A 57671-nucleotide genomic window follows, 5' to 3' on the forward strand; every position below is an offset into this window, starting at 1 on the left:
GTTTTAAAACCACCCCTACCGGAGAGGTAATGCTCAATGACTACTAGCTTGAACTCTTTGCTGTATTTGGACATGAGACTGACCCTGTTGAGTTGGATTGGGTGTCCAACTTTTGTGGGTCAGTTCAGCATGGCTAGGTGTTTTACTTTTAGTTGCCTAATGCAAGCAAAGCAATCTCAGGCGCCCGATCCAGTATCTTAAGTAATGCTTTGGCGGCACCCGTTGGACTTCTTTTCCCTTGCTCCCAATTTCTGATGGTTTCCAAAGAAACTTCAATTCGGTTCGAAAACTCCAGTTGCGACAATCCAATACGCTCTCGTACACCCTTTGCGTACTTTGCAGCATCCTGCATTGCCTCTAGATCGTCTTGCCTCTCATGCAACTTTATTAGACGCTCTGATGTTGCATCCAATAGCTTCTTATTTACATGTCCCCTTGGAAAGCTACGCAGATTATTTAGATCAACACTAACTCGAATGGTTTTTTTCATAACGCTTGACCTCCCTCAGATTTCCTCTCCTTGCTGAAATAATTCTGATTGCTTTAGGCCTTTTTGTAAAAATCGCCACAAAAACCTTACCGTCAATTAATCCCAACGCTTGAAAGCGCTCCTCTCCGTAATCCCAGCGCTGATCATGCTCAATTAATAACGCTGGATCTGCAAAAACTGCTATCACATATGCAAAATCAAAATTTCGAGAGACTAGGCATGAGTTACTTTTAGCCAAATCCCATTCAAATTCCATTACTTCAATGGTAGGTCATTGAACTACCTTGTGTCAAGCCTGAAATTCAAAAAAAACGCCTAGCAATGCTAGGCGCTTTTGGTTTTTGCTGCTCTGTTATTACATTAACGCACCATTGGCAACAATGGCACGATCAACAATGCGACGATGTTGATAATCTTAATGAGTGGGTTAACAGCTGGTCCGGCAGTATCTTTGTAGGGGTCGCCTACAGTATCGCCAGTTACTGCTGCTTTATGCGCTTCAGAACCTTTACCGCCGAAATTGCCTTCTTCGATATATTTCTTGGCGTTATCCCAAGCACCACCACCGGTACACATCGAGATCGCTACAAATAAGCCAGTCACGATAGTGCCCATGAGTAAGCCACCCAAGGCAGCGGGTCCCAATAAGAGACCCACAGCAATTGGCGCAACCACCGGTAAGAGTGAAGGAATGATCATCTCTTTAATGGCAGCGGAAGTCAGCATATCAACAGCTTTGCCGTACTCTGGCTTAGATGTGCCTTCCATGATTCCAGGAATCTCACGGAACTGGCGACGCACTTCCTCAACTACCGCACCAGCACAACGACCTACCGCCTCCATTGCCATGGCACCAAACAAGTATGGAATCATACCGCCAAGAAAGAGACCAATGATTACCATGTGATTGGACAGATCAAAAGAAACTTGTTGGCCGATAGACTCCAGTGCATGAGTGTAGTCAGCGAAAAGCACTAGGGCCGCTAAACCAGCTGAGCCAATAGCATAGCCTTTAGTCACAGCCTTAGTGGTATTACCAACTGCATCCAAAGGATCCGTAATATCCCGAACAGATTGTGGCAATCCAGCCATCTCTGCGATACCACCTGCGTTATCGGTAATCGGACCGTAAGCATCGAGTGCAACAACAATACCAGCCATCGATAACATCGCCGTTGCTGCAATCGCAATGCCGTAGATGCCAGCTAACCAATAAGCCGCATAAATAGCAGCGCAAACAAATACGACTGGATAAGCAGTCGATTTCATCGAAATGCCTAAACCAGCAATGATGTTAGTACCGTGACCTTTGGTGGACGCTTCAGCAATGTGCTGCACTGGCTTGAACTGGGTACCGGTGTAGTACTCGGTAATCCATACCAATGCCGCAGTCAGGACCAAACCAACAACCGTTGCACCAAACAAACGCCACTGACTGCCAGGAATGCCCAAAGCATCGTCAGGCATGATGAAGTTAGTGACAAAGTAAAAGGCGATGAGAGAAAGTACGCCAGCAACAATCAAACCTTTGTACAAAGCTGGCATCACATTCTTCATGCCAGGCGTTGCTTTCACGAATGAGCAGCCAATGATGGAGGCAATAATGGATACGCCACCCAAGACCAATGGATAAACAATTGCAGCCACCGGTGCACCTGTCACCATTAATGTGCCTAGCACCATGGTGGCGATCAAAGTCACAGCGTATGTCTCAAATAAGTCTGCTGCCATGCCTGCGCAGTCGCCGACATTATCGCCAACGTTATCAGCGATCACAGCTGGGTTGCGTGGGTCATCCTCCGGAATGCCGGCCTCAACCTTGCCGACCAAGTCAGCACCAACGTCAGCGCCTTTGGTAAAGATACCACCACCTAAACGAGCAAAGATTGAAATGAGCGAGGAACCAAAAGCTAAACCAATCAATGGGTGAAGCACTGAAGAGAGATCCCCTCCTGCACCAATCGACACCAAGAACATAAAGAAGAGTCCGACACCAAGCAATCCAAGACCGACAACCAACATCCCAGTAATGGCCCCGCCCTTAAAGGCAACGTTTAAAGCCTCATTCATCCCTTTGGTAGCGGCCTGCGCGGTTCGAACGTTTGCCTTCACGGAGACATTCATCCCAATAAAGCCACATGCCCCAGACAGTACCGAGCCAACCACAAACCCAAGCGCAGTCGCATAGTCCAAAAATAAGGCAATTAGGATTGTCAGAACTACACCGACAATAGCGATCGTTTTATATTGGCGCGATAAATAAGCCGCTGCCCCCTGCTGAATCGCCCCTGCAATTTCTTGCATCTTGGCGTTGCCTGCATCTTGCCTCAAAATCCAACCGCGCATCACAAAGCCATAAATCACAGCCAGGACACCGCAAGCCAAGGCAAAATACAAGCCTAAAGTGACATTACTCATGCTTGAACTCCCTAAAATTTGATTTTTTAATGTTTTGTTTCTAGCGCCTATGCAGATCTGGTTCCCGAAAGCTTTAAACTAGAGCGAATAAGCATTACAAGTATGTAGCAGAATCACTACCCTGAGCCCCCATGAAGATCAGGGTATCTACTAATCACCATCGGAGTAAGTATGAGTCTTGACAACGTCAAACCAGGTAAGAAAATCCCTGAGAGCTTTAACGTCATTATTGAAATCCCCATGAATGCGGATCCCATCAAATATGAAGTAGATAAAGAAAGTGGCGCTATTTTCGTTGACCGATTCATGGGCACTGCAATGCACTATCCCTGTAATTATGGCTATATTAATAAGACCATTGCCGGCGATGGAGATCCAGTGGATGTGCTCGTGATCACCCCATTCCCACTCATTCCAGGCGTGGTCGTCAGTTGCCGCGCCATTGGCCTTCTCAAGATGGAAGATGAAGCCGGACAAGATGCAAAATTACTGGCTGTTCCAGAAGACAAGATTTTGCCTATCTATACGCATTGGCAAAAACCAGAAGATATCAACCCATTACGCTTAAATCAAATTCAACATTTCTTCGAACATTACAAAGATCTCGAACCAGGTAAGTGGGTAAAGGTAGCAGGCTGGGGTGGCGTTGCAGATGCTCATGCAGAAATCCTAGAAGGTATCGAGCGCTACAACAAAGAGTTTCAGAAATAAATAAAGGCTTTGTCATTAGGAGTGAGCTCGCACAAAATTGCCCTAGCCCAAATCAACCCATTGCTGGGTGATTTGGCTGGTAACGCCCAGCTCATTCTCGAAGCATCAGCAGAAGCATTTAAGCAGGGCGCAAAACTCGTATTAACACCAGAGCTCTCGCTCACCGGCTATCCTCCAGAGGATTTATTGCTGCGGCCTGCTTTTATTGAAGCGGCTCAACAACAACTCGATAAATTGATGGTCGAGCTGGCGAGCTTTCCAGGTCTTACGATCATTGTGGGTCACCCCAAAAAAACATCAGTAGGTTTGCAAAATTTTGCTTCCGTCTTGCGTGACGGCAAAGTGATTGCGGGGTATGCAAAACAAGAGTTGCCCAATCACGAAGTCTTTGACGAAGTTCGCTATTTCGTTCCCGGCAAGCAAGCCTGCGTCTTTGAATGTGATGGTATTCAATATGGGCTTATTCTTTGTGAGGATGCATGGCATGCTGGCCCTGCTAAACAAGCTCACAGTGCGGGCGCTCAAGTATTGCTTGTGCCCAATGCCTCCCCTTACCATCTAAAAAAGGAAGCCTTGCGCATTGAAGTCTTGCGCCAACATATTGCACTCACCAAAATGCCGCTAATCTATGTGAATGCCGTTGGCGGTCAGGACGAATTAGTCTTTGATGGCGGGTCATTTGCATTAGATTCCCAAGGCGAGCTAGTAATGGCGATGCCGCAATTTGAAACTAGTCTCGGCTTTGTCAGCATTGACGGTGCCGGTGATTTAGAAAAATCGATCATTACTCCACCACAAAGTGTTGAGGCTCAGGCCTATCAAGCCTTAGTTTTGGGCGTGCGTGACTATGTACAAAAAAATAAATTTCCCGGCGTGATCATTGGCTTATCCGGTGGCGTCGATTCAGCATTGGTGCTAGCTATTGCCGTCGATGCACTGGGTGCAGATAAAGTCCGCGCCATTATGATGCCCTCACGCTACACCGCTGATATCTCTTGGATTGATGCGCGCGAGATGGCTAAGAACTTAAATGTTCAATACGATGAAATTGCGATTAGCGAACCGGTCGATGCTCTTGAAACGGCTCTTGCAGAGCAATTTCAAGGTCTAAAGGTCGATGCTACCGAAGAAAATATTCAGGCACGTGTGCGCGGCACCTTACTCATGGCGCTCTCCAATAAAACAGGGCGCATGGTACTAACCACTGGCAACAAAAGTGAAATGGCCGTTGGTTACTGCACCCTTTATGGCGATATGGCGGGCGGTTTTGCGGTAATTAAAGATATTGCCAAAACGCTGGTCTATCGCTTGTGCGCCTATCGCAATAGCATCGCCCCCATTATTCCGGAACGCATTCTGACGCGTGCTCCATCCGCTGAATTACGCCCCGATCAAAAAGACCAAGATAGCCTGCCCTCTTATGAGGTGCTCGATGGTATTGTTGAGCGCTATATGGAGCAGAATCAATCGATTGAGCAAATTATTGCTGCTGGCTTTAATCCCGAAAGCGTTGAAAAGGTCACTCGCCTTATTAAGCTTAACGAATATAAGCGTCGCCAAGCGCCACCGGGCGTCAGGGTGACTACACGCGCCTTTGGTCGCGATTGGCGCTACCCCATTACCTCTCAATTTAGAGCCTAAATGCACCCTTCAAAGAGAGATTTCAGATACCTTCTATTGGTAACTGGGCTAGTTCTAGGTATGATTACTGTATTAGGGGGAATAAATGAAACTCATTACATCAATCATTAAACCATTCAAGCTGGATGAAGTTCGCGAGGCTTTGGCTGCAGTAGGCGTTACCGGCCTTACCGTAACCGAAGTCAAAGGCTTTGGACGTCAAAAAGGTCATACAGAGCTCTATCGCGGTGCAGAGTATGTGGTTGACTTTTTGCCTAAGGTCAAAGTAGAAGTGGTCGTGCCTGGCAATCTAGTGGATGCTGCTATTGAAGCGATTACAAAAGCTGCTCACACTGGAAAAATTGGTGACGGCAAGATTTTCGTTAGTCCAATTGAACAGGCTATCCGCATTCGTACCGGGGAAACCAACGAATCAGCTGTTTAAGAATTTAGCGGAACCCAGAATCCGTAGGGGCCGCGGGCTGACTGATGTCACCCGCCTCCAACAAAATGGTTTTACCATCTAAGTTTGCAGGGCGCACTTTAGCCCCCTGAAAATAGACATCCACTTGGGCGAGCCCTGAGCTCAAAACCTTAAAGGGTGGAGTTCCATAAAAAGATGCCCCCAAATTGGGATCGATTGTTTTATTTTGAGTCTTACCTGAAGCATCCACTACGCAAACGACCTGCTTTGTTTTGGACTGCACATAGACCAGATCAGCTGGCTTTCTAGGTGACAAAGGTTTGTAACTTGGCACTATTGCATCTGCTACGGGGCAAGCCTCTGTATTTGCAGGAACATCATTGGTCACCAGGGCTGGCACAGGGGCAGCGGCTATGACAGGCGCTGAGGTAGGAGCGGGAACGGTCTCAGAAACTTTTGCATCGGCAATAGGTTGCTCAACAATTTCCTCTTTAACAACAATAATTTCTTCTGGCTTTTCGGGGAAAAAAAGTGGGCGCAAGTTCACAACAGAAAACACTACTACCGCAATCAAACTGAGCCAAATAAAGAGGCGCTTCTTTGGAGGCTGTTTTAGGTTCGATGCCCCAAGAGCAGAAAAAGTAAAGGCCGCCTTTACTGGAGTTACTTTGATGTTTTGTTTTTGCTCTGGCTCTTGGTTTTGTTTTGTCTCCGCCACCACTAATTTTTTAGGCTCTTCTGGTATCGCAGCGATTTCTTTTTTGAGTTCGACAACTTCGCCGTGATTGAATGCATCTTCTTCACTGAGCCCTAAAAGCTTTGCCACTTTTTTTGCAGCAGTTAACTTAATTTGGGCGCCATAGAAGGAGCTCATTTCGCCATTTTCAATTTGCTCTATTTGTCGTGCTGACAGACATGCTTGCCCAGCCAAATCCTGCACACTTAAACCAAGCTTTTCCCTGGCCTTTAAGAAGGCTCCATTTCGAATCTCGGGTTGCTTAGTTTTCGAATTCACTTGTTTGCCTCAAAAAATATCACCAATCCGAATTGGAGCTTGCTACTTTCTCTGAAATACTAATACAAATAACGATATTAGTGCTTAACTTACATCGCTCCAATTGGCTTTTGAGCTAATTGGCTACTAATTCGTTGTCAAATCGCCCAAATCAGACTCAAGAAATTTTTTAACCAGCGTTTGCAATGAGTCAGCATGCATTTTGTCCATCACCCTTGCTTTGTGAACCTTGATCGTCGCATCAGTCGTCCCCAGCTTTACGGCAATATCTTTATTCAGAAGGCCCTGCACAAGCCACATGCATACCTCCTTCTCTCGTGGAGTGAGGCTTGCATAGTCTTTTTTAGTTTCTACATCTTGGGAAATACGCTTAAGTTGGCGTCGATCAAAATCAATTGCCTCTGCAACCGCCTTGAGCAAGTCTTCTAAGTTAAAGGGTTTGAACAGAAAATCCAATGCGCCCTTTTTTAAGCCTTTGACTATTTGATGGGGGTGACTTTGGCCGCTCACAAACACAATTGGTGTTTTACGCCCCAATTGCAGCAATTTTTCTTGAAGATCGAGCCCGGTCATATCTGGCATCTGCATATCAAGCAAGATCACAGCCGGTGAGACTGGTATAGATTTCTCTAGGAAAATGAGTGCGGATGAGTAGTCTTCGACCATATAGCCGACTTCACGCAACATCCTGGTTAATGAAGTCCGCATCGATTCATCATCATCAATCAAATAGATATGGCCGCTAGATTTAGTCATGGAATGCAAAGATAAAAAATTAATAGATGTGCCAATGTACTGCAGTTGTTTTTTGAAGGATATTAGCCTTGTAGCTAATATTTACCTATTAATATCAAAGCAATAGGCATTTTTTACTTAGCTATATATTGCAGTGCAATATATAAAGGGCCTGCTCATTGATCTAGTTGAGGTACAACAACCCCTTTCTCACGGCACAATAGAGCCTTTCAATAAATCCTTTATTTGGAGTAATTACTGCATGAAACGCCTTAACGAACGCTCACGTAATGTCACCGAGGGAGTTGCTCGCGCACCAAACCGGTCAATGTATTACGCGATGGGCTACCAAGAAAAGGATTTCACAAAACCGATGGTTGGCGTTGCTAATGGGCACTCCACCATCACCCCTTGCAATAGTGGTCTACAAAAATTAACAGATGCGGCTGTTACAGCCCTTGAAGAAGCTGGCGCCAAGGCGCAAATGTTTGGTACACCAACTGTGTCCGATGGTATTGGCATGGGCACCGAAGGTATGAAGTACTCCCTCGTTTCTCGTGAAGTTATCGCTGACAGTATCGAGACTTGCGTGAATGGTCTTTGGCAAGATGGTGTTGTCGTGATCGGTGGTTGCGATAAAAATATGCCAGGCGGCATGATGGCAATTGCACGCACCAATGTTCCTGCGATCTATGTTTATGGTGGCACCATCAAGCCAGGTCACTTCAAAGGAAAAGATCTCAATATCGTTTCCGCTTTTGAAGCGGTTGGAGAATTCACTTCCGGCAGAATGAGCGAAGCGGACCTCAAGGGGGTAGAGCAACACGCCTGCCCTGGCAGCGGTTCCTGCGGCGGCATGTATACCGCCAATACGATGAGTTCTTCTTTTGAGGCTTTAGGCATGAGCCTGCCCTACTCCTCAACGATGGCTAATGAAGATGCAGAAAAAGTAGCTAGCGCGGCAGAATCGGCACGCGTTTTAGTTGAGGCCATTAAAAATAATCTGCGCCCACGCGACATCATTACCAAAAAATCGATTGAGAACGCTGTAAGTGTCATCATGGCTGTTGGCGGATCTACTAATGCTGTCTTACATTACCTCGCCATCACTAGCGCCGCTGAGATTGATTGGACGATTGATGACTTCGAACGTATTCGTAAGCAGGTTCCTGTCATTGTTGATATGAAACCCTCTGGCACCTACCTAGCAACTGATTTGCATCAAGCTGGTGGCATTCCACAAGTGATGAAGATACTGCTGGATGGCGGACTCTTGCACGGCGATTGCATGACTATTACCGGTAAAACGATTGCAGAGGTCTTGAAAGATGTTCCTTCGGTGCCGCGTGCAGATCAGAAGGTCATTCGCACTTTAGATAATCCAATGTATCAACAAGGTCACTTAGCCATTTTGAAAGGCAATATCTCCCCAGAGGGTTGCGTCGCAAAAATTACTGGACTCAAGAATCCATCCATCACCGGTCCAGCTCGCGTCTTTGATTCTGAAGATGATGCAATGCAAGCCATCATGGAACAGAAAATAAAAGATGGTGATGTGGTCGTCATTCGCTACGAAGGCCCCAAGGGCGGTCCTGGTATGCGTGAAATGCTAGCACCCACCTCTGCCTTAGTAGGTCAAGGCCTAGGCGAGTCTGTAGGTCTCATTACTGATGGTCGCTTCTCTGGTGGCACCTGGGGTATGGTGGTTGGGCACGTCGCTCCTGAAGCCTATGTAGGCGGTGTGATTGCCCTGATTCATGAAGGTGACTCAGTAACCATTGATGCCCATAAATTACTCATTCAACTCAATGTGAGTGATGCAGAGATTGCCAAGCGTCGGGCAGTATGGGTGCAACCAAAGCCACGCTACACCCGTGGTCTACTCGCCAAATATGCACGCTTAGCTAGCACAGCAAGTAAAGGTGCCGTAACGGATTTGAATTTAGATTGATCATTTAAGCTCAAAGTAAAGGCAGAAAACAAAAGCCCCTAGTTCACTCTAGGGGCTTTTTTATGCTGGACAGTGTGCAAGGACTAGTGCTTCATTACTCCCGCACCCATCGCATTGACTGGAAACTTCACTTCAATCTCACCAGCTTTGGCAAACTTTAGCTTAACTGGAATAGTCTCGCCAGCACTTAGAGGCGCCTTAATGTTCATGAACATCAAATGCAAACCACCCGGCTTAAATTCAACAGCGCCGCCAGCAGGCATTGGAATGTCTTTTAGTTGACGCATTTTCATAACATTGCCTTCCATGGCCATCTCATGAAGTTGGACTTCACCGGCGGCAGGAGAGCTTGCTGAAATCAACTGATCTGCGGCGCCTTTGTTCTCGATCTTCATAAAACCACCGGCCACTTGCTGACCAGGAACTGTAGCGCGTGTATATGCATTTTCAATCTGCAGGCCACCCACTTTAGCATTTTGGGCAAAAACGCCACCACCCAATAAAACCGAGCACACAGAAACTATGGATATAAAAATATTTCTCTTCATCTAACTCTCCTCAAATGATTAAGCACCTTTAGCAAACCACTTCTTTAATTCAATAAAATTTACTGGACCAGCCTTACGAGCTACCCTGCCATTCTTATCAATAAGTACGGTCATCGGTGTTTCACCGCGCCACTGTGGATCAATTTCATAGCGTAGGTAGTCATCAAAAGAGGTGTTGAGATAGTAGTTTGTAGCAGCACTTAAGCTAGCCTGAGACAACATTTTTTTAGTTGCCTCAAGAGGCACCTCATCAACTTGAACAAATATCACCTTGGCATTTTTATCCTGGGATAAAAACTTGCCCCATAGAGGCATTTCTTTTGCGCAAGGCGCACATGTGACGCCCCAAAAATGAATGGCAATAGGTTGACCAGCTGCTGACTTTACCAATCCAGACCAGTCACCCCTTTGATAAGCTTTAAGGGTACCTGTATCAGCAAAAGATATGGTGCATGATGCGACTAGCATCAGGAGGCTTAATAGTATTTTTCTCATCATTTATCGCTTAGTTTAATGAATTGGTACCCATCGGCGTGTGTCAGCCAAGATAAATAAACCTCGCCCCCTTTATTGGCCAATAAAGGGTGATCAGAATAAGCCCCCGTCTGAGAAATCATGGTTGGCTTAGACCATGTATTGCCATCATCAGCAGATTGCTTAAGGTATACCGAAGTCTTCATACCATCAAACTCTTTCCAGACTAACCAAACCCTAGCGCCCAAAGCTAAAAGGTAAGGACGTGAGACATTTGCACCTTCAGCGCCCACCCTAGACGGCTTGGAGTAGCTCGCTCCTTGATTGCTAGAGTAAGCATAGAACACACCAGTACGGGCGCTACCTTGAGTAAACCAAGCAGCATGGATTCTTCCGGAGCCAGAAACTGCAATTGATGGTCCATGGTGAGGGCAGGCATCTGTTTTCCACTCGTCTTTAGAGACGCGTCTAGCTTGCTCAGGCCCTTTAGAAGAAATAATCTGACTGGCATGATCACGAATACCACCTGGAAAAATTGCTCTGTAGATAATTGCAATTTCTCCTTTTGGATCGACGCTCACCCCTATCCTACAACATTCGCAACTACTCTCATGGGCAATTTTCTCAGGAGAAAAAGTTTTTCCACTATCGCTAGAAAAGGAATAGGCAATCGATCCACCCAGCGCTTGCTGACCTGATTTTTTAATGTCAGCAATTAAGCGCTTATCAATCCATGTAATAAAAAAATCCCCGTCTGGACGCATTAAGACTGAAGGAAATCGTTCACTAGAGCCATTGGCAACAAGCGATTTAGGGGTTGAAAAAGTTTTACCGCCATCGTCAGATAGGGCTTTATTGATTTGGGCATTCCAGTTTTTATCTTTAAAAAAAGCATAAGCGATAAATACATTACCCTTTGCATCAGAAACAATTTGAGGGCGAGCATCACCACCTGTATCAAGAGACTTGCCATGCTCTGCCACGACAACGGGGGTGGTAAATGTTTTACCCAAGTCCACTGACTGAGCGACAGATACTTTTCCACCAGAAGTCCAGACCAATAACAACTTGCCATCAGCCATCACAAACGGTGTTGCGGCATTGGCGCACTCCAGTCCACTGCCTTCGCATGCCGGCGGTTTACTGGGCACACTCATCTCGGAGTGGGATGAGTGATCCACTTGAGCCCAGATCGGTCCAAACGCACCCAAGCAAAAGGCACCAAAAATGAATACTCTGACTTTCAAAAGGTTTAAATGGGATCGCTTGAAATTGCTCATATTAGAAGACTACACGAGCTCCAACGGTAATGGTCTGTGGCTGACCAATGATATAACTAGACTGTGAGGTAGCCGCACTATAAGTAATGTAGTTACGATTTAGGAGATTGACGGCACTTAAAAATAAAGTAGTGACTGGGGTCATTTCATAATTGGCACGCAAGCCCACTGTTGCATAGGCTGGTACAGGCAATGCATGCTGCGTATCCATCCATGAATTACCTACATAGCGAACAGAAGCAGTTAATGAAGTCTTGGTTATAGGTCTATAAGTAACGCCGGCAGTACCCATATTTTGAGGAACACCTCCGATTTGTGAGCCAAGAGGATTTGCTGTAGTGCTCACACCTGTCCCAGTCCAAGTTAGAACGGTATTGGTATGGGTATAAGTTGCATCAGTAGCCCACTTTTCAGTGAGATCGTAATGGCCTTGAAGCTCTAAGCCACGACTTTGTAAGGATTGGTTATTCCCATAGATCGTTCCACCAGTGCAGGTAGTTCCACAATATTGTTGAATCTGAGCTACAGATCCTGCAGTAGCAGCGTAAATGGCGTTCGTTACATTGGCATTAAACCCAGTAATCTGAACAAAGCCTGCATTCCACCGTAAATCGGCCCCAATCTCATAGCCTGTCATATTTTCTGGCGTGAGATTTGGGTTTGATGCACTAAACGAGGTTCCAGATCCGTAACTACGGATTTGATTATTCAAACCTGGCGCATGGAAACCTTGATATGCGGCTGCACGGAAATCCAATATGCTCGTCGCGTTATAGAGCAAACCTAGGTTTGGGCTAAATTTATAAACTGTTTGATTGGGTGCGTTGGTATAAGTTGGGTTAACGCCATTTGCACCAGCGACATAGTAAGTAGGCACTTGGCTATTCCACTGATCAAGCCTAGCTGACAAAGTTGCCTGCAAGGGGATTGCTTCCATCTTAGATTTTGCTTGCGCCATTAAGCCGTAGAACTTTTGAGTGCCCTGAGAATAGGCAGTGCCAGTGTTTCCGCCCGAAGCATTCAATTGGTTTGTGAAATTGGAAGCAGAAACTTGGCGTGCATCAATGCTGGCGATGAGCTGATCAACCCCCAAGGTTTTCACATTGTTTGTGTATTGACCAGAAGCGCCCAAGGTGTAATAAGGGTCGTTGTAGTTAGAGCTGATATATGGAGCACCACTCACAACCCCGACAGCACCCGTGGTAGGGGTGTAATTTTGTGTAACATTTTGTTGCCACAAGCTTGTTTTTTCGTAAAACGCATTGGCTTGCACTTTATCCTCGGCGCTTAAACGATTGGTCACGCCGGCCGAAAACGTAGTCTCTTCGGTAGACTTGGGTGCAAAGGCATAACCACCTGTGGTCAAGTTTTGCATCGTATGATAGCCAACATTAAAAAATCCATTTGTATCAGCACTTATCTTTACATCACCCTGCAAGCGATAATTTGCACTCTTTGCACTCTCAGGGCCCATACCGGGAACAAGTGGTGCCGCTTGCCATGAGCCATTTAAAAGCTTGCGATTGGGATATGTAGTCGCAGGAGAGATTGTTGCCTGCTGAACGTAGCCATCGGTATTGAAGTAGTCTGCCGATACCCTTAGTTTGAGCACCTCATTAACTGCAATTTCTTTAGAGGCTGCAACGTTACCAGTATTAAAGGTGCCATAACTAGCTGAAATCTCCCCCTTGTTATCGCTGATTGGTTTTGTCGTGATATTCACTACACCACCCATTCCCATATTCCCATAGAGATTGGATACGCCACCACGAATCAATTCCACATCCTGAATCGCTGATAGTGGCACTAAGTTCCACTGCACCGTTCCATACATTGCGTCATTGGCCGGCACTCCATCTATTAATACAAGAGTTCTTTGATTGCCCAACCCACGTACGTTTAGGCTTTGACCAGTAGGATCTTTTTCATAATACGGCTGATCATTCAAAAATACGCTAGATTGGTTCTTTAGAACTTGATCAATGGTTTGAGCGGGTGCATCATCCAAATCCTCCCTCGTAATGACAGAAGTATTCTGAGTCATATCCTTCAATTCAGTTCCCGAACGACTAGCACTGACCACAACATCACCAATTTTTTGGCCATAATCAGAAGGAGTGGCACTTTGCGCGCCGGCTTGAGATGCAAGCAGGATAAGGCTGGTAGAGCAAACTAGTCTGAGTTTAAAAGGGGCGTTCATTATTTCACCCCTTTGGCTGCGGCTGCAACTTCAATGGGAATCAAAACCATTGACTCTGAATTAGCATTTAGATGCACCATCAAAAAAATCATATAGATAATGGCTGCGGCAAGACCTAAGGCAATGCCCATATATGCGCACATAAGCCTGCGCGTGACAGGTATAAAACTAAACATGATTTCTCCAGCAAGATTGCGGCAACGTGGTTGCCAATTACATAGCTAGGCTATGCCCTAAGAATTTTTAGGCTTGTGCTGGGGGTGCGGCTGAAGGTGGGGTTACCCAAACTGCGAGCAGCTTGGGTGATTGATAAAAAAGTTGCGGCAGCATCGCAAAAGTTTGCGGCGCTTGAAAACTCAAATTGGTATTAAATGCTGGTGTGACACTGAAATGGGTAACGCAGTAAGGACAAGATTGGGTTGAATTGACCTGGTCAGCCTGCTCATCAGCTTGAACACTGATCTGCATTTTGCTGCCATCTACTGAGCAAATCTCCATGGCAAAACCGTTACCACCCTTTGCAAGGGATACCGCCTGTGAAAGCGCCGGCGCAAGCGCACTCATCGCGATTGCTATTGCAGCAAGCCAGTGAACGAGTTTGCGGTGATGGGAATTCATAATGGGAGAATTTTATATGACTTTTCCTTCCTCGATCATGAGTCTGCTTGCTTAATTGGTGCAGGCAATAAAAAAGGGGTCCGAAGACCCCTTCTAAACTGAATTTGCTGTTTTAATGACCAGCATTCTTGTTGGCATCATCAATAAAGCGCTTACGAGCCGGCGCCAAAATGAACTTTGCCGCAAAGGCCGCAGCAATCGTCACGATTGCGCCCGCAATGAAAACCGTATTCCAATTCCCGGTTGAGGAAAGAACGGATGCCAAAGGTACCAATAAAGAAGCGGTTCCTTTTGCTGTATATAAGGTGCCAGCATTACCAGCCGCATTTTTTACACCAAATGTATCAGCACAGATCGCTGGAAAGATCGAGAAAATTTCACCCCAAAACAAGAAGATCAATGCAGCAAAAGTCATAAATGCATATGGGTCTTTACCAAAATGCATCAAACCGAGCATTGATAAACCTTCACCAAGGAAAACAAAGAACATAGTGTTCTCGCGCCCAAAACGATCTGAAATAAATCCACACAGTGGGCGAGTGAAACCATTGCACAGGTTATCAATGGATAAAGTCATTGTGAGTAGTGGCAAGGTGGTGCCAAATAACACCATCGGCAATTTCGCAAGACCCCAATCTTTAGCAATCGGACCAATTTGCGCCGTCACCATCAAACCACCAGCAGCTACAACCACGAAGATGACATAGATTAGCCAGAACAAAGGTTTTCTGATCATTTGTCCGGAGGTATAGTCCACCTTAGTGGTAACGATACGAGGAGCTGGCTGCACGCCCTTGGGAGGCGTTGGTTTTGTCATCAACAAAGCCAATAAGAAAATCAGCGCGCCTTGTGCAAGACCAAAGAACAGGAAGGCATGCTCATAGCCATCGGCAAGAATCATATTGCCAATTGGAATTACTGTAATTGCTGCGCCAGCTCCAAAGCCTGCTGCAGTCAAACCAGCAGCTAGACCACGTTTATCCGGAAACCATTTCAGCGCATTACCAACGCAAGTGCCGTAAACACAACCAGCGCCAATACCAGCAACAACAGCTGCTGCATAAAGCATTTCGAGTGAAGTTGCATAACTATCCATCACCCAACCAGCTGCAGCAAATACAGAGCCGATCAAGATAACGATGCGAGGTCCAAATTTATCAACCATCCAACCTTCAACTGGAACCAGCCAAGTTTCTACTACGATGAAGATTGAGAAAGAGAGTTGGATTGCAGATAAAGCCCAGCCAGTTTTAATCTGAATGGGGTTAACAAACAAAGTCCAGGCATATTGAAGATTGGCAACCAATCCCATGCAAATAATTCCGAATACCAACTGCGCCCAACGGTTATGCCATGGCTTACTCACGATTTATGCTCTCCTGATTATTTCTTTTTGTAGATTACGCACCCTCTTTAAGGGCTCAGTAATTCTCAGACATCAACCCTTTAATTATCTTGATGATCATCAAGATAATTTCATTTGCGCACTAGTGATTACCCCTAAACCAAGTAATTGAATTACAAGGCACTTCTGCTTAGTCGCCAGCACTCCCAATTCCCTTTAGGCATAAAAAAAGCCACCCGAAGGTGGCTTTTTGAATTACTGTAATTTTTAAATTACATTCCGCGATAGGCGCCGTCAAAATCATAATGACGAGCAGGCTTGGCTTGGCTTGGCTTGCTTTCAGAAAAAAGCTGGTGAAACATATTCAATAACTGGGTCATTTGAATCTCCTTAAGGGTTAGTACCTACATTGTACCCTAATTTGGAGATTTATCTAGGGTAAACCCTTAAAAAGACTTAAATGTTTTGTTAGCAATAATTAACTTATAAGTCTTTGATTTAATTGAAAATAATCGCCATCAACGCCTGAGAGTCAAGGAATTAACTCAAATATCCACCTTGAGCACTCAAATTGGTGCCGCTTGCCGGAATCGAACTGGCGACCTTTTCATTACGAATGAACTGCTCTACCAACTGAGCTAAAGCGGCGGTAAATAAATTCTAGCGGAAGCGATCCAACAACTTCTTGCTCACTTTATCCAACTGAGTGGCATCTTTGATCAAGAACTGCAAGCCATTGGAATCTGCGATGAGTAGCGTATTGCCGGCAATGCGACGAATATCTTCTTCACCCTTGAGGCGAATGCGAGTTGGGCCGCGATCCGTCTCAATGTCCCAAATACTGGGGGTTGCGAAGGTTGAAACCTTGGTAATTTTTTCAATGACGGGCATGAACTCACGCGCAGCCAATTCTTCCTCAATAAGTGCGAGTTCGAACTCCGGAATGGCGGCGATATTCTCAAACCAGCAAAGCTCTTTGCCAGACTGATCCATTAAACATATGCCGGCACCTGGAGCGGTAATCGGAAACGCCCTGACTGGATGAATGCCCACGTGACGATGACCCGCAGCGTCAATCAAGACTAAGCGCCCTAATGAGTCGCGCTCTAACTGATGGGGCTTTGTATGTGCATTGAAATTACTCATACGCCACCACCAATATGTTTAGCGGCTTCTTGAAGCGCTTCTTCTTCGCGCTCATCAAGACTCTCACCGATAGCGCCACCTTCAACCAACTCAGCAGCATGGCGAAGTTGCGCTTGATACAGGGTGTAATAAGCGCCCTGCGCTTCCATTAGCTGGTCGTGCGAACCGATCTCCACAATCTCACCCTTATCCAATACCACCAAGCGATCTGCTTTTCTTAAGGTAGATAGGCGGTGTGCAATAGCAATCGTAGTACGACCTTTAACAAGGTTATCTAAGGCGCGCTGGATTTCTTTTTCAGTGGTGGTATCAACTGAAGAAGTCGCTTCATCCAAGATTAAGATACTTGGATTAATCAGTAATGCACGAGCGATAGAAATCCGTTGACGCTCCCCACCAGATAGCGATTGACCGCGCTCCCCCACTAGCGAGTCATAGCCCAATGGCAAGCGTAAAATAAATTCATGGGCGTGGGCGGCGCGTGCAGCTTCGATAATTTCTTCACGAGACGCATCCGGCTTGCCATAAGAAATATTCTCTGCAATCGTTCCAAAAAACAAAAATGGTTCTTGTAAGACTAAGCCAATACACTTGCGATAGTCAGCAATACCAATACTGCGAATATCGCGCCCATCTAAAGTAATTGCACCGGCACTAACATCATAGAAGCGACAAATTAAATTCACTAGCGTGCTCTTGCCTGAGCCACTGTGACCTACCAAGCCAATCATTTCACCGGGGGTAATATCGAGATCAATTCCTTTGGATACAGCACGATTACCATAGCGAAAGCCTACGCCACGCATAGCGATGCGGCCTTGGACATTGATCAGCGGCGCTGGATTGATTGGCTCTGGAACACTAGAGACATGATCCAAAATATCAAAGATTCGTTTGGCTCCGGCCGCTGCCTTTTGAGTATGAGAAACAATACGACTCATCGAATCTAAGCGGATATAAAACCGACCGATGTAAGCAAGGAAGGCGATCAATACACCCACGGTCACTTTTTGATGGGCCACCTGCCAAATACCAAAACCCCACACAACCAAAAGGCCAGTCTCAGTCAACAAAGTAACTGTTGGCGAGAATAGACCCCACACGCGATTAACACGATCGTTAATTTGAAGATTATGTTTATTCGAATCTACAAAACGCTTGAGCTCGCGATCCTCTTGTGCAAAGGCTTTCACTACTCGGATACCCGGAATCGTATCAGCCAAAATATTCGTCACCTCGGACCAGATGCGATCAATCTTTTCAAAACCAAAACGTAACTTGTCACGCACTACATGAATCATCCAAACAATAAACGGCAAGGGTGCAAGAGTGACTACAGCAAGTAAGGGGTCAATTGACACCAAGATGGCGGCAGTCATCGTAATCATCAAGACATCAGTTGCAAAATCGAGCGCATACAAGGATAGGAAAACGCAAATGCGATCCGTCTCAGCACCAATGCGCGCGATCAAGTCGCCAGTTCGCTTGCCACCAAAATATTCCAAAGAAAGCTTGAGTAAATGTTCAAAGGTGGTGTTGCGTAAATCAGCGCCGATGCGCTCACTCACCAGTGCTAGTAAATAAGTTTTCCACCAACCCAGCCCCCAAGCCACTATGGCTGCACCAAATAAGGCGAGCAAATACATACTGGCTAAATGAAAATCAATCGGCAATCCTTTTTCGTACGGAATCAACACGTGATCCATTAAAGGCATCGTGAGATACGGCGGAATGAGAGTTGCTCCGGTTGATAGCAGAGTCAATACAAAGCCCAACAGTAATTGCCTCTTATATGGGCGGGCAAAACGCCAAAGCTTGAATAAGGTCCAAGTTGAGGGCGGCTTATCAAACTCAGGGTCGCAATTAGGGCAGACATCTGAATTTGCAGATTTAGGAGTCAAACAAACGGGACACACCTGCTTGTCGTACTCGCTCGATTCGGCAAGCTCACTGCCAGCGGGGTGTCCTTGGGACAACTGCTTAAATGCAGCCTGTAGACGTAAAACCTGCGGGTTTACCGCTAGCGTGAAATGCCAAAGTCTGAGCAAACGATCGGCAGCCTCCAGTTTGAGAGTCCCGACGCCCGCGTGATCCCCGTGCAAAAGATGTGCTCCATGACTCATCGGCCAGGATTCAAAAACCTTGCCATCAGTCCAAATCAAACCCTGATTGGCCAGTAAAAGCAGGCTTTTTTGGAAACGCAAATCCGCATCCAAATCCAACTCCACCCATGCCAGTATGGCTTCTAGGTTCCGGATCGGGGATATTGACGACCCCAGAACACCCCGCCAATCGCTTGGTAGTGTGGAGGAGGATGGGGAGATTTCAGGCTTCATTGACCCTAAAAGTATAGTGGAGCTAGATTTTTTCTATTTATAGCTACTGTCAACTTTAATGACTGGAAAGCCGTTAAAGTTGACAGTAAGGCTTTTTATGTATTTTTGCTAATTTTGTGGATTTCCAATAACTACTAGAAACAGAGAGACGTTCTGACGGTTCCCGCCCAATAAGGCGATTACCTTGCGATTCCACACATGCCCCAGTTACTAGACAAAACCATTGAGATTCTGAGTGTTAAGCATCTCCGCGGGCCCAATATGTGGACCTACCATCCCGTTATTGAGGTCTGGATTGATATTGGTGATCTGGAAGACTACCCCTCTAACCTCATTCCCGGTTTTTACGACCGCCTAGTCAAAGCCCTACCTAGCCTTCAAGAACATCGTTGCAGCTATGGTGAAGCCGGCGGATTCCTCAAGAGAGTTGAGGAAGGTACGTGGCCGGCACACATCATGGAGCATCTAACCTTAGAGCTTCAAAACTTGGCTGGCATCCCAGGTGGTTTTGGCAAGGCACGTGACGGTGATCGCCGCAGCGTATATAAGGTAATGGTAAGCGCCATCAACGAAGAAGTTACATTGACCGCCCTGAAATATGCTCGCGATCTTTACCTTGCATTGGCCCAAGACAGCAAAGACTGTGTTGCTGAAGTCCAAACCATTATTGAAAACCTCCGCGAACTCGGCGATGATCTCCTGCTAGGACCAAGTACCGCCTGTATTGTGAATGCCGCCGAAGAGCGTGGCATTCCATCCATCCGCCTGTCTGAAGGCAATTTAGTGCAACTGGGATACGGTGCAAAGCAACGGCGCATTTGGACTGCCGAGACCGATCAAACCAGTGCAATCGCTGAAACCATCTCTAGAGATAAAGATCTCACAAAGAGCTTATTAGCTAGCGCTGGCGTACCCATCCCGGAAGGCAGAACTGTTAGCAGTCCAGATGATGCATGGGAAGCAGCACAAGATATAGGCTTACCAGTCGTAGTCAAACCAATCGACGGCAATCATGGTCGCGGCGTATTTATTAACCTTTATACCCAACAAGAAATTGAATCTGCTTATGCAGTTGCTATTGATGAAGGCAGTGAAGTTTTGGTTGAGCGGCATATTGTTGGTGACGAACATCGCCTATTAGTCGTTGGCAACAAAGTAGTTGCTGCTGCCAAAGGGGAGACTGTTTGGGTTTCTGGCGATGGTAAACATACCGTACTTGAATTAATACAAATTCAGATTAACTCAGACCCTCGGCGCGGCACCACCGAAGAGTGCCCTCTTAATCCAGTACGCATCGACTCTGCAGTTGAACTAGAACTGGCGCGCCAAAAACTGACCGGCGCTAGCATTCCAGCGCTCGATCATAAAGTGTTGATACAAAGTAATGGCAATGTCGCCTTTGATGTTACCGACTTAGTCCATCCCGATGTAGCAAGTCAAGTGGCTTTGGCAGCACGTGTGGTTGGTCTTGAGATTGCTGGTGTTGATTTAGTCGCACAAGATATCAGCAAGCCGCTTGAGTCACAAAACGCCGCCATTGTTGAGGTGAATGCTGGCCCAGGCCTTCTGATGCATCTCAAGCCCGCTAGTGGCAAACCACAACCGGTCGGCAAAGAAATTGCCAATCACCTATTTCCGCTTGGAACCGATTTCAGAATTCCGGTGGTTGGCATTTGTGGTGAACGTGGCAAAACGCCTGTTGCCGAAATGATTGCTCACTTCCTGAGATTAACAAACCGTTATGTAGGTCTTTCGAGCAGTAAAGGATTATCTTTTGGTAATCGCACGATACCCAAAAGCAATGCCACTAATTGGGAGAACGCTCGCCGCACTCTATTAAATCGTGCTGTTGAAGCTGCCGTAATTGAAAATAACCATCTATCGATGTTGATTGAAGGTTTGGCATACGACCGTTGTCAAGTTGGGGTTGTTTTAAATATTGATCCCAAGGCTAATTTTCCGCAATATGCCATCTTTGATGAAGACCAAGTCTTTAGCATTGTCCGCACCCAGGTAGATGTTGTTTTGCCCAATGGGGTTGCCGTACTCAACGCCGATGATCCCATGGTCATTCAGATGGCAGAGCTTTGCGATGGTGAAGTAATTTTCTTTACACAAAACCCTCACTCACTAGCCATTGAGAAACATCTTCAGAATGATGGTCGCGTTGTCTTGGTTGGTAACCAGCAACTCACTCTCAGACGTGGCAAGTTAGATCAAAAGAGCATCCCCGTACCCCGCCACTCCACGCCTAGTGCGAGCTCACCATGGATGAACATGAATCTTGGAGCCGCCATTGCCGCTGCATGGGCCTTAGACATCCCTTTTAATGTGATTGAAGCTGGTGCTGAGACCTTCGCTCCCGCCATCAATACCGCAACAGGAGCTTAATTGGAAATCACCCGAATTCGGATGCTGCGCGGCCCTAACTTATGGAGTCGTCACACAGCACTAGAAGCCATTGTCTCTTGCGAAGCATCTGAACAATCAATTGACTCCATCCCCCAATTTGAAAACAAAATTCGCGCACGTTTTCCTCAGCTTGGAAGTATGCGACGTGGCGGGCACAATGAAGTCTTAGCTTTATCTCATGCCTTAGAGCATGCCGCCTTGGGTTTACAAGCACAAGCGGGCTGTCCAGTTACCTTTAGTCGTACCGTTCAAACTATTGAGCCAGGCGTTTATCAAGTAGTTGTTGAATATATTGAGGAAGTTGTTGGTCGTATGGCTTTCGACTTTGCATTTGCCTTAATTCAAGCAACCTTAAACGATGCGCCATTTGATTTAGCTGCTGCCCTCTCTGAGCTAGAGGCGCTTTACGAAGATGTTCGCCTAGGGCCAAGCACTGGATCCATCGTCGACGCTGCAGTTCAACGTAATATTCCATTTCGCAGAATGACTGAAGGCAGCATGGTGCAGTTTGGTTGGGGTAGCAAACAAAAAAGAATTCAGGCTGCAGAAACCAGCAATACCAGCGCCATTGCCGAAGCAATAGCTCAGGATAAAGAGCTCACAAAAAATTTACTCACCGCCGCTGGCGTGTCAGTCCCGATTGGTGTTGTTGTGACCACAGCTGATGCTGCATGGCAAGCTGCGCAAAAAATCGGTGGGCCTATTGTGCTCAAGCCAAAAGATGGCAATCAAGGCAAAGGTGTGGTCGCCAATATTCAAACAGAGGAAGAGGTACGCGCAGGCTTTGTAGTCACTCAAGCCTTTGGCAGTGAAACGATTGTCGAACGCTACCTTCCAGGCGCTGATTACCGCTTACTTGTCGTTGGCAACCGACTCTCTGCTGCTGCTCGTCGCGAGCCCGCACAAGTGGTTGGGGATGGCATCAATAGCGTTGCCAAGTTAGTTGAAAATGAGAACCAAAATCCATTACGGGGCGACGGTCATGCAACTGCTCTGACAAAAATTCGTTTTGATGATATTGCTTTGGCGCACTTAGCCAGCTCCAACCTCACCCCAGAATACGTTCCCAAAAAAGGTGAACGTGTTTTATTACGCAATAACGCCAACCTGAGTACTGGTGGTACTGCCACCGATGTAACTGATGATGTTCACCCAGATGTTGCTGCGAGCGCGATTGCTGCAGCACAAATGATTGGCTTAGATATTGCTGGTGTAGATATTCTCTGTGAAGCTATTTATAAACCCCTTGAAGTACAGGGTGGCGGCATTGTGGAAGTCAATGCTGCGCCAGGACTACGTATGCACCTCAAGCCTTCTTACGGCAAAAGCCGTGCTGTTGGCGAAGACATTATCAATATGATGTTTCCTCCAGGTGAAAATGGTCGGATTCCCGTTGTTGCAGTCACCGGCACCAATGGTAAGACCACCACTGTTCGCTTAATCTCCCACTTACTTACTGAGACCGGTCTACGTGTTGGCATGACGACGACTGATGGCGTCTACATTAATAACAGACTGATCGATTCTGGTGACTGCAGTGGTCCGCGTAGCGCCCGTAATGTCTTAATGCACCCTGATACTGATGCTGCCGTCCTAGAAACAGCTCGCGGAGGTATGCTGCGGGAGGGCTTGGGTTTTGACCGCTGCGAAGTAGCCGTCGTCACCAATATTGGTGAAGGTGATCATCTGGGTCTGAACTTCATCGCCAGCGTTGAAGATCTAGCCATTCTCAAACGTGTGATTGTGCAAAACGTTGCGCCTACTGGTGCGGCTGTTCTGAATGCAGCTGACCCCATCGTCGCCAAAATGGGTGACGTTTGTTCGGGTCGCGTTATTTTCTTTGCACAGAATCAACACCATCCAGTGATTGCGGCTCACCGCGCTAAGAATAAAAAAGTAATTTACTTTGATGGCGCTTATATTGTCGCCTCCAAAGGCTCACGCGTCATGTATCGCTTCCCGGTTAGCGAGATTCCATTGACCCAAAATGGTGTATTGGGCTTTCAAATAGAAAATGCGATGGCTTCAATTGGTGCTGCGTGGGCACTTGGCTTAGATGCCGAAAAGATTGCACGCGGATTGCACAGCTTTGAAAGTACGGCTAATGCAGCCCCAGGTCGCTTCAATCAATTTCAACACCATGGCGCCACTGTGATTGCTGACTATGGCCATAATCCTGATGCCATGCGCGCACTGGCTAGTGCCATTGAGGCCATGAAGCCCAATCAAAGCCATGTTGTTATCAGCGGCGCAGGTGATCGTCGTGATGAGGATATTCGTGAACTAACCCGGATACTAGGTAACTCTTTTGATAAGGTCATTTTGTACGAAGACCAATGCCAACGCGGTCGTGAAGATGGTGAAGTTCTTAAACTTCTGCAAGAGGGTTTAGTTGGCGCCACCAAGACAAAACAAATCAAAGAGATCCGTGGAGAGTTTTTAGCGATTGATACCGCGCTCAATGATCTCGCTGCTGGTGATATTTGCTTGATCTTAATTGACCAAGTTGAGGAATCTCTCGCCTACCTCAAGGAAAAAGTTCAGCCTTAAGCGTGGTAGTGACGCAGGCGATCAATCTCTTCCTTAGAGCCCAGCATCACTGAGACGCGCTCATGTAATTCGGTTGGCACCAAATCCATGATGAGTTCTTTGCCATTCGTAGAGGCCCCACCAGCCTGCTCTACTAAGAAGCTCATCGGGTTGGCCTCATACATCAGGCGTAATTTTCCAGGCTTGTGTGGTTCACGCTGATCCCAGGGATACATAAAAATCCCACCACGCGAAAGTACGCGATGGACATCGGCAACCATGGAGGCAATCCAGCGCATATTGAAATCTTTATCGCGCTCACCACTACTACCAGCAAGGCACTCTTCAACATAGCGACGCACTGGCTCGGCCCAATGGCGCATATTGGACATATTGATCGCAAACTCTTTGGTTGAATGCGATATTTCTACGGAGTGCTTAATGAGGATAAATTCACCAGTTACCTTGTTTAAGGTAAACATCACTACCCCATCACCCAATGTCAACGCCATAGTGGTTTGAGGACCGTAGACTACATATCCAGCAGCAACTTGATGACGACCAGATAATAAGAAATCAGCAGTCTGCAATGGCGCTTTCGCATCTTGCTTTTTCAAGACGGAAAAGATGGTGCCAATAGAAACGTTGACATCAATATTCGAAGATCCATCCAATGGATCAAATAGCAGCAGATAGTCACCAGCACCTTGCACAGGAAGTGGCAATTCCATTTCTTCAGAAGCAAGACCAGCCAAAGATTTACAACCTTGCACACCCTCGATCAAAAGATCGTTCGCAATCACATCTAACTTTTGCTGTACTTCACCCTGCACATTGCCGGTTCCAGCGGACCCCAACAAACCAATCAAGGCACCTTGCGCCACTTCATGACTTAGCGTGTTGCAAGTATCAGCCACTGCCAATAAAAGTTCTTGCAGACCAGCAGGCACAACGGCACCCTTTACCTTGGTCATCTCGAGGTATTGCTTGAAATTCGTCTTTAAGCTGATTGGGGTGTTCAAAAATGATTCTCCGTAGTGTTTCGTAGTGCTTGTTAGCGCCCTAATGGTAATTAGGGTCTATTTTGCCTTGTTCTTAGACTCATCCATAATTTATATCTAACCCACGAGACTTGGCGGGAAAGTGCCAAATATGAAGGCAATACCCCGATAAAGTTCCTAGCTTCACTTCAAGCGATTTAAGTCGCCCAAGCCCAAAATTTAATTTCCCAGTGCCTTAGAAATCACCTCCCTGACATCAGCAGACAGGGTCTTGCAGGCAGCCACTTCTTCCAAATAAGCATGCATCTTGCCTTGATAGGGTTGGGCAAAAAGGCGCCAACGGTCTAAGGCCCTCGCTAAGCGGGCTGCAACCTGAGGGTTAATTGGATCGAGCGCCAATACCGCCTCAGCCCAAAAAGCATAACCACTACCATCAGCTTGATGAAAGCTTGCGGGATTAGCCATACAAAATGCATGAATCACACTGCGCACACGATTGGGGTTGTTCATCTTGAATACATCATGCTCCCGCAAGCGATATACATCTGTCAGAGTTAGCTCAGCGCCATCCACTGGCGGACGACTCGATTGCAAAGCAAACCACTTGTCCACCACCAAAGGATCATCAGCAAAGCGTTGATAAAAATCAGCTAGACATTCTTTTGCATCTTTTGATCCGTGTATCACCAAGGCGGCTAGCGCAGCATAACGATCAGTCATGTTGTCAGTAGTTTTATATTGATTGACTGCCATTGCGGACCAGATTGACGCGTCCGCCTCCAACAGCATACTTAAAGCCAAATTCTTCAGGGCACGCTTGCCTGCGCTGATGGCATCAGGCTTAAAGCCGTCAGGCGTTTGCATTTGTTGATAAAGAGCAGCCCATTCCAAGCATAAGCCACTAGCTAAGGCCCGACGAAATGAACGCCTAGAACGGAAGATTTGTTGCGGATCAACGCTAGCGCACTGCTCATACAAATAGGTTTCAGCTGGAAGGGTTAGCGCAAGCTCTTTAAATGCGGGGTCTAACTCGGGATCCATTAAAAGATTGCGATAAGCATTCATTAATTTCTCATCGGGCAAACGATTTTCTAAAATCATTTGCATGGCTAATTTCTGCCCAGACTCCCAACGATTAAAGGCGTCATCATCACTTGTGAATAGGGTCAATAAATCCGCTTCAGCTTGAGAAAAATCTAAATTAATTGGGGCTGAGAAATTTCGGTTAATCGACAGAACTGGTCGCTCATCGATATTCTCAAAAGTCCAGGTTTGCTTCGCCTCTGTGAGTTCGAGCAATTGCTCTTCATGATCATTGGCGGCAGCTAACAAACGCATCTTCAATGGAATATGAAAAGGCCTCTTCTCGGGCTGACCGGGGCTTGCCACACAGGTTTGACTTAAGGTAAGGTGATATTGTTTTTTAGCTGCATCGTATTCTTCTTCGACCCTAACGCGCGGGGTACCAGCCTGGCTATACCAATTTTTAAATTGGTTTAAATCGCGCTCGTTGGCATCAGCCATTGCCGCCAAAAAGTCGTCACAAGTAACCGCCTGACCATCATGGCGCTTGAAATACAGATCCATCCCCTTGCGAAAACCATCAACGCCCAGCAGGGTTTGATACATGCGCACAACTTCAGCGCCCTTTTCATATACGGTTACCGTGTAGAAGTTATTAATCTCTTGATACTCGTCAGGACGAATGGGATGTGCCATGGGTCCCGCATCTTCTGGGAACTGAAGTTGTCGCAAAGTACGCACATCCTCAATACGCTTTACTGCCCTGCCAGATTCACTACCCATTTGATCAGCAGAAAACTCTTGATCCCGAAAGACTGTCAGACCTTCTTTTAGTGAAAGCTGAAACCAGTCCTGGCAAGTCACACGATTACCAGTCCAATTATGAAAATATTCGTGAGCTACAACACTTTCAATATTGGCGAAGTCAATATCCGTCGCAGTCTCTGGCTGTGCTAATACGTACTTAGTATTGAAAATATTTAGGCCCTTGTTTTCCATGGCGCCCATATTAAAATCGCTCACCGCCACAATCATGAAGCGCTCAAGATCCAACTCTAAACCGTAGCGCTTTTCATCCCAATGAATCGAGGCAATCAAGGAGTCCATCGCATGACGGGTTTTCTTGAGGTCATGTGGCTCAACCCAAATTTGCAATAATTTTTTTGCGCCGCTACTAGTGGCAATCGTTTCTTCAATGCACTCCAGCTTGCCAGCCACTAGGGCAAATAAATAAGATGGTTTTGGAAAAGGGTCTTCCCATACGGCGCTATGCCAGCCGTTTGGTAACTTTTCTTTACTAAGTAAGTTTCCGTTAGCCAACAATACCGGGCACTCAATTTCGCGTGCACGCAAGGTCACGCGGAACTTGGCCATAACATCAGGTCGATCAAGGAAATAAGTAATTTTTCTAAAGCCTTCCGCCTCACACTGCGTGAAGAAATTCCCATTAGAAACATACAAACCCATGAGCGACGTATTTTTCTCGGGAATACAGATGCAAATGATTTCAACCACAAAGAGGTCTTTGCCATCATTGGGTAGCGAATGAATGCTCAGTGTTTCAGGTGTTAATTCAAAATGGCGATGTGCTTCACCATTGATACGCAAGCTCACAAACTCGAGCTCTTGCCCCTGCAACACCAAAGGCATTCCAACCTCATGATGCTTACCTGGCAATACTTCAAGCCGACTTTTAATAATGGTTCTTGCGGGATCTAATGCGATATCTAATTCGACTTGCCCGAAGGTGTAATTTGGAGGGCGGTATTCGAGCCTGCGAAAGCTCTGCGGCAGATCAGTTTTCATAAAAGCAATTTTAGTCGCCCTTGAACTTAACTCCAGATTAGTGTGGCGACCCCAATTGCAATGAATGTGACCGCTGCAACTGCGTGCACCCACTTGATTGGCATGCGCTTAGTAAATTTTTGACCCGCCCAAACAGCCGGCACGTTTGCCAACATCATCCCCAAAGTAGTGCCAATTGTTACCGATAAAACATCTGAATATCTTGCGCCTAACGCAATGGTTGCGATCTGGGTCTTATCACCCATCTCAGCCAAGAAAAATAAGCCAATCGTCAGTAAAAATACCTGGAACGCTCGGTCTGCTACCTTGCTACCTTCAGCATCATCGATATGATCTGGCACCAAAAGCCATAAACCGATACCCAGAAAACTGAGGCTTAAGACCCATTTGAGGACTTCTGGGTTCATTAAAGTTGTTAACCACTCACCCAGAAAGGCAGCGCAGGCATGGTTTGCAATGGTGGCAATAAAAATACCGCCAATAATTGGCAAAGCCTGCTTAGGGTAACGAGCCGCCAACATTAAGGAAAGTAATTGGGTTTTATCCCCCATTTCCGCCAAGGCAACTACCCCAGCAGACAGCGTTAGAGCAGAAAAGTCCATATATTCAGTTAGTTAGGTATTTTCTATCAATATTGTTAATTAATACAATTTGGCTATTAAGCCTCTGCGTCCTACACTTACGAACATACAAAAAGTGATGAATGTCACCCACAAGCATAGAGGATAAAAATGACAACTCGCGAAGGTAGTTTAGAAGCCCCGACCCGCCACCCCTTGGATTGGCAAAATCCAAAGTTCTATGACAAGGCCGATCTTGAAAATGAGATGGAGCGCGTATTTGATCTGTGTCATGGCTGTCGTCGCTGTGTCAGCCTCTGTGGCTCTTTCCCTACTCTGTTTGATTTGGTGGATGCCACTGAAGATTTGGAGATGGCACAAGTGGATAAAGCGGATTACCAACAGGTAGTAGATCAATGCTACCTCTGCGATGTTTGCTACATGACCAAATGCCCTTATGTACCACCACATCCTTGGAATATCGACTTTCCCCATTTGATGTTACGCGCCAAAGCCGTGAATTTCAAAGATGATAAGGCTACTTTCCGCGATAAATTGCTTTCCTCTACTGATAAGTTAGGGCACTTCGCAGGCATTCCAATCGTGACTCAGGCGGTGAATGCCGTCAACAGCACAGGCCTTGCGCGTTTAGTAATGGAAGGGGCTCTAGGGGTTGATAAAAATGCTTGGATTCCAGAATACGCCAGCAAGACCTTCCCTCAGATTGCAGAAAAATCAGAAAACTTGCCAGCCATTGATGGCAAAAAGACTCCTGGCAAAGTTGCCATTTACGCTACCTGCTATATCAATTACAACGAACCTGGAATTGGTCAAGATTTGATCAAGGTTCTCAAACACAATCGAATCCCATATGAGCTAGTAGATAAGGAGGCCTGCTGCGGCATGCCTAAGCTGGAGTTGGGCGATCTAGAATCTGTCGCAGAAAATAAAGAAAAAAATATTCCCAAGCTGGCTAAATTAGCCCGAGATGGTTATGCCATCTTGACACCAATTCCTTCTTGCACGCTAATGTTTAAGCAAGAGCTTCCATTGATGTTCCCGGATTGCGAAGATACTCAATTAGTTAAAGAGGCCATGTGGGATCCGTTTGAATACTTCGTTGCGCGCAACTCCGATGGGCTTCTCAAGACTGATTTCAGCAAAGAGTTAGGTCACGTCAGTTATCACATGGCTTGCCATTCTCGAGTACAAAATGTCGGGCAAAAAACAGCTGAAGCCCTGCGCCTAGTGCCAGGTACAGAAGTAAATGTTGTCGAGCGTTGCTCTGGCCACTCTGGCACATGGGGAGTGAAGAAAGAGTTTCATGAAATGGCAATGAAGATTGGCAAACCTGTGTTTAAGAGAATGGCAGAAGAAGAGCCAAACTACATCAGCTCTGACTGCCAACTTGCTGGTCACCATATCGAACAAGGCATGGAAGAACTCGGCCTACCTAAATCAGAAATGGCGCATCCACTGACATTGCTTGCAAAAGCATATGGTCTATAAATTGAGAAGCTAACAGAATAGGAATATAGCAGTATGGGAAAAATTACACGCGATAGCCTCTTAAGCCTTGAGGCATATCACAAGGAGCGCCCCGCTTTTCGTGAAAAAGCAATTACAGAGCGTCGCTTGCGTACGGTTCATCTTGGCGATCATCTCACTATGATTTTTGAGAATGAATTTTTAATGCGCTACCAGATTCAAGAGATGTTGCGCGTAGAAAAAACATTCGAAGAAGAAGGTATGCAGGATGAACTAAATGCCTATAACCCCTTAGTGCCAGATGGCTCTGATTTCAAGGCAACGATGATGTTGGAATACCCTAATGAGGCAGATCGCAAAGTAGCGTTAGCAAAATTAGTGGGTATTGAACATCAAATATTTATTGAGGTCGAAGGTCAGCCACGCGTATACGCCATTGCTGATGAAGATTTGGAGCGCTCCACACAAGAAAAGACTTCAGCAGTTCATTTCATGCGCTTTGATCTCACAGATGATATGAAGATAGCCTTGAAGGCTGGCGCCCAGATGATGGTGGGTTGTGACCACAAGGAATACCCCATGCATGTCAAAACCCTCACACCTGAAACGCTAGCCTCCTTAGTTTCCGATCTAAGCTAATACCATACTAAGCAGTCAACAGCTCTTCGGCTGACACAAAGTCCAGTCGTTGAGCTTGCGCTACAGGCTCAGAAGTAAGCATGCCGCGATGCACACTCAAGCCATTGCGCAAATGATGGTTAATAGACAACGCCTTAATCACTCCACGGTTGGCCAATACCTCCACAAAGGGATAGGTTGCATTCGTTAGAGCAAAGGTTGATGTTCTAGCAACCGCACCTGGCATATTCGCAACACAATAATGAATCACCCCATCCACTAGGAATGTGGGGTCTGCATGTATAGTGGGCTTGGAGGTTTCAAAACAGCCACCCTGATCAATCGCTACATCCACCACCACCGATCCGGGCTGCATTTTGCGCACCATGTCGTGAGTGACTAACTTTGGCGCGGCCGCACCTGGCAATAAGACTGCGCCAATGACTGCGTCTGCAGTACAAACTTCTCGCTCAACCAAAAGAGGGTCAGAGTAAAAAGTTCTAACCCGGTTGCCATAAAGGGCGTCAATCTGACGCAAGCGCTCAATATCACGATCGAAAATACAAACGTCTGCTCCAATACCTACAGCCATTTGCAGAGCATTCCGCCCAACAACTCCACCACCCAATATCACCACTTTGGCAGGGGCAACCCCGGGAACGCCTGCCATCAATACACCGAGTCCTCCATGTGTTTTTTCTAGGTGTGATGCCGCCGCCTGAATAGACATCCTGCCCGCTACCTCACTCATCGGTGCCAAAAGCGGAAGAGCGCCATTCATAGAAGTGACCGTTTCATAGGCTATACAGCTTGCACCAGAGTTAATCAAAGCTTGGGTTTGCGCAGGGTCTGGCGCAAGATGTAAATAGGTAAACAAGATTTGCTCCTCGCGCAACATCGCACACTCTTGCGGCTGAGGTTCTTTTACTTTAACAATCATTTCTGATTTGCTATACACCTCTGCAGCACTATTAATTAAAGTAGCGCCCGCAATACGATAGGACTCATCGCTTAAGCCAATCTGTGCACCAGCACCCCGCTGCACTAGAACTGAGTGCCCTTGCTTACATAGCCCACGAACATTTCCAGGGGTCAGCCCTACGCGAAATTCATTGTTTTTAACTTCTTGAGGTACACCAATAATCATTTCAATCTCCTTTATTTAAATTCACGACTCAACTTTGTTTTGCGGTGCAGTCCAGCGATATAAAACATCACGTAATACACAGCTAATAAGCATGGCCCCAATACCAAGGCAATCCGTGCATCCTCATGAAAGCCCATCAAGACCACTACTAGGCAAATAAAAGCCAATGCAAACCACGAGGAATACGGAGCCCAAGGCGCTTTGTAGCTAAGTTCAGCAACTTGAGTCGCAGTTAAGGATTTGCGGAATTTCATCTGCGTGATCAGAATGGAAATCCAGACCATCAAACCAACAAAAGTCACGGCAGCCATGATGTATTGGAAGGCTTTATCAGGGACAAAGTAGTTCAAAACTACGCCTGTCATACAGACCGCAACAGTAGCTATCACAGCACGATGTGGCACACCATACTTCGATAGCTTGGCAAATGACGATGGGGCATAACCATTGGCAGATAAGGCATATAACAATCGTCCACCACTAAAGATACCTGCATTACACGATGACAGTGCTGCCGTGATGACAACAAAGTTAATCAGGCCAGCTGCTTCACGCAAACCAATGCGCTCAAACATCACAACAAATGGACTACCCTGTTGGCCAATTTCACTCCAAGGGAAGATTGCCAGAATAACGAGGATCGCACCCATGTAAAAAATCAAGATTCGCCATGCCAATGAATCAATTGCCATTGGTATGGTTTTGCGTGGATTTTCAGCCTCACCAGCAGATAAACCAATCATCTCAATACCAACATAGGCAAACAGCACCATCTGCAATGACAGCAACATTCCAGAAATCCCATTCGGGAAAAATCCACCATGCTGCCAGAGGTTACTTAAACCAATCGGCTGCCAATCATTCGTAAATCCAAAGAGAATGACTGAACCACCTAGTGCAATCATGGCAACAATTGCGACTACTTTGATCAAGGCAAACCAAAACTCAAATTCTCCAAAGACTTTGACAGCAATCAGATTAATGAGACCCATCATCACAATCGATGAGAGCGCCCAAATCCATTGGGGCGTCTCAGGAAACCAAATTCCCATTGAGTTTATTTATTAACAACAATTTAACATCTAGTATTTAGACAAATTGAGGGTAAATTAGGAGCTCAAGAGCGCCCTGGGGGTTCTTTTAAAACCAATCCCGACTTTTCAGGTACCCAACCCCCATGAACCAGAGGCTCCAACTAGAGGCAAGTTATCAGAATCTCTATCTATGTTTTTTAAAACGATTTAGGCTTTATCAATGCGTCAAAAAAAGCTACTGCGTAGATTAGTATTTTTAGCGCCATGAATCCGCGAACCTAAATTTTATTTTTTGGAATTTAGGCGAATGACTGCTTTGAGATGGTGATCTGCCTTTGACCCTACTTAAGCACCGCTGGCAGAATCCGACCCAAAGCAGCTATTTGAAAAGGCTATTTTTGCAGCAAGATTACCCGTTTGGAGCGTTACTTGCCTTCTCATATGCAGCTAACTTGGCCTTTAAATTACGCTCCTCCTGGAAGCGCTCAGTCTCATCCCGGACAACCGCAGCTATAGCAATAGGTTGATTTTGATCATCAAAAAGCATACTCACTGAAAAAGCAATAGAAATAGAGCGACCATCTTTATGGACAGCAGGCACTCTCAATAAGGTATTTCCATACTTTGTCACACCAGTCTGAATGGTATGAAAATATCCTTTTGAATGGCGCTCTCTAAAACGCTCGGGCGTAATAATACTGAGAGTTTTTCCTAGGGCCTCGTCTGAGCTATATCCAAAAATACGCTCGGCGGATGCGTTCCAAAACAAGATATTCTCATCTCGATCGGAAATAATCACAGCCTCGCCAATTTGGCTAACAAGTGTTTCGAAATCTATAGCGTTTGGCATTTTTAAACTCTATTTTTAAGTAATTTATGACTAAGCATACCCCAATAAAAAACCACCCGAAGGTGGTTCTCAGGGGCGCATCTATTTTTAGTAAGTCTTGTAAGAAAGGTACTTACCTGACAGCACTACTTGAACACGATCGCCCTTTGGATCAGGCTCGCGCTGGATATCCATTGAGAAATCGATTGCACTCATAATGCCATCGCCAAACTCTTCATGGATTAACTCTTTAATAGTAGTGCCATAAACACTCACAATCTCATACCAACGATAGATCAATGGGTCTGTTGGAACGGCGGTTGGCAGAGATCCTTTATAAGGAACAATTTGCAACCAAGCCATCTCTTCATCAGTCAAATCAAATAACTTACCAGCGGCTTCAGCCTGCACCTTAGTAAAGGTCATTTGACCTAAACAGCCTGCAGTAACCCACTCCTTTGATTCTCCTATTGCTTTTGCAATATCACTCCACTTCATGCCATTGCGAACTTTGGCTTCGATAATTTTTTGTGTAACTACTGAACGATCCATCTTTTTCTCCTAGTTTTAAGTTTTAGTTTATTAAGCAACAACCGCATCAACACCTGGAAGCACTACTACAGGCTTGTAACCATCCAACTCACCCTTAGCTCCTTTTACCTGTAGATCCTTTGATCGATTGACCAGAAAATCTACTAAATGGTTTCGCATTGGGTAATACATAGCATCATGATGTAAATTGGCCCGCTTTCTTCCTTTGGGCAAAGTGTTGACAACGATTTCAGCGATACGTGCATTAGGGCCGTTGCTCATCAGCATAATTTTGTCAGAAAGCAAGATTGCCTCATCAACATCGTGGGTGATCATAAATACAGTTTGATTTGTTTCTTTGCAAATTTTGAGTAGCTCATCCTGAATAACCCCACGAGTTAAAGCATCCAAGGCTCCGAATGGTTCATCAAGTAGTAGCATTTTTGGCTCAATTGCAAAGGCTCTTGCAATACCAACCCTTTGCTTCATACCGCCAGATAATTCAGATGGTTTTTTATTTTCAGCATTTACCAAGCCGACCATTGCTAGATACTTTTTGGAATGCTCAGTAATCTGCTCTTTTGACCAATCGGGATACTTTGACTTCACTGCAAAAGCCACATTCTGCAGTACTGTCATCCACGGCATTAATGCATGCCCTTGGAATACAACTCCACGCTCTAAACCAGGGCCCTGAATACGCTTACCAAGCATGATGGCATCGCCGCCAGTTGCTTCTTCAAGACCAGCAAGCACATTCAAAATAGTAGTTTTGCCACATCCGGAATGGCCGATGATACAAACAAACTCTCCTTTTTCGATTTCAAAATCTATTCCTTCAAATACTGGAGGTGCGTCAGCTTTATACGACTTGCTGAGGTTTGAAACTTTGAGGAATGTATTTTCAATCTGCATACGAAACCGCCTTTTGTAACTTGCCAAATGCTGTATCTAGCAACATTCCAACAATACCAATTAAAAGAATTGCAAAAATAACACTGGAGAGCGATAGGTTATTCCACTCATTCCATAAGAAGTAACCAATTCCGGTACCACCAACAAGCATCTCAGCAGCAACGATCACTAACCAGGCAATACCCATGGATATGCGCATACCAGTCAAAATGGTTGGTGCAGCAGCAGGAAGAATGACTAAGAATGCCTTACGTAAAGGAGAGACTTCCAATGTCTTGGCAACGTTTAATAATTCTTTACGTACATTAGCAACTCCAAATGCTGTGTTGAGGAGCATTGGCCATACGGAACAAATAAAGATCACAAAGATTCCAGAAATAGCAGAGTCTTTGATGGTGTAGAGCGCGATAGGCATCCAAGCCAATGGCGAAATCGGCTTCAGAATTTGAATGAATGGATTAAATGCCTCGTAAGCCAATGGTGACATGCCGATCCAGAATCCAAACGGAATAGCTACTATCATCGCCAACAAGAATCCTAAGGCAACACGCGCCAAAGAATAGGCCAGTTGAATACCAATTCCCTTATCGTTCGGACCATTGTCATAAAAAGGGTGTGACAACTGCTTATAGATAGTCTCCCCCATCTGCGTTAAGGTTGGAAACCCAGTTTTTTGAACAGGCTCACTACCGCCCTGACCCATGAGGCTGTTGTACTCACTAGAGCCAGTTGATACCCCAGGCGGCGGTGTAACTTTTTGTGTTGTAGCCATATGCCAGATAAATAAGCACATGAGTAAAATCACAACCGATAGAATTGCGCCTTTAACCTTAATTGATACTGTTTTCATTCATTTACCTTACGTTCATGCTTTATTAGTTTGAAAAGATTTCAAATAGGCTGCTGGCTGACTAGGGTCAAACTCTTTACCCATAATCTTGTCTTTTTTGTATCCCACTTTAGCTAATGGTGGAACTGCAATGCCAGTCTCACCCATATACTTTTTAGCGTCGGTCAACAAGAATACTTTTTCAGAGATGTCCTTGTAATTCACATCGCCTTTGACATAGCCCCAGCGCTGCATTTGGGTCAACATCCAGGTTGCCATGGAGTACCAAGGAATTGGGTTGAAGTCGATGCGATCTGGTACGTTTTGCACATTGCCTAGACCATCTGCAAACTTACCAGTGAGAACCTGCATTACAACTGTCTCGGGCTGGTTAAGGTAATTTGGCGTAGAAATTACTTTAGCAATTAAAGGTCTATTCGCAGGATCACGCGCCATCGTAGAAGCATTTAAGACTGCACGATAGAGGGCTGCAAAGGTGTTTGGATTCTTACGGATAAATTCTTCTGAGGTTCCAAAAGCACAGCAAGGGTGACCATCCCAAATCTGCTTAGTCAGGATGTGTATAAATCCGACCTCGTCATACACTGCGCGCTGGTTAAATGGATCAGGCCCTAAAAAACCATCAATATTGCCAGCACGTAAGTTAGCCACCATCTCTGGTGGAGGTGTAACGCGAATCTGAATGTCTTTATCTGGATCTAAGCCAGCTTGAGCTACGTAATAACGCAGCAAGAAGTTATGCATTGAGTATTCAAATGGAACAGCAAACTTCATGCCTTTCCAGTTTTTCGGATCACGATTATCTTTATGCTTGTTAGCTAACGTAATAGCCTGACCATTCACGTTCTGAATTGTGGCCACACGCATCTGAGAAGGATCAGAACCCAAGCCCATTGACATTGAGATCGGCATTGGTGATAAAAAGTGTGAGGCATCATGCTCTTTATTGAGCATCTTGTCACGAATTAAAGCCCAACCTGCGGTCTTATTAAGCGTAACGTTCAGGCCTTGTTTTTTATAAAAACCTAGTGGGTCAGCCATGATGAGTGGAGTCGCACAAGTAATTGCGATAAAGCCAATTTTTAGGTCTGGTTTTTCTAATGGCGCTTTTTCTTGTGCCATTGCCTGCAAGGACCCTACTGGCAAGAAGCCTGAGAGAGCGCTCATTGCTCCGCCTACTCCAACAGCCTTTAAAAACGCGCGTCTACGATCTTCTTGAGGAAAAAGAGCCTTAACTAAGCTGGCCTCAACAAAATCTGCGCTTTGCTGCTCGGCATGCATCATTGCTGAAAGCGAGTTTGCATGATCTAACTCAGATGCATGCTGTCCACAGCTACAGCGGTTGCTAAACAGAGGTCTATCTGGATCAAATGGACGATATGAATTCATTTATAGCTCCTAGTAAGTAATTAAGATGCCGCTTGAAATACGTTGAAATGATTTTGTGACTCGATTAATGGGATAAGCGTATGCAGTTTTTTTCTATAAACCTCTCCGACCATCACCACAACAGGTTGCTTATCTAAAAAATGATGATGAACATCACCAAAGCGCAGTTCATCTAATGTGCAGGCGAAACTGCGTTGCGTTGGCAGGCTGACCGATTCCATCAAGCAAACAGGTGTATCTACGGTGTAGCCCTGAGCAATCAATGTTGTCGCAACCTCAGATAGCTGATCACGCGCCATATAGTAAATAGCGGTTTTATGATCTTCATGTGCGCAACGGCCAGGAAGAGTAGTCAGCGTCAGGGTTCTACTTAACTCTCTCGTAGTTGGAGGCTGCTTTAATTCTGCCGAGGCCGCTAAGGCAGTAGTGATGCCTGGAACAATCTCATAGCGCACGTTTGCTTTCTCAAGAGCGTCAATTTCTTCCTGCGCACGACCAAAGATCATCGGATCCCCGCCTTTTAGGCGCACAACTACTGAGTATTTGCCTGCAGCATCCACCAATTGCTTGTTAATGAAGTGCTGAGAGCTTGAATGCGATCCGCATCTTTTCCCTACCTGCACCATCCTAGTGCCAGGACACCACTCCAACATAGAAATATCAATGAGTGCGTCATAAAAAACAATGTCTGCCTGAGCCAAAATTCTTGAACCCCGAACAGTTATGAGATCAGAGGCTCCAGGCCCAGCACCAATGAGGTAGACGCCAGGCAACGCCCCATTAAATTTGGGTGCTTTGGCTGTTCTTGGTGCAATTTGTTCCATGCATCATTTGTAACAGTCGGCAATAGCCCTAAATTCTCTACGTGAACCAAAAATGCTCATGCTTTGATTTGGTGCACCAATACTGAGCCACCACTCTAATGTCGGGACTTACTACTTCTTTATCGTTAGTTATCGACTAAAGGAGCTCAGCATGAAAGAGAAAACAAGCATTAGCGGTTTATTACCAGAAGCTACTACCCCCACTGTTGCTGATGCGAATCCTACGCGTCGCAAACTTATCCAAAGTATTGGCTCTGCAAGCATTCTGTCCTTAATAGACCCAATGGTTAAAGCGGGTGCATGGGCAGCAGGCTCCGATGCCCCTGAGAAAACGGATGTAAAGGTCAGTTTCATTGCCCTTACAGACTGCTCTTCTGTTGTCATGGCCAACCATCTTGGTCTAGATAAGAAATACGGTGTCAAGATCATCCCCACCAAAGAAGCATCATGGGCTGCAATCCGTGACAAGCTAGTGAATGGTGAAAATGATATGTCGCACATTCTGTATGGCTTGATGTACGGACTGCAAATGGGTATCGGTGGACAACAAAAAGATATGTCACTCCTGATGTCCTTAAACAATAACGGCCAAGCAATTACTTTATCTAAAGCGCTTTACCAAAAGGGCGTTACTGATGGGGCAAGCCTTAAAGCTGTCATGGATAAAGAAAAGCGTGACTACACTTTTGCGCAAACTTTCCCAACTGGTACACACGCTATGTGGCTCTACTACTGGTTAGCGAACTATGGCATTAATCCATTTAAAGACGCGAAAATTATCACTGTTCCGCCCCCACAAATGGTGGCGAATATGCGTAGCGGAAATATGGATGGCTATTGTGTAGGTGAGCCCTGGAATGCCCGTGCAATCATCGACGGCATTGGCTTTACAGCCATTACTACACAAGCTATTTGGCAAGATCATCCAGAGAAGGCGCTGGGTACAACTTCTGACTTTGCAAAGAAGTATCCCAATACTTGTCGCGCAGTGACAGCTGCAATCTTGGAGGCGGGAAAATATATTGATGCATCAACCTCTAACAAACATGCAACTGCAGAAGTCGTGTCTGCACCTTCGTTTGTCAATACCGATGTCAGCGTGATTCAAGACCGCATGATGGGTCGCTACAACAACGGTATCGGCAAGACATGGGATGACCCGCATGCGATGAAGTTTTATAACGACGGTTTAGCGACTTTCCCATACCTGTCTGATGGCATGTGGTTTATGACCCAACATAAGCGCTGGGGATTGCTCAAAGAACACCCAGATTACTTGGCAGTTGCGAAGAAGGTTAACAATATCGCTATCTACAAAGATGCGGCTACGGCCTCCAAAACCCCATTACCAAAAAGTGATATGCGCTCCAGCAAATTATTTGATGGTGTTGTGTGGAATGGCTCCAACCCTGCTGCTTATGCAGATAGCTTCAAGATCAAAGCATGAATAAACAAAAACTCGTCATGATTGGCAATGGGATGGCCGGCGTTCGGACCATCGAGGAACTATTAAAGCTCGACCCAGAGCTTTATGACATCACCATCTTTGGTGCTGAGCCCCATCCCAACTACAACCGTATTTTGCTGTCCCCGGTATTAGCAGGCGAACAGACTCTTGAGCAAATTGTTCTAAATGACCTTGATTGGTACAAGAGCAATGGTATCCATCTTCATCTTGGAAAAACCATAACTAAGATTGATCGCAAAGAGCGCACTGTTATTGCTGATGATGGCACTGTTGAAAGCTACGATCGCTTATTGCTGGCTACCGGCTCTTTGCCATTCATCTTGCCCGTTCCAGGAAATGATTTACCTGGCGTGATTGCGTATCGTGATATTAAAGATACCAATGAGATGATTGATGTGGCGACGCGTTACAAAAATGCGGTTGTCATTGGCGGCGGTCTGCTTGGTCTAGAAGCTGCAAATGGTCTAGCTCTCAGGGGTATGAGTGTGACCGTGGTCCATCTTGCCGAATGGTTGATGGAAAGACAGCTAGATAAAACAGCGGCTGATTTACTACAAAAATCCTTGGAAGAAAAAGGTCTTAAGTTTTTACTGAAAACTTCTACTGAGGCAATTACCCCTAATACTGCTGGCGATCGTGTCGGCCATATCCGCTTTAAAGGTGGATTAGAAATACCAGCTGACTTAGTTGTTATGGCGGCAGGTATTAAGCCCAATACAGCGTTAGCCGAATCTGCAGGTTTACATTGCCAAAGAGGTATCGTTGTTAATGACACTCTACAAACGTTTGATCCAAGAGTCTATGCAGTAGGTGAGTGCGCAAGCCATCGAGGAACTGCCTATGGTTTAGTTGCGCCTTTATTTGAGCAGGCTAAGGTTTGTGCAAATCACCTTGCCGAACACGGCATCGGTCGCTATGAGGGCTCCGTAACATCAACAAAACTGAAAGTAACAGGTGTTGATCTCTTCTCCGCTGGAAACTTTATGGGAGGCGAAGGTACTGAAGAAATTACTCTAGCCGATCCTATTGGTGGCGTGTATAAAAAATTAGTTCTTAAAGATGATCGTTTAATTGGTGCCTGCATGTTTGGCGATACAGCAGATAGCACTTGGTATTTCAAGCTCATGCGTGACGAACAAAGCATTGCAGAAATTCGTGACACATTGATGTTTGGTGAATCCAATATTGGCGATGTTGGCCATCAAGGCCACAATAAAGCTGCCGGAATGACTGATGCAGATGAAATCTGCGGATGCAATGGGGTTACCAAAGGCACCATTGTCAAGGCTATTCGGGAACAGGGTCTATTCACACTAGATGAAGTGAAGAAATGCACTAAAGCCAGCAGCTCCTGTGGCTCATGTACAGGCCTAGTTGAGCAAGTGCTGATGAATGTTCTTGGCACAGATTATTCAGCAACCCCCAGAAAGAAATCGATTTGCGGATGCTCCGATCTTTCTCATGATGAAATTCGTCAAGCCATACGCTCCGGTCACTTAATTTCTCAAGAGCAAGTTCGCACCGAGCTGAATTGGAGAACACCTAACGGTTGCGCGACTTGTCGCCCTGCCTTAAATTATTATTTGATCTCCACATGGCCACATGAAGCAAAAGATGATCCACAATCCCGCTTCATTAATGAACGTGCTCATGCCAATATCCAGAAAGATGGCACCTACTCAGTTATTCCGCGGATGTTTGGTGGTCTAACTACTCCTTCTGAACTACGAAGAATTGCTGACGTTGCTGAGAAATACCAAGTGCCCACAGTGAAGGTCACTGGCGGCCAACGAATTGACTTACTTGGCATCAAGAAGGATGATCTCCCAGCGGTTTGGAAAGAGTTGGATATGCCGTCAGGTCATGCCTATGGCAAATCAATTCGCACAGTGAAAACTTGTGTTGGTGATGAGCACTGTCGTTTTGGCACCCAGTCCTCCATGAAAATGGGCGTAGATCTAGAGAGAATGCTCTTCGGTATGTACGCACCTCACAAAGTGAAGCTTGCAGTGTCTGGCTGCCCACGAAACTGCGCAGAAGCTGGCATCAAAGATGTTGGCATTATTGGTGTTGAATCTGGTTGGGAACTTTATATTGGTGGTAACGGCGGCATTAAAACAGAAGTGGCGGAATTTCTCTGTAAAGTTAAAACTGATGAGGAAGTTCGTGAATACTCTGGGGCCTTCTTACAACTGTACCGCGAAGAAGCCTGGTATCTGGATCGAACTGTCCATTACTTGGCAAGAGTTGGCATGGAATACATTAAGCAGAAGGTGGTCGACGATGCTGAAAGTCGTAAAGCTCTCTACGAAAGACTGCTGTTTGATCTAAAAGATGCTCCAGATCCTTGGAAAGACTTTGAACGTGCTGGTGTAGATGTTCGTCAATTTAAAACCATTCCTATTGTCGAGGTTGGAAATGTCTAATACCGCCCAACTTGATCAGTGGCAAAAAATCACAACCGTTGAAGAAATCCCTGTGTTGGGGTCTCGAGTTATTGAGGCCCCCGCCGGTCAAATTGCAATTTTCAGAAATTCAGAAGACGAAATATTTGCCGTATTGGATAAGTGCCCGCATAAAGGTGGCCCCCTGTCTCAGGGCATTGTCCATGGAAAATCCGTAACCTGTCCACTGCATTCCTGGAATATAGATCTCTCCACTGGCTGTGCAGTTGCCCCAGATGAAGGCTGTGCTAAATCCTTTGCAGTCAAAGTAGAGTCTGGTGTGGTTTGGCTAAGCCGCGAGGAATTGCAAGCTACTCATGGCTGAAGTTAAGAGCACCTGTTGCTATTGCGGTGTTGGCTGTGGCGTCATTATTGAAACCGCAGAAAGTAACGGAAAGATCGAGGTAACCGGGGTTCGCGGCGACCCCGATCATCCTGCAAACTTTGGCAGACTCTGCAGTAAAGGCTCCACCCTTCATCTCACTGCAAACCCAAGCCTTCAGATGCAGGCTCGGCTGGGTTCACCAGCAATCCGCAAGGCAAGAGGCGAAGATCCGGTAGATATTTCTTGGCCCGAGGCAATTCAAACTGTTGCCCAAAAATTTGCCGACATCATTCAAGAGCATGGTTCAGAATCTGTTGGCATTTATGTGTCTGGTCAATTACTGACCGAAGACTATTACATCTTTAATAAGTTAATGAAGGGCCTAATTGGCTCTAACAATATTGATACCAACTCACGCCTATGTATGTCTAGTGCGGTAGCTGGCTACAAGCAAACTTTGGGAATGGATGCCCCACCCTGTTGCTATGAAGATATTGATTCTGCATCCACTATTTTTATTACGGGATCAAATACCGCTTTTGCTCATCCGATTTTATATAGACGTCTTGAGGATGCCCGTAAAAATAATCCGGATCTCAAAGTTATTGTTGTTGATCCCAGAAAAACCGATACCGCTAAAGAGGCTGATCTCTACCTACAGATACAACCTGGTACTGATGTTGCCCTCTATCACGGGATGCTTTACATCATGCTCTGGGAGAAATGGATTAATGAGTCTTATATCAACTCATATACGGCAGATTTTGATGCGCTGCGTGATTTGGTTAGAGATTTCACGCCTAAGGCAGTAAGTCAGATCTGTGGCATTAACGAAAAAGACTTGTTCCAAGCAGCGCAATGGTTTGCAACTTCTCCCGCAACTCTATCGATGTACTGCCAGGGATTAAATCAATCAGCATCAGGTACAGCCAAGAATGCTGCTTTAGTAAATCTACACTTGGCCACCGGTCAAATAGGGAAAGCTGGTGCTGGTCCATTCTCTTTGACTGGACAACCCAATGCCATGGGTGGCCGGGAAGTTGGAGGTTTAGCCAATCTACTATCCGCACACCGTGATCTTGCTAACCCAGAACATCGTGCAGAAGTTGCAAACCTGTGGGGGGTGGATTCAGTTCCCGAAAAGCCAGGTCTTAGTGCCATTCCCATGTTTGAGGCATTGCGTACTGAAAAACTAAAAGCCATATGGATTGTCTGTACAAACCCTGCACAATCAATGCCTGATCTCAATGCAGTTCACGAGGGATTAAGCAAGGCAGAATTTGTTGTGGTGCAGGAAGCTTATACGCACACGGCCACTACCTTATATGCAGACGTATTATTGCCCGCCACTACCTGGGCAGAAAAAGTGGGAACAGTTACTAATTCAGAGCGAAGAATTTCCAAAGTAAATCCCGCAATTGATCCCTATGCGTCTGCTAAACATGATTGGCAGATCGCTCTTGAAATTGGATTAGCTCTTGAAGCGCTATTACCAGGCAATAGAAAAGAAGGAACATCCACTCTATTTCCTTACGCCGGACCTGAGGATATTTGGAATGAGCATCGCGAGAGTACAGCCGGTCGCGATCTCGATATTACTGGTTTAAGCTACAAAATCCTTGAGGAACGCGGACCACAGCAATGGCCTATGCCTAAAGGAGATTTCTTTGGCAAAAAACGTCTTTATGAAAATGGCGTTTTTCCTACCAAAGATAAAAAAGCGCACTTTATTGCTGCACCCTATAAAGCAACCGCAGAATCTGTAGATGCTCGCTACCCATTTGCCTTAAATACTGGGCGCCTCAGAGATCAATGGCATGGGATGAGTAGAACGGGAACCATTGGAACACTTTATGGACATGCACCAGAGCCTTGTGTGGAGATGTCACCCAAAGATGCTGGCAGGATGAATTTAGAAAATGGTGATTTAGTTCATGTCACCAGTCGCAGAGGTAGTGAGATCTTCCCAATCAAAGTCTCAGACGATATCGCCTCCTCCCAAGCCTTTATTGCCATGCACTGGGGTTCTGAATTTATTTCAGGCGCTGCTGGTAAAACACCGGGCCGCGGAGTCAACGGCCTTACTTGCAACATGATCGACCCCGTATCCGGTCAGCCCGAACTGAAACATTCAGCCGTCAAGATTTTGCCCGCTAATCTTCCCTGGCATTTAGTAGCTTTCGGCTTATTTCCTAAAGAAGAAGTATTTTCTGTTCAAAACAGTTTGCGCAGCATCCTGCCTCATTTCGATTCTGCCCAATGTGTTCTATTTGGTAGAGAGCAGGATGGTGGCCTCATTGGAGTTTCATTCAAGGCCGCTCACCACGATGACCCGCTAGAAGAATCAGAATCTCTTGCCGCGCAAGCTTTAAAGCAAGTGATGCAGAAATTCAAGCTAGATGAAGCATCTGGAGAACCTGTAATGCGCTATATTGATAAGCGCAGGGGCGTAGTTCGACTTGTTCGCGCTCAAGAGAAGGTTCTATCTGCCATGCTTACCGGCCCTATTGGCAGCCTAGCAAGTACTGCCTGGTTAAGAGAGTACCTAGAAAGCGGTTTAGATGCAAAAGCGCTTGGTCGGTCTTTGTTGATGCCTGTCAGCAAACCCCCTGTAGAAATTAAACTCAAAGGTAAGGCCATTTGTAATTGCTTTAATGTATCTGTAGACACAATGAAGCAATGCTTAAGCAAGATGCCTGCAGGAACCTCCCCCGATGATGCTATGAGCTCACTTCAATCAGAAACGCAATGTGGAACTAATTGTGGATCCTGCAAGCCCGAAGTCAAGCAAATTATTGTCAGCTTTCTCAAGAAAGTGGAAGTAGCGGCATAATCCTGCAATGAGCATCACATCATTCTTAAAAGTTATTGGCCGAGGCAGCAAAGGTGCCGGCGATCTTGATCGCAATCAGGCTAAAGAAGTATTCACTCAAATTCTAGATGGCAATGTCAGCGATCTTGAGCTCGGTGCATTTTGTATTGCTATGCGCATCAAGGGTGAGTCCGTATCTGAGCTCATGGGCTTTATGGATGCTCTGCAACCACATCTAAATTTACTAAATCTTGGCACACGTCCAACCATAGTCTTACCAAGCTATAACGGGGCTAGAAAACAAGCAAATCTCACACCACTTCTTTCCGGCATGCTTGTTAGTTATGGTTTTACAGTGCTTGTTCAGGGGGTCGAAAAAGATCAAACCAGGATAACGAGCCATGAAATCTTTAAGTCCCTTGGCTGGCCAATTCTCAAAACGAAAGATGAATTTAGTGCACTCCTGGCATTGAATCAACCGATCTTTTGCTCTCTTAATGTTATTTCCCCAGCGCTTCAAAAGTTATTAGATATCAGGGAGCGAATAGGTCTGCGGAATACTAGTCATGTGCTGGCAAAACTCATTAACCCAACCCTTCAGAAGCCTTGGCAAGTTTCCAACTACACCCATCCAGAATATCCAGAAAAACTACGAGAATTTTTTCAACTTCGCTCAGCCAATGCAATTTTGATTAGAGGGAGCGAGGGTGAACCAACTGCCTCCCTGCAACGATTACCTGAAATGCATTTTTTGCATGCAAATGCGAATGAAATTACAACCCCCGAAGAGCGCTTTGAAGATCTCAGTCCGTTTTTAGACATTGATGCCATTTCAACCGCATCCGTTACCGAGCAAATTCTATCTGGGCAAGTCAAATGTCCGAGCTCAATTCTCAGACAAGCCATTCAAATATCTACGATGGCTGGATTACACTAAGCGATGCTCAGAACAGTTAAACGTTTGGCATGGGTTTCATTGGGAGCAATCGTTGCGCTTGGCTTGGCCCTGCTTGCCACTAAACCACCAACAACGCCATTACTACTTGCTTCGCTAGGCGGTTCAACAATATTTCTGTTTGGCTTGACTGGTGCTCCTGCAGCACAGCCAAGAGCTTTATTTGGCGGGCACCTCATTAGCGCACTCATTGGTATTGTCTGCTACCAGCTCTTTGATGATGCTTTATGGGTTTACTTGCTTGCGGAGGTAATTACTTTGGTAGTCTTATTGCTTACGCAAACCGTTCATCCGCCGGCTGGTGCTAATCCACTCATCATGATCCAGGCGCATGCTAGCTTTGGCCATCTTACAGCAGTTGTTTTGGTAAGCGTGACGATTCTTGCGGTTGTAGCAGCCATCTGGAGTCGCCTCACTCCCGGTAAAGCCCTGCATTACCCAGTGAAGTGGAATGAACCCTCACCGCAATCCAAGGATTGGAGTGTTTGGGGGTAGCAAAGCTTAGCCCAACGAACGCTTTATTAAAGCTTTGTTTAAAAAACTTGCTAAGACCAATACAAGAGAGTCCACCAAAACGGGATGCCAGGCAAAGTCATAGCTATTAGTTCCAGCCATTACTATAAAAATACTTAAGAAAACCGCTGGTGGATGCATGCACCCAAGCAAATACATTCCAACTATCGTACCAATGACGGCAACTGGAATTCCCACAGAAATCGATGAAATTAGATAAACACAAATGAAGGCTACGCAGGAAGCCAATAGATTTGCCTCTATTAAAGTTAAGGGCGAAAAGAATTTACTATTGGGAAATAGGAAAATGCATAGAGCGCTGACTCCAAATACAGCCGTCACCATATTCTCATCTTGCGTCATATCACCCCATAGGTGATTAAAGAAGGCTATCACAAGGATGGTTAGGCCCACACCAATGGATACTCTGAGTCTATCAAACCAAGAATATTGTCCCTGGGGTGGTGCAATTTCATTAAAGAAATTAATCAGTTTATTGAAAATATTTTTCATCTAATATCAATAGACTGGTCAATAGCTTTTACAAAGTCAGATTGGGTGATCATTCCTACCAACTGCCTATTATCATTAATTACGGGGATATGGTGATGACCATCACCACAAAATATCTCAGCTAAGTCAAGCATATTTCGATCTTCACTAATTACCCTTACCGGCTTACTCATCACCTGCCCAACAGCGTTAGGCAAACTATTCAAACCGGGAACAGCTGTCCGCATAAAACCCCTGATGCGCTGTCCAAAAGTTTGGTGGAAATCCACTGCTGCACTTTTAAGAAAATCCTCTAGAGTAATAATTCCAAGCACCCTTTTTGCACCATCTATGACTGGTAAAGCTTTAACATGACGCTTGCGCAGTAAATTCCATGCTTGATCCAAAGGTGAATCCATCCCAACGTATAAGACTTCAGTGGTCATAATATTTTTACATAGCATACTTTGCAACTTCTTTTGATAAGCCCCATGTTCAACTTGAGAAATCAAATTGGCTAAATCATCCTTACTGATATCTAGTACTTGGTTATAGCTCTCCAAGACAGCGTTAATTTCCTGATCCTCGATCTTACGATTTCGTTTCTGCAGTGGAGATGAATCCAAGACGGCCTTAGGGCGTTGCGGATATGGCTTGCCAGTTAAGGAGTTATAAATGACTGCACATAAAACCAATAAAACAGCATTACCCATAACCGGAAAAAGCACAAAATGAAAATCTGTCATTCCACCAAGAGGAATTAAAAGGGCTAAAGCTGCAGCAGGTGCGTGTAAGCAACGCAAGGCAAACATTGCCAAGATTGCGAGTCCAACAGATAAGGGAATTAATAATGGTAATTCATGGACAAATTGCGTACACGCAACACCTACCAAAGCAGAAACACAACTACCCCCTATAACTGCCCATGGTTGCGCCATTGGACTTGAGGGTAAGACAAATAATAAAAATGCACTGGCACCCATCGAGGCGACAACCCATGGTGATGCGTTTCCGTAACCTGCAAGCAATAAACCAAGTCCCATCATTGCGAGCAAGCCCAGCACAACTCCTAAAACCGATCTAAACCGCTCCAACCAAGAAACTGAGGTAGTTTCTGGAAGAACAATGGTAATTAACTTTTTAAAAAAATGTCTCAAAAGCGATCTCAATAAAGGCTTATTTTAAATGCACCAAAAGTGGTACTAGTTGGGCTATTGTATGCAAATCCCTGTTTATTCTTATTATTCCGAAACATTAACCACAAAGTGCTATGGAACAAAAACTACCCCTACCCCCTTTTACTAAAGAAACAGCAATTCAAAAAATTCGAATGGCAGAAGATGCTTGGAATACCCGCGATCCTGAGAAAGTCTCCTTGGTATATACGGAAGATACCATTTGGAGAAACCGAGCGGAATTTCCAAAAGGCAGAGAGCAAGTAAAAGAGTTTCTCCAGCGTAAATGGGCCAAGGAGCTTGACTACCGCTTAATTAAAGAACTATGGGCTTTTACAGCTAATCGCATTGCAGTTCGTTTTGCTTACGAATGTCATGATGACTCTGGTAACTGGTTGCGAAGCTTTGGTAATGAGAATTGGGAGTTCAATGAGAATGGTTTCATGATGAGACGTTTCGCTAGCATTAATGATTTACCCATCAAAGAATCTGATCGAAAGTTTTTTTGGCCCCTAGGAAGAAGACCGGATGACCACCCAGGACTAAGTGATTTTGGCTTCTGATAATTTAGATTCACTCGGAGGCTTTGCTCATGCACTGATCCATAGTCGTCAGCATGTTTCTCCTAAAAGACTGATTGCACCAGGCCCCAACCTATCTCAGAAATTAGAAATTTTGAATGCGGCTGGAGCCGCCCCCGACCATGGAAAGGTAACGCCTTGGCACTTTTATGAAGTCAGCCCCGAAAGTCGTAATTTATTAGGTGACTTATTTGCAGACGCACTCATAGCAAGAGACCCAAGCGCAACGCCAACTCAAATTGATGAAGCAAAGCAGAAAGCTTTTCGAGGCCCCCTGCTTTTATTGGCAACCGCTAAGCTGCACAATGAACTTGACAATATTCCCGAGCAAGAAAAACTCATCTCCGCAGGATGTGCAATTCAAAATATTTTACTAATGGCTAATTCTTTAGGATTTGGCTCAGGACTATCAAGCGGTAAGGCTCTATACAGCCAAAATATGAGGGAGTTATTTTTACTTAAGGATAAAGAGGAGCCTCTGTGCTTCATCACTATCGGCACTATCTCGGTTCATAAGCCCAATAAGCAAAGGCCTGATGCAAATTCTTATAGTTCAGTTTTCTAATTAGATCTACTGGATATTTCTGCTTTCCAAGAAGTAAATTGGCCTAGCTGACTGGCACCTACTGGCCGTTCTGCGACATGCAGAACCTACAAAATAGCCTATTTTGACTGGCTCATGTTGGACCAGCAACCGACATTACCAATAACGGACATTGACTTTACCTATGCCGCCTAAACTTCACTGTTTAGCCAGCTTTAGCACACACTTTCCAAAAGATTCTGTTCCAGCTTTAAATCCCAATCCAATGCACTTACTCTTAGCAGCAGCCATATCATCCTTAATTGCTGGAGAATTAGATCCCTGTTTCAAACCCTCTGAAGTAGCACTAATTCCTGTTACGTTCTGCGCAACAGAGAGAAAATCTGACTTAGCGGCATCAAACTTATCCGTTGGCGCAAAAGTATTTATAACTAGTATCTCACTGGCGCCCTCAAGTATGGTGTATAGGTAGGTAACTTGACTCCCAAACAGACCGCTTAGGGTCCCCGTAACCTCAAACCGTACGGCGGGCATACCGTTAATTATTAACTTCTCCGAATTCTTAGATACGCCATCCTTAAATTTTGGATTAGAAATCAACTTGGATTCAATATTGTTCGCCATTTGGGCGATTTCTAACGTCGGCTTACGCATATAAGAAACGATGTGTATGCCTTGGTTATTTTGGGTTTTTGATTTTGCCTTTAGAACCCAGCCGTTAAACCTCTCCAAGTCTGTAATTTCTACAGGCTCATAGTCATCAGTAAGATCGACACCAGCTTTTGGTGAGAAATTAAAAGTAAATTCCAATTCAGCCCTTATAGGCAACGCTGGATTTTGACATATCGAAGATGTGCCTGAGAGGGATAGAATTTTTGCAGTGTCTCCCGTATTGGGAGAGGTAATAACATCACCCTCCTTATACGTATCTTTGACGCAAATATTTCCTTTGGCCCCTGTAATTGCATCACCTATTGCCCGTGTAGCTCCAGGTGGAATAAAAAAGAAAAACCAAGCATTGGCGTTAAATGAAAGGCCAATACCAACCAGAAAGACAAGTGCAGAAAGTTTTTTCATCGGAGTCTCTAATTTGCCATTGGCATTAGTTTTTTAAGTTCTTCCAGGATTTTTGTTGCAAAAGACTCGTACATCCAATTCATCCTTGTGTCCGTATCTCCCATGGCCCCGCCAAAGGCGTAGGAAATGTCTACTTCAAAGGTATCGAGAACTTTCTCTCCATCTTTTACATACACCTGCCCAGTGATGTAATCTGCACCAGCCAAAAATCCAAGAAGAATTGCAGACACACCTGATCTGACTCTTATATTTGTAACAACTACCTCCAATTTGAGGTTTGAATTATTGTTCTGCGTTTTCAAATATTTGCCGCTTGATAGAACGGAGTTTATTTTGCTCTGCAACCTATCCTGGCTAAAGTTATCGTTATCAGCTAGCTTCGTTTGCGCCTTAGAATCGAGAGTTACATCTACGCTTTTTAATGGTGAAAACTTAACAGCCTGCACTACCTCTTCCTTAACGACCGAGCTTTCTTTTACATTTGACATATTCCGATTAACAGTTGAGGCACACCCCATCAATCCTGCTATTAGAACCATTAAGCACAACCCGACGAATTTCTTCATTTGATACCTTTTTTCGGCGCCTATAAAAAAGCCACCCAAATTTGGGTGGCTCAAAGAGGCATTTATTAAAAATAAACTTAAAACTTGTAACCTAGACCAACCATCGCGTTGAATGCGTTTGCACTTGTATTGGTGTTGAGGTTGTATGTGCCTGTAGTACCAGAAGTCCAAGGACCACTTGCCGTCTGAGTCTGACCACCAAAACTCGTGTAGTTTGCTTCAGCAAAACCATAAAGACCGCCAGAGATAATTTGCTTGTAGCCTAAGCCAACCAAGAAACCGTTGTAGTTAGTAGTACCAGAACTACCATTGCTTGTAGTGGTTTTGATCTGTGTGCCAGCAAAACCAAATTTTCCGTAGATCATGCTTTCTGGAGTAACTGCGAAGCCAGGGGCAAGGTAAATGTCATAAGCACTATTTTGCTTGTAAGAAACTGTTTGGCTGGCAGGTGAAAGACTGGCGTTGCTCAAAGTCACATTTGCAGATTGACCGGCAAATGGTTGATAGTCGACGCCCAAGCCCAAAGTAAATTGCGGAGCTAAAGACCATGTATAGCCAGCACCCAGTGCACCATTAAAGCTATTAGCTGCACTTACAGATGCGCCCATGCCATAAGAAGATGGCGTATTACCTGCTGGAGGCGTTAGCGTTGAATTGGATACGCTAGGGTTAATTGTTGAGTAACCAATGCCAACCTGACCGTAAAAACCCTCAAATTTAGATTGAGCATAAGCGCCTGTTACGGATGCAGCCAATAAAGCCGCTACTAATATTTTTTTGTTCATTTCTACCCCTATTGTCATTATGGAAATTACAAATAAAAAGAATTACTACCATGATTATTGTAGCTTTTAGTCCGTGGCGCAATAACCGTGGCTTTTTAGCCACTAATAGCTGATAACCCTAGTATTTGGGGAAAAGCTATGTGGGACAAGGAGTTAATCAAGTACAAATCTATTCTTGCCTTAAATATCAAAACAATTAGATTGAAAATGGGTCTTGCGCAAGAGAGATTAGCGCTAGAGGCTGGCGTAGATAGGACGCTTGTGAGCAAAATTGAGCGCCAATTAGCCAACCCATCCCTTGAAATCTTAGTCAAATTGGCGGTAATTCTTAAAGTACCTGTCACTGGGTTGCTGGAATAAACATTTTGCCCACACGCCCTTTCTCGCCAGCTAGCTAAAGTTGACCCTTTCCATGGATCTGGCCATGGCCGCTGATTGCTTGGATTTGAGTCTTTTCTCATCCTCCAAAGCAGCCCGATATATTTGGTCGGTTAACTCATAGCTAATAAAGCAATCCTTACGTGGCGGCTCCATGTGATGCCATAGTGACTTCGCTTGCAGCCGGCATTTGTACATGAGGGCAAGGTTAACTTTTCGCTGCGAGTTATGAAGCGTTAGGTTCTCAAGTGTGCCTTCAAGCAGGTCTGCCATTTCCCAATAGGTGCGAGCTAATTTAACTACATCCAAGTTGGTGGTATCTGCCTTGCGCACATCCCTTTTAGCTGGGTCTACACGCCTTGGAGTCTTTGGTTTACGTGTTTTGGTTATGTTCTGTTCCATGTTGATTGATTCCTTTAAGTGTTTGGGTTGGGTGCTACTGTTCCATTAAGTTTGGAATGCTGTGTTTAGAGTATTTACATAGCGCCTAATTAGCTGTTATTTGTGGTACTGCTAGTGATTTGTATGTGATGTTTGGCCACATAGCCTTTATTGCTACTGGGCACGGTGTTCGTATAGCTTTTTACCGAGGGAGCGGAAAGATTATGTCCATCCACCACCTCGGCATTTTTTTATGGGTACTACTCGGGGTCGAGCATGCTTAACAGCCACTCTGGTATTTCTTCGTATCCAGTCTCTGCCAAAGTCATAGTCAAGCGAAATAGTTGATTGATAGTCAATTTGGCTTGAGGTCTGCCTAGCTTCACCTTGATAAATATAAAGTCGTCGGGCTTGAGTTTTGCTCTTTGCCCCTCCCAAATCTGCTTAAGCTCTAAAGTTTGGGCTGTGGTTAGTGTGTGAAGGGTTGTTTTTGATTCATTCATTGTATTTTTCCATTGTTATTTGTTGGGGTTATTTCCAAGCTATTTCCAATTAGGGCCTTCTAACCACAGGTTGTTTCGGGTTATTTCCAAGTTGTTTCCAAGCTATTTCCAATCTGTTTCTCAAAGAACGAAAATAGAGAGATAGGGAGGAAGGGAGAGAGATTTTTAATCTCTCCCTCCCATCTTTCGAGGACCTTTTTATTTTGGAAATGGCACAGGTTGTTTCCTTATTTCCATTTGTTATTTCCTTAGGGGAAGAAACAACCCCCTCCCCGCAGAGCCCCTGTTTATAAGGGTCTATTTTTGGTTGTTTCCACCTATTTCCAAGTAGTTTCCAAAAGCTATTTCCATTTCTCATACCGCAAAATCCTCCACTTTTGGCAGCGAATACACCGCCTTAGTATTGGATTCCACAGGTATCCCAAGCTCGATAGCCTCTTTGCCACTCATCATTTCCAACACGCCGTCTTGGACTAGCTTGCTGACCGATGCCGTTAGCTTTTGGTACTTGTTACCCCCTGTTGAGTCCATGAGGGCCGAAAGGGTCTTGATGGTGATATATGGCTGCCCATACCCACGCACAGCACCCATCACCTCTGTTTCGTACTTGGTAATTTGGCGGATCTTGCCTTCCTCTTTACGCTCCTCAAATCCTGACTTAGAAGCGAAACCAACGCGATAAGACTCGATTAGCTTATGACCAAGACGATTGGTTACCTCAACTTCATAACGCTCAGTCTTGAAGCACAGCTCGTTAAATGCAGCCTCGTAACGCTTTTTACCCATAATCAAGAACCGCTTGTCTTCACCGACTTGTGGATCCTTAATAACAAACCCAGTGCCGTGAACATCCGCACCAAAAGCTGATGCTCCTCTGGCTGTCATGCTCTCTATGTCTGCCTTGTTGTTTACCTTGCTGATATGAGCAATTAGCCATAGTGATGTACCTGTCTCAGAACAAGCTAACTTAATGGTACTGATGAACTCAGAGACCAGTGCGTTGTTGTTTTCGTCCTCTAGGTCCAGCGTGGCAGCCAGTGTGTCTGCAACAATTAGTGGAGGTATTAAAACGGGCTCGCCATTAGCTCCATCCATGTAAGCCTTATTCTCAGCCGCAAAGTCTCTTATCAGCTTAGCAATCTGTCCTTTAGACATGCGCTGGGTTTCTCTAACGTGGAACCACCTATTAAACTCATCCTCAGACTTATTAACGCCGCAATGATTGCGTAAGCCTGAGAGAATCCTAAGGGCTTGTTTTCTATCCTCAGTGAGGTATAGAACCGGCCTTCTTAATGCAGGCTTGAGCTCATCTCCATCAGCGCAAAGATGTGCGGCATACGCAGCCAACGGCAATAGCAAAGTTGTCTTACCAATTCCACTCTGCCCAGCCAACACAAAGATCCCTTCGGCAATGATTCCATCTATTACATATTCGGTGGCAGAAGTCTGCTCCAGTGCATAGCTTTGATTCTTAAGAGCAACTTGTCCAAACTTTGGAAACTCTTTAGCCAACCAACGCAATGTTGAAGCTGTAACAGACTCCTTGGCTCCGCCTTTGTAGAAGGTGCGCCATTTGTAATTAAGCTGTGAGTCACCACCATAAGCACCAAACACATCCGCATCTTGAATTGAGTACTCTTTCCAAATATCTAAACCTTCGTCTGACCCTCTGGTTTGGTGATGGATTGCCATACCCACCTTAAGCCAAAATTCATAACCATCGTCAGGCGGCTGTATCGACATCACAATGCTTCTTAATTCGTCATCACAGAGGTTTAAATCTCTTGTTTGTGCGAAGCCATCAAATGCCTGTTTAGAAGCCTCGTATGCCTCTGTAGAGCGTTTTAGATACTTGTCCAATACCGCAAGATCAACTGGTGACTTGGGGAACTCCTTGGCGCTGTATTGGTAGTCCACGTCTCCAGTAAGTGCAATAAACATATTGCTTTTGAACACCTCAAAGCCAATGTCATGGTCCTTGTAATTAGAAAATGGCTTATCTGTTTTGGTAATGATGTGATAGCCCTGACCGCTGACAGACTTCTCCACAAATCCTCTGGCGCTTTCCAAAATATCCTTGGCAACAGGCTTTAAGTTCCCGATTTGATCAAACACCTTGTCCAAATCTATGCCAATGATTAGGTCGTTTTTAAACGCCATACCAATGCCGTGAATCGCAGGCATTTGTTTGGCTGCTTCTTGGGCAAACACTTTTTCTGCCTCGTCTAGGGTGACAAAGCAGGTCGGGTCATTCTGACCGCCATAGAGCATTGTTTTTGGGTTTATTGGTCGCTTGATAGTCTTGCCCGTTTTAGGGTCTTGCTCCAACTTCCAATAAATATATGTGCGCTCAGCTCTTAATTCTTTAGGTATTGAACTGTAGTTGCAATTTGGGCGCGACGCGCCTGTAGATTCTTTCATTTTGTAAATCCTTCATTCACTCGATCGTTAAATGCCACGAACTCGGTGCGGATTCATTTTTCGTCGGGACTCTCACTGTTTCCAGCCGCCCCGCAACTTGATTTACCACTGACTAATTCCGCATCAGTGGAGCGCTACTTGCTCGGTCTTACATGGTTAATTCGTAGCTATCAACCAATTGGGCGACCCTGCCCTGCATTGACACTTACTACTCTTGCTCTGCCTTCTTACCTCTTATTGAGCCACTAGGGGCGCTATCTCCGCGCAGTTCGCGAATCAAACTCGCTATCTCCTCGTTGAAATCTATGGGCTCAGCTAAATCCGCTTTCTTACCTTTGCCTGCCGTTCCAACAGGTTGGTAGGCGCTGTTGGTATACACATCGCCAAAGTTTGCTTTTAGTAAAGACTGAATTAGCGTGCTGTTGGAGTCCTTGTTTGTGTAGCTCTCAATTAGCCTGCGCTCGTGAAATGCTCTACTTGAAGTCATAGCGACTGACAGGGCATCTTTAAAAGACTTTCTAGCCCTTGCCCAATCCTCTAGTTGCTCAATGCTCACGCTCAATGCATCAGCCATGATAGCTATGGTTGCACCACCTTTGCCCAGCTCCATAACTTGGTTGTCAAACTCTTTTAGGTATCCCTTCGCACTGATCACCTTCTTCATTTGACACTCCCACGCTTACCTACCACTACAGCACCGCTTTCAAAAAACTCGGCAGCACCAATGGTTTCTGTAATTAGCTTATGTGCGGGTGGCGAAACTAATACGCCCATATCAGCAGCAGCACTTAAACGCGCAATCATTGCAACAAAATCACTAAGGTCTTGTTTGCTCAGTTCACTTAGCTCAGAGCGTTTGAGCCAGATACGACCCCTACCATTGGCTGTAGCCATGGGAAAAGTGAATCTGATCATTTTGTCTCCCTCGTCATATTCGACGTAAATCACTTTATCGACGTTGTATTCTGCGAACAGAAAACGAAACTCGAAAGCCTCGTGTGCGCTTGATCTAGGTTGTGGCAATAGCTCGGTGATCAGCTCAAAAGTAATGTTTTTCAATGGTTCCATCTCTCTGGTTAATAGTTGTTGTATGTCCGATAGCTCAAATCCGTATTGCTTTAATCCATAAGCAGCTTGCAATAGCCACACATGAAGAAAGTATGGAATCTCTTGCTCGAGGTACGTCTCGTGCATCTCCTGCAAGATGGCGTTGGTGAACTGATGCGCCTTATCCAAGGTTTTGTTTATCTCTTTCGGGGTCATTGCTCAGTCCCATACAAAATGTCGTGGATGAACGGAGGAATATCCAAATCCAAGTCCGCCAAGATCGTGGCGCAAGCAAACAACTGGGCGCGTGACATCTGCGCCTCGGGCTGGCTTAGTCGAATCCAAATGGGTGCTGATTTTCTGTCATCTACCAATTGATTGCGGCGGATAGGAGCCCAGATTGCTTTGAGCTCTTGAGTTTGCGCTTGGGTGAGTTTGATGTTATCAGTGGGCGTTTTTGTTTCTCCAGATAGATTCTGGATAGTTGCTGTGTTTTGGTTTGGGGGATGTAATACCGCTGAGTGCATAGGAATGCCTTTAACTTAATAAAAATGAATGAATAAAAAGGAGTTTTGTCAGCTCAAGTGGTGACGCACTAACCAACGTATTGGCCTACTGCTAGAGATCAATTTAGAAGCGTTTTAAGACCCCTAGGAGATGCGTTCGATGTACAGAGATACTTGGGGCTCAAATTCTCTAGGGCATACACAACAATACAAATATCGAGCACTTTTCGCTCTTAAAGAAAAGCTACCTCTACCTATACTAATACGCAAAAAGAGCCGTTTTCGCCCTGCTTTTTAAACTATTTTTATCACTGTATTAAGTGTCGTTATCTTGGCGCTATCGGCGCTTAACTATCACAATCTTGATCTTGCCAATAACCAATAAAACAAAGCCAATGAGGCAATAGAAAAGAGATTGAAAACTAAATCCA

Annotated in this window: 54 protein-coding genes and 1 tRNA gene; 17 read left to right on the forward strand and 38 right to left on the reverse strand. The window is 45.4% G+C overall.

The window, feature by feature from the left end; genetic code table 11:
• Positions 1 to 148: 148 nt before the first annotated feature.
• From relB to ICN46_RS05850, 3 genes are all read right to left on the reverse strand, one after another.
• Positions 149 to 490 carry a type II toxin-antitoxin system RelB family anti-toxin transcriptional regulator gene (gene relB, locus ICN46_RS05840; RefSeq protein WP_216205894.1) on the reverse strand — a complete coding sequence of 114 codons (342 nt, stop codon included), beginning with the start codon at positions 488 to 490 and terminating at the stop codon, positions 149 to 151.
• A complete protein-coding gene (locus ICN46_RS05845; protein ID WP_216205897.1) occupies positions 468 to 746 on the reverse strand; it encodes a BrnT family toxin in 279 nt (92 codons plus the stop codon). Before ICN46_RS05845 ends, relB begins: the two co-directional genes overlap by 23 nt.
• Positions 747 to 850: 104 nt before the next feature.
• Positions 851 to 2908 (reverse strand): sodium-translocating pyrophosphatase, encoded by a 2058-nt coding sequence (locus tag ICN46_RS05850; protein WP_216205900.1) that lies wholly within the window; start codon positions 2906 to 2908, stop codon positions 851 to 853.
• Positions 2909 to 3079: 171 nt separating this feature from the next.
• On the opposite strand from ICN46_RS05850, the gene ppa reads away from it, so the two are divergent.
• The 3 genes from ppa to ICN46_RS05865 all read left to right on the forward strand — a co-directional run bounded on the left by ppa (position 3080) and on the right by ICN46_RS05865 (position 5684).
• Positions 3080 to 3619 carry an inorganic diphosphatase gene (gene ppa / locus ICN46_RS05855; protein WP_216205903.1) on the forward strand — a complete coding sequence of 180 codons (540 nt, stop codon included), beginning with the start codon at positions 3080 to 3082 and terminating at the stop codon, positions 3617 to 3619.
• 21 nt (positions 3620 to 3640) lie between these two features.
• Entirely contained in the window at positions 3641 to 5260 is a 1620-nt protein-coding gene (locus ICN46_RS05860; RefSeq protein WP_216205906.1) for an NAD+ synthase, read from the forward strand.
• An 85-nt stretch (positions 5261 to 5345) separates the two neighbouring features.
• The gene (locus ICN46_RS05865; protein WP_216205908.1) at positions 5346 to 5684 is read left to right on the forward strand and encodes a P-II family nitrogen regulator; all 339 of its coding nucleotides are present in this window, start codon (positions 5346 to 5348) and stop codon (positions 5682 to 5684) included.
• A gap of 4 nt (positions 5685 to 5688) precedes the next feature.
• Here the strand turns inward: ICN46_RS05865 and ICN46_RS05870 are convergent, their stop codons facing one another.
• Together ICN46_RS05870 and ICN46_RS05875 are read right to left on the reverse strand one after the other, a co-directional pair.
• Positions 5689 to 6678, reverse strand: a complete 990-nt coding sequence (locus ICN46_RS05870) for a helix-turn-helix domain-containing protein (RefSeq protein ID WP_216205911.1) — start codon at positions 6676 to 6678, stop codon at positions 5689 to 5691.
• 126 nt (positions 6679 to 6804) lie between these two features.
• On the reverse strand, positions 6805 to 7434 hold the full coding sequence (locus tag ICN46_RS05875; protein WP_216205915.1) for a response regulator transcription factor: 630 nt from the start codon (positions 7432 to 7434) through the stop codon (positions 6805 to 6807).
• 241 nt (positions 7435 to 7675) lie between these two features.
• Here ICN46_RS05875 and ilvD point away from each other — a divergent pair, with 241 nt between their 5' ends.
• Positions 7676 to 9364 carry a dihydroxy-acid dehydratase gene (ilvD, locus tag ICN46_RS05880; protein WP_216205918.1) on the forward strand — a complete coding sequence of 563 codons (1689 nt, stop codon included), beginning with the start codon at positions 7676 to 7678 and terminating at the stop codon, positions 9362 to 9364.
• A gap of 83 nt (positions 9365 to 9447) precedes the next feature.
• Here the strand turns inward: ilvD and ICN46_RS05885 are convergent, their stop codons facing one another.
• From ICN46_RS05885 to ICN46_RS05930, 10 genes are all read right to left on the reverse strand, one after another.
• Entirely contained in the window at positions 9448 to 9912 is a 465-nt protein-coding gene (locus ICN46_RS05885; RefSeq protein WP_216205920.1) for a copper chaperone PCu(A)C, read from the reverse strand.
• 18 nt (positions 9913 to 9930) lie between these two features.
• A complete protein-coding gene (locus ICN46_RS05890) occupies positions 9931 to 10407 on the reverse strand; it encodes a TlpA family protein disulfide reductase (RefSeq protein ID WP_216205923.1) in 477 nt (158 codons plus the stop codon).
• On the reverse strand, positions 10407 to 11666 hold the full coding sequence (locus tag ICN46_RS05895) for a sialidase family protein (protein ID WP_216205926.1): 1260 nt from the start codon (positions 11664 to 11666) through the stop codon (positions 10407 to 10409). The genes ICN46_RS05890 and ICN46_RS05895 overlap by 1 nt, the downstream gene beginning before the upstream one ends.
• 1 nt (position 11667) lies before the next feature.
• Positions 11668 to 13866 carry a TonB-dependent receptor gene (locus ICN46_RS05900; protein WP_216205928.1) on the reverse strand — a complete coding sequence of 733 codons (2199 nt, stop codon included), beginning with the start codon at positions 13864 to 13866 and terminating at the stop codon, positions 11668 to 11670.
• The gene (locus tag ICN46_RS05905) at positions 13866 to 14042 is read right to left on the reverse strand and encodes a hypothetical protein (RefSeq protein WP_216205930.1); all 177 of its coding nucleotides are present in this window, start codon (positions 14040 to 14042) and stop codon (positions 13866 to 13868) included. The genes ICN46_RS05900 and ICN46_RS05905 overlap by 1 nt, the downstream gene beginning before the upstream one ends.
• Before the next feature lie 67 nt (positions 14043 to 14109).
• Entirely contained in the window at positions 14110 to 14484 is a 375-nt protein-coding gene (locus ICN46_RS05910; protein WP_216205932.1) for a DUF2946 domain-containing protein, read from the reverse strand.
• A 112-nt stretch (positions 14485 to 14596) separates the two neighbouring features.
• Positions 14597 to 15850: an oxalate/formate MFS antiporter gene (gene oxlT / locus ICN46_RS05915; RefSeq protein ID WP_216167222.1), complete on the reverse strand. Its 1254-nt coding sequence runs from the start codon at positions 15848 to 15850 to the stop codon at positions 14597 to 14599.
• Between the two features lie 551 nt (positions 15851 to 16401).
• Positions 16402 to 16477: transfer RNA gene (locus ICN46_RS05920), tRNA-Thr, on the reverse strand.
• A 12-nt stretch (positions 16478 to 16489) separates the two neighbouring features.
• Entirely contained in the window at positions 16490 to 16975 is a 486-nt protein-coding gene (locus ICN46_RS05925; RefSeq protein ID WP_216167224.1) for a cyanophycin metabolism-associated DUF1854 family protein, read from the reverse strand.
• Complete coding sequence (locus tag ICN46_RS05930; RefSeq protein WP_216205934.1) at positions 16972 to 19311, reverse strand: cyanophycin metabolism-associated ABC transporter; 2340 nt, start codon at positions 19309 to 19311, stop codon at positions 16972 to 16974. Before ICN46_RS05930 ends, ICN46_RS05925 begins: the two co-directional genes overlap by 4 nt.
• A gap of 198 nt (positions 19312 to 19509) precedes the next feature.
• Between ICN46_RS05930 and ICN46_RS05935 the strand changes: the two genes are divergently transcribed.
• Both ICN46_RS05935 and cphA read left to right on the forward strand, forming a co-directional pair.
• The gene (locus ICN46_RS05935) at positions 19510 to 21702 is read left to right on the forward strand and encodes a cyanophycin synthetase (RefSeq protein ID WP_216205936.1); all 2193 of its coding nucleotides are present in this window, start codon (positions 19510 to 19512) and stop codon (positions 21700 to 21702) included.
• Positions 21703 to 24273: a cyanophycin synthetase gene (cphA, locus tag ICN46_RS05940; RefSeq protein ID WP_216205938.1), complete on the forward strand. Its 2571-nt coding sequence runs from the start codon at positions 21703 to 21705 to the stop codon at positions 24271 to 24273. It begins immediately after the preceding gene.
• Here cphA and ICN46_RS05945 read toward each other — a convergent pair.
• The 3 genes from ICN46_RS05945 to ICN46_RS05955 all read right to left on the reverse strand — a co-directional run bounded on the left by ICN46_RS05945 (position 24270) and on the right by ICN46_RS05955 (position 28684).
• Positions 24270 to 25262 carry a class 1 fructose-bisphosphatase gene (locus tag ICN46_RS05945; protein ID WP_216206229.1) on the reverse strand — a complete coding sequence of 331 codons (993 nt, stop codon included), beginning with the start codon at positions 25260 to 25262 and terminating at the stop codon, positions 24270 to 24272. The two genes, cphA and ICN46_RS05945, sit on opposite strands and share 4 nt — an antisense overlap.
• 210 nt (positions 25263 to 25472) lie before the next feature.
• A complete protein-coding gene (pepN, locus tag ICN46_RS05950; RefSeq protein WP_216205940.1) occupies positions 25473 to 28082 on the reverse strand; it encodes an aminopeptidase N in 2610 nt (869 codons plus the stop codon).
• Between the two features lie 26 nt (positions 28083 to 28108).
• A complete protein-coding gene (locus tag ICN46_RS05955; RefSeq protein ID WP_216205942.1) occupies positions 28109 to 28684 on the reverse strand; it encodes a TMEM165/GDT1 family protein in 576 nt (191 codons plus the stop codon).
• 129 nt (positions 28685 to 28813) lie between these two features.
• Here ICN46_RS05955 and ICN46_RS05960 point away from each other — a divergent pair, with 129 nt between their 5' ends.
• On the forward strand, positions 28814 to 30151 hold the full coding sequence (locus ICN46_RS05960) for a heterodisulfide reductase-related iron-sulfur binding cluster (RefSeq protein WP_216205946.1): 1338 nt from the start codon (positions 28814 to 28816) through the stop codon (positions 30149 to 30151).
• A 33-nt stretch (positions 30152 to 30184) separates the two neighbouring features.
• The gene (locus ICN46_RS05965) at positions 30185 to 30769 is read left to right on the forward strand and encodes a DUF3501 family protein (RefSeq protein WP_216205949.1); all 585 of its coding nucleotides are present in this window, start codon (positions 30185 to 30187) and stop codon (positions 30767 to 30769) included.
• 7 nt (positions 30770 to 30776) lie between these two features.
• Here the strand turns inward: ICN46_RS05965 and ald are convergent, their stop codons facing one another.
• From ald to cobA, 8 genes are all read right to left on the reverse strand, one after another.
• Positions 30777 to 31895, reverse strand: a complete 1119-nt coding sequence (gene ald / locus ICN46_RS05970; protein WP_216205952.1) for an alanine dehydrogenase — start codon at positions 31893 to 31895, stop codon at positions 30777 to 30779.
• 11 nt (positions 31896 to 31906) lie between these two features.
• Positions 31907 to 32947 (reverse strand): amino acid permease, encoded by a 1041-nt coding sequence (locus tag ICN46_RS05975; protein ID WP_255538767.1) that lies wholly within the window; start codon positions 32945 to 32947, stop codon positions 31907 to 31909.
• A 391-nt stretch (positions 32948 to 33338) separates the two neighbouring features.
• Entirely contained in the window at positions 33339 to 33779 is a 441-nt protein-coding gene (locus ICN46_RS05980; protein WP_011902834.1) for a PAS domain-containing protein, read from the reverse strand.
• Positions 33780 to 33866: 87 nt separating this feature from the next.
• A complete protein-coding gene (cynS, locus tag ICN46_RS05985) occupies positions 33867 to 34310 on the reverse strand; it encodes a cyanase (RefSeq protein ID WP_011902835.1) in 444 nt (147 codons plus the stop codon).
• A 30-nt stretch (positions 34311 to 34340) separates the two neighbouring features.
• Complete coding sequence (locus ICN46_RS05990) at positions 34341 to 35204, reverse strand: ABC transporter ATP-binding protein (protein WP_216205954.1); 864 nt, start codon at positions 35202 to 35204, stop codon at positions 34341 to 34343.
• Positions 35194 to 36054, reverse strand: coding sequence for a nitrate ABC transporter permease (gene ntrB, locus ICN46_RS05995; protein ID WP_071465701.1), 861 nt, complete (start codon positions 36052 to 36054; stop codon positions 35194 to 35196). The genes ICN46_RS05990 and ntrB overlap by 11 nt, the downstream gene beginning before the upstream one ends.
• A 15-nt stretch (positions 36055 to 36069) precedes the next feature.
• The gene (locus ICN46_RS06000) at positions 36070 to 37443 is read right to left on the reverse strand and encodes a CmpA/NrtA family ABC transporter substrate-binding protein (protein WP_215311195.1); all 1374 of its coding nucleotides are present in this window, start codon (positions 37441 to 37443) and stop codon (positions 36070 to 36072) included.
• A gap of 20 nt (positions 37444 to 37463) precedes the next feature.
• Positions 37464 to 38267, reverse strand: coding sequence for a uroporphyrinogen-III C-methyltransferase (gene cobA / locus ICN46_RS06005; protein WP_072582323.1), 804 nt, complete (start codon positions 38265 to 38267; stop codon positions 37464 to 37466).
• A gap of 151 nt (positions 38268 to 38418) precedes the next feature.
• On the opposite strand from cobA, the gene ICN46_RS06010 reads away from it, so the two are divergent.
• The 6 genes from ICN46_RS06010 to ICN46_RS06035 are packed head-to-tail and all read left to right on the forward strand — an operon-like array spanning position 38419 to position 46766.
• Positions 38419 to 39714 carry a CmpA/NrtA family ABC transporter substrate-binding protein gene (locus ICN46_RS06010; RefSeq protein WP_216860306.1) on the forward strand — a complete coding sequence of 432 codons (1296 nt, stop codon included), beginning with the start codon at positions 38419 to 38421 and terminating at the stop codon, positions 39712 to 39714.
• Complete coding sequence (gene nirB, locus ICN46_RS06015; RefSeq protein ID WP_216205957.1) at positions 39711 to 42161, forward strand: nitrite reductase large subunit NirB; 2451 nt, start codon at positions 39711 to 39713, stop codon at positions 42159 to 42161. Before ICN46_RS06010 ends, nirB begins: the two co-directional genes overlap by 4 nt.
• Positions 42154 to 42504 carry a nitrite reductase small subunit NirD gene (gene nirD / locus ICN46_RS06020; RefSeq protein ID WP_216205960.1) on the forward strand — a complete coding sequence of 117 codons (351 nt, stop codon included), beginning with the start codon at positions 42154 to 42156 and terminating at the stop codon, positions 42502 to 42504. The genes nirB and nirD overlap by 8 nt, the downstream gene beginning before the upstream one ends.
• Complete coding sequence (locus ICN46_RS06025) at positions 42497 to 45337, forward strand: nitrate reductase (RefSeq protein WP_216205961.1); 2841 nt, start codon at positions 42497 to 42499, stop codon at positions 45335 to 45337. The genes nirD and ICN46_RS06025 overlap by 8 nt, the downstream gene beginning before the upstream one ends.
• A gap of 7 nt (positions 45338 to 45344) precedes the next feature.
• Positions 45345 to 46253, forward strand: coding sequence for a DNA-binding protein YbiB (ybiB, locus tag ICN46_RS06030; protein ID WP_216205964.1), 909 nt, complete (start codon positions 45345 to 45347; stop codon positions 46251 to 46253).
• A 3-nt stretch (positions 46254 to 46256) separates the two neighbouring features.
• Positions 46257 to 46766: an HPP family protein gene (locus tag ICN46_RS06035; RefSeq protein WP_011902845.1), complete on the forward strand. Its 510-nt coding sequence runs from the start codon at positions 46257 to 46259 to the stop codon at positions 46764 to 46766.
• A gap of 6 nt (positions 46767 to 46772) precedes the next feature.
• Here the strand turns inward: ICN46_RS06035 and ICN46_RS06040 are convergent, their stop codons facing one another.
• Together ICN46_RS06040 and ICN46_RS06045 are read right to left on the reverse strand one after the other, a co-directional pair.
• Positions 46773 to 47297, reverse strand: coding sequence for an HPP family protein (locus ICN46_RS06040; RefSeq protein WP_071465697.1), 525 nt, complete (start codon positions 47295 to 47297; stop codon positions 46773 to 46775).
• Complete coding sequence (locus ICN46_RS06045; RefSeq protein WP_161485573.1) at positions 47294 to 48433, reverse strand: HPP family protein; 1140 nt, start codon at positions 48431 to 48433, stop codon at positions 47294 to 47296. Before ICN46_RS06045 ends, ICN46_RS06040 begins: the two co-directional genes overlap by 4 nt.
• Before the next feature lie 113 nt (positions 48434 to 48546).
• On the opposite strand from ICN46_RS06045, the gene ICN46_RS06050 reads away from it, so the two are divergent.
• Both ICN46_RS06050 and ICN46_RS06055 read left to right on the forward strand, forming a co-directional pair.
• On the forward strand, positions 48547 to 49014 hold the full coding sequence (locus ICN46_RS06050) for a nuclear transport factor 2 family protein (RefSeq protein ID WP_216205968.1): 468 nt from the start codon (positions 48547 to 48549) through the stop codon (positions 49012 to 49014).
• Positions 49004 to 49597 (forward strand): nitroreductase family protein, encoded by a 594-nt coding sequence (locus ICN46_RS06055; RefSeq protein ID WP_216205973.1) that lies wholly within the window; start codon positions 49004 to 49006, stop codon positions 49595 to 49597. Before ICN46_RS06050 ends, ICN46_RS06055 begins: the two co-directional genes overlap by 11 nt.
• Before the next feature lie 177 nt (positions 49598 to 49774).
• On the opposite strand, the gene ICN46_RS06060 is transcribed toward ICN46_RS06055, so the two are convergent.
• The 3 genes from ICN46_RS06060 to ICN46_RS06070 all read right to left on the reverse strand — a co-directional run bounded on the left by ICN46_RS06060 (position 49775) and on the right by ICN46_RS06070 (position 52004).
• A complete protein-coding gene (locus ICN46_RS06060) occupies positions 49775 to 50653 on the reverse strand; it encodes a hypothetical protein (RefSeq protein ID WP_216205977.1) in 879 nt (292 codons plus the stop codon).
• Between the two features lie 8 nt (positions 50654 to 50661).
• Positions 50662 to 51219, reverse strand: a complete 558-nt coding sequence (locus ICN46_RS06065) for a DUF4410 domain-containing protein (RefSeq protein ID WP_216205980.1) — start codon at positions 51217 to 51219, stop codon at positions 50662 to 50664.
• A gap of 77 nt (positions 51220 to 51296) precedes the next feature.
• On the reverse strand, positions 51297 to 52004 hold the full coding sequence (locus tag ICN46_RS06070) for an outer membrane protein (protein WP_216205982.1): 708 nt from the start codon (positions 52002 to 52004) through the stop codon (positions 51297 to 51299).
• A gap of 138 nt (positions 52005 to 52142) precedes the next feature.
• On the opposite strand from ICN46_RS06070, the gene ICN46_RS06075 reads away from it, so the two are divergent.
• On the forward strand, positions 52143 to 52364 hold the full coding sequence (locus ICN46_RS06075) for a helix-turn-helix domain-containing protein (protein WP_216205986.1): 222 nt from the start codon (positions 52143 to 52145) through the stop codon (positions 52362 to 52364).
• A gap of 30 nt (positions 52365 to 52394) precedes the next feature.
• On the opposite strand, the gene ICN46_RS06080 is transcribed toward ICN46_RS06075, so the two are convergent.
• The 7 genes from ICN46_RS06080 to ICN46_RS06110 all read right to left on the reverse strand — a co-directional run bounded on the left by ICN46_RS06080 (position 52395) and on the right by ICN46_RS06110 (position 57261).
• Positions 52395 to 52784 (reverse strand): hypothetical protein, encoded by a 390-nt coding sequence (locus tag ICN46_RS06080; protein ID WP_216205988.1) that lies wholly within the window; start codon positions 52782 to 52784, stop codon positions 52395 to 52397.
• A 239-nt stretch (positions 52785 to 53023) separates the two neighbouring features.
• Entirely contained in the window at positions 53024 to 53266 is a 243-nt protein-coding gene (locus ICN46_RS06085; RefSeq protein ID WP_216205991.1) for a hypothetical protein, read from the reverse strand.
• A 49-nt stretch (positions 53267 to 53315) separates the two neighbouring features.
• Entirely contained in the window at positions 53316 to 53624 is a 309-nt protein-coding gene (locus ICN46_RS06090; protein WP_216205994.1) for a hypothetical protein, read from the reverse strand.
• On the reverse strand, positions 53621 to 55687 hold the full coding sequence (locus ICN46_RS06095) for an AAA family ATPase (protein ID WP_216205997.1): 2067 nt from the start codon (positions 55685 to 55687) through the stop codon (positions 53621 to 53623). Before ICN46_RS06095 ends, ICN46_RS06090 begins: the two co-directional genes overlap by 4 nt.
• Positions 55688 to 55895: 208 nt before the next feature.
• Entirely contained in the window at positions 55896 to 56351 is a 456-nt protein-coding gene (locus ICN46_RS06100) for a hypothetical protein (RefSeq protein ID WP_216205998.1), read from the reverse strand.
• Positions 56348 to 56950: a hypothetical protein gene (locus ICN46_RS06105; RefSeq protein WP_216206002.1), complete on the reverse strand. Its 603-nt coding sequence runs from the start codon at positions 56948 to 56950 to the stop codon at positions 56348 to 56350. Before ICN46_RS06105 ends, ICN46_RS06100 begins: the two co-directional genes overlap by 4 nt.
• Positions 56947 to 57261 carry a hypothetical protein gene (locus ICN46_RS06110; protein ID WP_216206006.1) on the reverse strand — a complete coding sequence of 105 codons (315 nt, stop codon included), beginning with the start codon at positions 57259 to 57261 and terminating at the stop codon, positions 56947 to 56949. The genes ICN46_RS06105 and ICN46_RS06110 overlap by 4 nt, the downstream gene beginning before the upstream one ends.
• Between the last annotated feature and the right edge of the window lie 410 nt (positions 57262 to 57671).

Source organism: Polynucleobacter sp. Latsch14-2, from assembly GCF_018881925.1.
Classification (GTDB): Bacteria; Pseudomonadota; Gammaproteobacteria; order Burkholderiales; family Burkholderiaceae; genus Polynucleobacter.

Excerpts from the sequence above, each read along its gene's own strand:
- ICN46_RS05980 (WP_011902834.1), bottom strand. The coding sequence starts at position 33,779 with ATGCCAAACGCTATAGATTTCGAAACACTTGTTAGCCAAATTGGCGAG.
- ald (WP_216205952.1), bottom strand. The coding sequence starts at position 31,895 with ATGATTATTGGTGTACCTCAAGAAGTTAAAAACAATGAATTTCGCGTA.
- ICN46_RS06080 (WP_216205988.1), bottom strand. The coding sequence starts at position 52,784 with ATGGAACAGAACATAACCAAAACACGTAAACCAAAGACTCCAAGGCGT.
- ICN46_RS06070 (WP_216205982.1), bottom strand. The coding sequence starts at position 52,004 with ATGAACAAAAAAATATTAGTAGCGGCTTTATTGGCTGCATCCGTAACA.
- ICN46_RS06000 (WP_215311195.1), bottom strand. The coding sequence starts at position 37,443 with ATGAATTCATATCGTCCATTTGATCCAGATAGACCTCTGTTTAGCAAC.
- ICN46_RS05935 (WP_216205936.1), top strand. The coding sequence starts at position 19,510 with ATGCCCCAGTTACTAGACAAAACCATTGAGATTCTGAGTGTTAAGCAT.
- ICN46_RS05930 (WP_216205934.1), bottom strand. The coding sequence starts at position 19,311 with ATGAAGCCTGAAATCTCCCCATCCTCCTCCACACTACCAAGCGATTGG.
- ICN46_RS05965 (WP_216205949.1), top strand. The coding sequence starts at position 30,185 with ATGGGAAAAATTACACGCGATAGCCTCTTAAGCCTTGAGGCATATCAC.
- ICN46_RS05850 (WP_216205900.1), bottom strand. The coding sequence starts at position 2,908 with ATGAGTAATGTCACTTTAGGCTTGTATTTTGCCTTGGCTTGCGGTGTC.
- ICN46_RS06085 (WP_216205991.1), bottom strand. The coding sequence starts at position 53,266 with ATGAATGAATCAAAAACAACCCTTCACACACTAACCACAGCCCAAACT.
- ICN46_RS05875 (WP_216205915.1), bottom strand. The coding sequence starts at position 7,434 with ATGACTAAATCTAGCGGCCATATCTATTTGATTGATGATGATGAATCG.
- ICN46_RS06090 (WP_216205994.1), bottom strand. The coding sequence starts at position 53,624 with ATGAGAAATGGAAATAGCTTTTGGAAACTACTTGGAAATAGGTGGAAA.
- ICN46_RS05990 (WP_216205954.1), bottom strand. The coding sequence starts at position 35,204 with ATGCAGATTGAAAATACATTCCTCAAAGTTTCAAACCTCAGCAAGTCG.
- nirB (WP_216205957.1), top strand. The coding sequence starts at position 39,711 with ATGAATAAACAAAAACTCGTCATGATTGGCAATGGGATGGCCGGCGTT.
- ICN46_RS05910 (WP_216205932.1), bottom strand. The coding sequence starts at position 14,484 with ATGAATTCCCATCACCGCAAACTCGTTCACTGGCTTGCTGCAATAGCA.
- ICN46_RS06075 (WP_216205986.1), top strand. The coding sequence starts at position 52,143 with ATGTGGGACAAGGAGTTAATCAAGTACAAATCTATTCTTGCCTTAAAT.
- ICN46_RS05895 (WP_216205926.1), bottom strand. The coding sequence starts at position 11,666 with ATGAGCAATTTCAAGCGATCCCATTTAAACCTTTTGAAAGTCAGAGTA.
- ICN46_RS05885 (WP_216205920.1), bottom strand. The coding sequence starts at position 9,912 with ATGAAGAGAAATATTTTTATATCCATAGTTTCTGTGTGCTCGGTTTTA.
- cynS (WP_011902835.1), bottom strand. The coding sequence starts at position 34,310 with ATGGATCGTTCAGTAGTTACACAAAAAATTATCGAAGCCAAAGTTCGC.
- ntrB (WP_071465701.1), bottom strand. The coding sequence starts at position 36,054 with ATGAAAACAGTATCAATTAAGGTTAAAGGCGCAATTCTATCGGTTGTG.
- ICN46_RS06060 (WP_216205977.1), bottom strand. The coding sequence starts at position 50,653 with ATGAAAAAACTTTCTGCACTTGTCTTTCTGGTTGGTATTGGCCTTTCA.
- ICN46_RS06105 (WP_216206002.1), bottom strand. The coding sequence starts at position 56,950 with ATGACCCCGAAAGAGATAAACAAAACCTTGGATAAGGCGCATCAGTTC.
- ICN46_RS06010 (WP_216860306.1), top strand. The coding sequence starts at position 38,419 with ATGAAAGAGAAAACAAGCATTAGCGGTTTATTACCAGAAGCTACTACC.
- ICN46_RS05845 (WP_216205897.1), bottom strand. The coding sequence starts at position 746 with ATGGAATTTGAATGGGATTTGGCTAAAAGTAACTCATGCCTAGTCTCT.
- ICN46_RS05975 (WP_255538767.1), bottom strand. The coding sequence starts at position 32,947 with ATGGGAATTTGGTTTCCTGAGACGCCCCAATGGATTTGGGCGCTCTCA.
- ICN46_RS06110 (WP_216206006.1), bottom strand. The coding sequence starts at position 57,261 with ATGCACTCAGCGGTATTACATCCCCCAAACCAAAACACAGCAACTATC.
- ybiB (WP_216205964.1), top strand. The coding sequence starts at position 45,345 with ATGAGCATCACATCATTCTTAAAAGTTATTGGCCGAGGCAGCAAAGGT.
- ICN46_RS06025 (WP_216205961.1), top strand. The coding sequence starts at position 42,497 with ATGGCTGAAGTTAAGAGCACCTGTTGCTATTGCGGTGTTGGCTGTGGC.
- ICN46_RS05865 (WP_216205908.1), top strand. The coding sequence starts at position 5,346 with ATGAAACTCATTACATCAATCATTAAACCATTCAAGCTGGATGAAGTT.
- ICN46_RS06040 (WP_071465697.1), bottom strand. The coding sequence starts at position 47,297 with ATGAAAAATATTTTCAATAAACTGATTAATTTCTTTAATGAAATTGCA.
- cobA (WP_072582323.1), bottom strand. The coding sequence starts at position 38,267 with ATGGAACAAATTGCACCAAGAACAGCCAAAGCACCCAAATTTAATGGG.
- ICN46_RS06065 (WP_216205980.1), bottom strand. The coding sequence starts at position 51,219 with ATGAAGAAATTCGTCGGGTTGTGCTTAATGGTTCTAATAGCAGGATTG.
- nirD (WP_216205960.1), top strand. The coding sequence starts at position 42,154 with ATGTCTAATACCGCCCAACTTGATCAGTGGCAAAAAATCACAACCGTT.
- relB (WP_216205894.1), bottom strand. The coding sequence starts at position 490 with ATGAAAAAAACCATTCGAGTTAGTGTTGATCTAAATAATCTGCGTAGC.
- ICN46_RS06050 (WP_216205968.1), top strand. The coding sequence starts at position 48,547 with ATGGAACAAAAACTACCCCTACCCCCTTTTACTAAAGAAACAGCAATT.
- ICN46_RS05955 (WP_216205942.1), bottom strand. The coding sequence starts at position 28,684 with ATGGACTTTTCTGCTCTAACGCTGTCTGCTGGGGTAGTTGCCTTGGCG.
- ICN46_RS05900 (WP_216205928.1), bottom strand. The coding sequence starts at position 13,866 with ATGAACGCCCCTTTTAAACTCAGACTAGTTTGCTCTACCAGCCTTATC.
- pepN (WP_216205940.1), bottom strand. The coding sequence starts at position 28,082 with ATGAAAACTGATCTGCCGCAGAGCTTTCGCAGGCTCGAATACCGCCCT.
- ppa (WP_216205903.1), top strand. The coding sequence starts at position 3,080 with ATGAGTCTTGACAACGTCAAACCAGGTAAGAAAATCCCTGAGAGCTTT.
- ICN46_RS05905 (WP_216205930.1), bottom strand. The coding sequence starts at position 14,042 with ATGTTTAGTTTTATACCTGTCACGCGCAGGCTTATGTGCGCATATATG.
- ICN46_RS06035 (WP_011902845.1), top strand. The coding sequence starts at position 46,257 with ATGCTCAGAACAGTTAAACGTTTGGCATGGGTTTCATTGGGAGCAATC.
- ICN46_RS05925 (WP_216167224.1), bottom strand. The coding sequence starts at position 16,975 with ATGAGTAATTTCAATGCACATACAAAGCCCCATCAGTTAGAGCGCGAC.
- ICN46_RS06100 (WP_216205998.1), bottom strand. The coding sequence starts at position 56,351 with ATGAAGAAGGTGATCAGTGCGAAGGGATACCTAAAAGAGTTTGACAAC.
- ICN46_RS05960 (WP_216205946.1), top strand. The coding sequence starts at position 28,814 with ATGACAACTCGCGAAGGTAGTTTAGAAGCCCCGACCCGCCACCCCTTG.
- ICN46_RS06095 (WP_216205997.1), bottom strand. The coding sequence starts at position 55,687 with ATGAAAGAATCTACAGGCGCGTCGCGCCCAAATTGCAACTACAGTTCA.
- ilvD (WP_216205918.1), top strand. The coding sequence starts at position 7,676 with ATGAAACGCCTTAACGAACGCTCACGTAATGTCACCGAGGGAGTTGCT.
- ICN46_RS05890 (WP_216205923.1), bottom strand. The coding sequence starts at position 10,407 with ATGAGAAAAATACTATTAAGCCTCCTGATGCTAGTCGCATCATGCACC.